This is a genomic window from Streptomyces milbemycinicus (assembly GCF_002154605.1).
In the GTDB taxonomy this organism is placed as follows: domain Bacteria; phylum Actinomycetota; class Actinomycetes; order Streptomycetales; family Streptomycetaceae; genus Streptomyces; species Streptomyces milbemycinicus.
On sequence record NZ_MUNE01000129.1, the window covers coordinates 1 to 49,517 of the forward strand.

Below are 49,517 nucleotides of genomic sequence, written 5' to 3' on the forward strand. Positions count from 1 at the left end.
CTCCCAGCCCCGACCCCGATCCCGGCGCCACGCTGCCGCCGCCGGGCAGGATCACCCCGGCGCACCGCGTGCTCGCCGTGCTGTGCGCCGCGGTCGCCGCCCCGCTGGCGCGTGCCCGGCCGCGCCATATCCGCGCCGTACTCCACCTGCTGCGCCGCGGCGCGGCTCCGGCCACCCCCGAACAGACGGCCGCCGCCCGCCACGCCGTGGTCACGGCCAGCGCGCGCTGCGCCGCCGCCCGAAGCTGTCTGCACCGCTCACTGGCCACCACGCTGCTGTGCCGGGCCCACGGGACATGGCCGACCTGGTGTACGGGGGTGCGTACCGAACCCTTCGGCGCACACGCCTGGGTGGCCGTGGACGGCGAGCCGATCGGCGAACCCGCCCATGAGCGCGGCTACACCACCATCATCAGCGTCCCACCGCTCAGCCGAGACCGGCGTCGCGGGCCAGAAGGGCCGCCTGGAGGCGGTTGGTGACCTCGAGCGCGGTGAGGATGCGCTCGTGCACATCGCGCAGCACGGGGGCGGGCGCGGCGTCGGCGGCGATGGTTTGGGGGTGGCGCAGGGTGCCGAGGACGTCGCGCAGATCGGCCAGCCTGGCGGCGCTCGGGGTCGCCGGGCATCTGCCCCTGGCCGACATCCCCTCCCGCGACGACGGCACGGACGACGGGCCGGACGGCTGGACAACCCCCATGCCCTCGGACGGCTACGCCACCGCGCGGTCGAGCGAGTCCAGCAACCACGAATGCGCCTCGCCGACCGTGACGTCCTCGCCGGTGATGTCGCCGACGAGTTCCCAGTAGCGGCGCAGGCTCGGGCTCCGATCGACCGCCGCGGTGCGCAGCAGGGCGCGCCGGAAGGTCAGGCTGTCCAGCCTGCCTCGTGTCGTGGCATGCGCCTCGACGAACCGGTCGAGCAACGGTCCGGGCCCCGGCTGCTCCCCCGCCCGTACGCATGGGCGCGCGAGCTCGCACGCTTCGGCGATTCCCCCGTCCAGCAGGGCGTTCTGGTAGGCGACGAACTCTTCGCCGGTACGTGTACGGGCCCAGATCTGCTGCCGGAGCCGGTGGTCGTCGACGATCGCGACCAGCGTGGCGTAGGCGACCACCTGCTCGGGAGTGGGGTCGTTCGGTGGCTCGGGGACGCTGACCGAGATGAACATGCTCGCGCCGTCTTCGGACATTGAGGGCAGGGCGATCCGGCTCCAGAACGCCTCGAGCATGTGCTGCGCCGCCCGGCCGTCCGTGACCGCGGCCAGCAGCTCCAACCTCGCGGCCCGCTCGACCGGTGCTGCTTGTTCGACCGCCCGGAGCGAGGCGCGGCGCCAGGCCAGTGTGGCCAGCTCGACGTCGACCTTCGCGCGTTCCTGCGCGGCGACTTCCGCGATGGAACGCCGGCCACCGAGCACGCTGTCGATCGCCGTCAACCCGAGTCCGAGTGCACGTAGCCGGCGCAGCAGCATCAACCGCTCGACCGTGTCCGGGAGGAAGCGACGGTGTCCGCCAGTGCTGCGGACCGACTCGACGAAGCCCTCGTCGCAGTAGAAGCGGATCGTACGGACGGGCACGCCGGTCAACTGTGAGAGCTCGCCGATGGACAGCGTATCCGCGCGCACTTGAACCTCCACCCGGGTGGAGTTCCTACCCTACGCCGCATGACACAGCCTCATATCGACCAATTGGCCTCGGGCCTGCTCGCACAGATCGCGGCGTTCGCGGATGCCGTGGACGGCGCCGACTGGGACGCCCCGGTGCCGACATGTCCGGAGTGGCCGCTCCGGGTCCTCGTCGGACACCTCGGGCAGGCACCGCGCTGGGCGGCGGGAATCGTACGCGGCGGTTCGCCCGACGGCATCCCTGATCCCCGTGAAGCGGTGCCCCCGCAGAACTGGCGGGCATGGCTGCTCGCGGGGGCCTCGGAGCTTGTCGAGGCGGTACGGGCGATCGGTCCCGGCACACCGGTCTGGACGCTCACCGGGCCGGGACCTGCGTCGTTCTGGCTGCGGCAGGCGGCGCACGACACATCGGTGCACGCCGTCGATGCAGCGCTGCTGGCCGGTGTTCCGTACGCCCTCGAACCGGACCTCGCGGCCGACGCGGTGACTCAGTGCCTGGAGTTGCTGTCTTCGCCGGTGGCCGAGGCATTGAAGCCCGCGGTGGCCGCGTTGCGGGGTGCGGGCTCGATTGGGCTGCGACCGTCCGAAGGGGCGATCGAGGGGTGGGTGATCACGCGGACGCAGACGGGGGTGTCATGGCGGCGGGGTCCGGGGCGGGCGGACGTGACCGTGACGGGTGCGGTGGAAGACCTGCTGTTGGTGCTGATGCGACGCCTGCCGCCGCAGCACGTGGCGATCGATGGGGATGGGCAGCTGTTCGACCACTGGCTGGCGCATTCCGCGCTGTAGGCAGGCCGCCCGGCTCACCGTCCGCCGAAGCGCTCAGCTTGCCGGTCGGCTGGACCGCGGACACGGCCGGCCGGCCCGACGGCGTGGCGATTCGGCAGAACGGATGGGCACAAGTCCGCCCGGCCCGCCCTAGTGGACCGATCGGTCATGTAACCACGGCCTCGGGTCGCGAGCCCCACCCCTAGCCCGAAGAATGTCACTATGGGCACTCATGACCAGAAGGTCGCCGCCATCACCGGCGCCTCGCACGGTATAGGCGCCGCCCTCGCCGACGCCTACCGCAAGCTCGGCTACGCCGTCGTCGCGACCTCGCGTACCATCGCCCCCTCCCCCGACGCGGCCGTCCTGACCGTCCCCGGCGACATCGCCGACCCCGCCACCGCCGAACGCGTCATCGCCGCCGCCAGCGAGCGCTTCGGCCGCGTCGACACCCTGGTCAACAACGCGGGCATCTTCGTCGCCAAGCCCTTCACCGACTACACCCAGGACGACTACGCCGCCACGACGGGCGTCAACCTCGCCGGCTTCTTCCGCATCACTCAACTGGCCATCGAGCAGATGCTCACCCAGGGCGGCGGTCACATCGTCAACATCACCACCAGCCTGGTCGACAACGCCGACTCCCGCGTCCCCTCCGTACTGGCCTCGCTGACCAAGGGCGGCCTCCAGTCCGCCACCAAGTCCCTCGCCATCGAATACGCCACCCGCGGCATCCGCACCAACGCCGTCTCACCCGGCACCATCAGGACCCCCATGCACCCCGAGGAGACCATCAAGGACCTCGCCGCCCTGCAACCGGTCGGCCGACTGGGCGAGGTGAGCGACATCGTGGACGCGGTGATCTACCTGGAGAACGCCCCGTTCGTCACCGGCGAAATCCTCCACGTCGACGGCGGCGTCAGCGCGGGCCATTGAAATGGGCGCCGGGACGGGCACTCGTGAGCAACGAGCCCGGTAGCTTCGCCCGGAGCGGCGTGATCAGCCCCCTCGGCCCTGCGCGCCGCCTGCTACCCCGGCGCCCTGCGCTACGGCGCGTTCCTCATCTCCGACAAGCCCGTGGACGCCACCGGCACCCCCGATGATCTGCTCGCCGTCCTGCCCGGCGGCGACGCCCCGGCGTCCGTCCCGCACATCTCCTGCCACGCCGTGGCCGGCCCGCACCCCACCCGGTCCGCGCTGCGGCCGGCCGCCAGCCCGGACGCCGACCTCGACGGGGGCCTGCTGACCGTGGCCCGCATCCTGGACGACGACGACGCCGCCGCCGACCGCCCGCCCGCCGGACACGGCCGGCCCACTGGTCGTGCTCAGCACCTGCGAGATCGGGTCGTGACAGGAGCGAGGCCCGCTCAGGCCGCCGTCAGCGACTGCGTGCGCATCCATCGCCGTGGTCGGCAGCGGCAGCGGTGGCATTGGTAGCGTCGGCGTGTGCCGTGCCGGCCGGTACGGTGTGCCGCTCGACCGAGAGATAGTGATGTCCCTGACGATTCGCAGGGCCGTGATCCCCGCCGCCGGACTCGGCTCCCGTCTGCTGCCCCTGACGAAGGCGACACCGAAGGAGATGCTCCCGGTCGGCGACAAGCCGGTCATCGAGCACACCGTGCGCGAACTGGTGGACTCCGGCATCACCGACATCACCATCGTCGTCTCCGGCGGCAAGAGCCTTATCCAGGACCACTTCCGCCCCAACCCCGCCCTCGTCGAACAACTCCGCGAAGACGGCAAGACGGCCTACGCGGACGCGGTGGAGGAGGTCGCGGAGCTGGCCCGCCGGGGCCACATCACCTACCTCGACCAGTACGGCCCGTACGGCAACGGCACCCCGGTGCTGAACGCTGCCCGTGCCTTCGGCGACGAGCCGGTGCTGGTGCTGTGGCCCGACGACGTCTTCGTGGCCGAGGTCCCCCGCGCCCAGCAGTTGATCCGCGCGTATGAGCAGACCGGCTGCCCGGTGCTGGCCCTCATGCCGATGGACCCCAACGAGTCCCAGCGCTATGGCGTGCCCATCGTCAAGGAAGACCTCGGAGATGGCCAACTGCGCATCACCGGCCTGGTCGAAAAGCCCACGCCCGCTGCCGCCCCGTCCTCGTACGCGGCGATCGGCGGCTATGTCGTCACCCCTGGCATCATCGACGAACTGCGTGAGCAGACCCGCCGCTGGTACGAGCACAAGACCGGCGAGGTCTACCTGACCGACGCCATCAACGCCTACGCCTCCACCCGCGCGGTGTACGGGCAGGTCATCAAGGGCCGCTGGTACGACACCGGCAACCCGGCCGACTACCTGGTCGCCCAGATGGCGTCCGCCCTCGCCCACCCGGAGTACGGCCCCGTCCTACGCGGCCTGGTCGCCGGACTCGACGTCGACCGCGATGCCGCCCTCCGGTCGGAAACCAACACCTGACCTGCCGCTTTCTGTCCTGGGCCGCCCGCCCGCAGCGAGCGGCCCAAGGCAGGGAGCCCCTGGGTCCGGAGGAAACCCCTACGCCGCGGTCGCGCTACAGCGGGCACGGATGAGCGCGATCACGGTGTCGGCGGTGTGGTCGAGGTAGCTGCGGCCATCGGGCAGCCACGCCTCCGGGCTGATGTAGCTGTGCGACCCGAGGTGGGTGGCCGGGTCCAGCCGGTGCACGGTGATCTTCCCGGCGCGGTCGGCCCGGTTCCATCCGCTGCGGCGGAACAGCCGCCAGCGCTGAGGGAAGATCCAGGTGCCGACCCGCTCAATCCAGTCGCCCGCGCTGGTGAGCTGATGTAGGTGCTCGGCATGGGTGAGGTCGTTGGCGCCGTTGTGGAACCCGCCAAGCGTGATCAACAGGAGCGGGGAGCGTAGCTGGGTGTGCAATTCCTCGACCGCGCCGGTGGCGACCTGGGCGCCGCCGCTGTAGCTGAGCAGCACCACGGGGATACCGCTGTCGGGCCGGTAGCCGGCGAGCCGGAGCTGAGTGACGATCTGGGAACCGACGGCCCGGTTGTACAGGGGGCGGTACCGGTGGTCGGCGGCGACGAAGATCTGCATGACATTGTGCAGGAACAGCAGCAGCCCGATGTGGCGGCGCAGCCACACCCACACCGGCCGATCGGCAAGCGGGTCGGCCAGCGGCGAGTAGGGCTGCACCTGCCCCAGCACCCGCAGCTCCGGCGCTCCGGCGATCAGGGCCTTGACCAGCTGGCCGCCGTCCCGGGTGTCGCGGACGCGGCGTTTCCCGATGCCGTCCAGGTAGACGAGGTAGGCATCCGGGGGACCATCGGGGGCCGCACCCCGGGCGTAGGGCACACCCTCCGGGAGCTCGGTGGTAGGGGCCCGCCAGCCGGCGCTGTAGGCCAGCACCTCGTAGCGGGCCAGCAGAGCTTCGGCGAGCAGAACCGGCCCAAGCACGCAGACCCAGACCAGGAAATCGTTCATGCGATCGGCTCCAGCGCCTCGGTCGCACTGAGCTTCACGACCAGTCGGCGGACGGCCTCCACCGCGATACCGAGCCCGACCCCGGAGACGGCCACGCAACCGGCGGCGGCCCACCAGCCCAGCCCGGTCGCCGCGGCGAGCGGATCGGCCAGACCGGCTCCGACCCCCACGAAGAGCAGCAGGTGGAGCAGGGGCCCGAGCAGCGGGAACGCAAGGACGGCAGCGAGCACCAGCGGGGCGACCAGGCCGGGTGTCCACGCCAACCCGCCGCCTTGCAGCGGAGGGGACAGCACCAGCTTGGCCAGGGTCCACGCGGTCAGCGGCCACAGCGCGAACACAGCGCTCTCGACGAGGCCACCGGGCAGCAGCAACCCGGCCACAAAAGTCCGCGACATGCCAGGCCGGCGCGCTACCAGAGGCAGGATGCGCCCGGCTGCCTCCGACAGCCCGGCGAACAGCAGTAGGACGATGACGACAGGTGACATCACTCAGCCTCGCTGTGCCGGATCGCCGGGAGCCGGCTGACTGACCAAGCCGACCGCATGCAGGTACTTTTCGAGCTCGTCGGCGGCTCGCCGATATCCCCCCGCCTCGTGCTGGGCGGCCTGCACGGTGGTCGCGGCTGCCCGGAACCGGGGGTCGTCGAGCAGGCGCCGGGCGAGGGCACGTACGGAGTCCTCGGTGACGTCCTCCGTACGGATCGACAGGCCGGCGCCGAGCTCGGCGACGCGTCGGGCCACGATCGGCTGGTCGGCGCCCTGCGGGACCACCAGCAAAGGAACCCCGGCGTACAGGGCCTCGTTGGCGCTGTTCATCCCGCCGTGGGTGACGAAGATCGCCGCGCGGGCCAGTACCTCCAGTTGCGGCACGGAGCGGCGGGCGAGCACGTTGGCCGGCAACGGACCCAGCGCGGCGGGATCGGTCTGCCCGGTGGAGACGATCACGGTGCCGCCCAGCGGGGCGAGCGAGGTGGCGAAGGTGCGCAGCAGCTGCGGGTCGGCGTTGAACACCGTGCCCAGCGAGGCGTACAGCACCGGGTCCCGCAGCTGATCGGCCGGGAACGACGGGTCGACGAGGCGGGCGCCGATGCTTGGGCCGACGAACCGGTAGGAGTCGTCGAAGTCCTCGACGGCAGGCTGGAACGCCCGCGAGGTGTAGACCAGATTGAGCGGCTGGCGGATGCTTCCCACGTCGACCGGTGGCAACCCACGCGTGTCGAAGCGGCGGCGCAGCTCCCAGCGCGACCGCAGGTAGCCCTGGATACTGCGGGGCCGAGCCGCCGCCGCGGCCAGCAGGTCCCACGAGCCGCGGGTGGGGCTGGGCACATGCCGGTTGAACGCGAACGTAGTGTGCGACGCCGCCGCCGGCACCTTGAGTTCGCGGGCAGCGACCGCGCCCCACAAACAAGCATTGTCGTGGACGATCAGGTCGGGCCGGACGCGGCGCAGGTCGGTGAGCACAGCGGGCAGCAAGCGGACGGCGGTGTGCGCAAGCCCCTCTATGAGCGTGAGCGGCGTCGGCCGTTCGGGGAGCGGCTGCTCGCCCCCGGGGTAGAGGCACACCGTCGCGCCGGTGGCCTCGATCTCCTCACGGAACGCGGGCGAGGTGTAGTACGTGACGGTATGGCCGCGCCGGACAAGCTCGGCCACGACCGGCAGCGTCGGGTTGACGCGCCCGTGCATGGCGATGTTGAGGAACGCGATGGTACTCACAGGCCGGCCCCCAAGACGGCGGAAGTCGATACCTCGCCCGCACCGGCCGATGTCGCCGGAGGATCGTCGGCCCGATACAGGCCCGGCCCACTGATGCGCAGCCCGTCGAGAAAGCGCCCCGCCGCCAGGGACGCGGTGCTGATCAGCCGCTGGGAATGGCCGAAGTCCCACGGGGCGGGCCAGGCCTCGATGCCGGTCGGCAGGACGACGGTCGGGATGTGCTTCGACACCTCGTGCAGGTCACGCTCGATCTGGTGGTGCAACAGCAGCAGCCCGGCCCTGGAGGCGATCGCACGGGCACGTCGGCGCGGAAGGGTGTGGCGCAACGGCGAGCTCTCCGGCCCGGTCGACACCACTACCACGCTGGCCGCCCCAGCCTGCTGGGCCGCCAGTACCGGGACATAGGCGATCACCCCACCGTCGACGAGCGTCCGGCCCTCACGATCCACCGGGGGCAGAATCCCGGGAATGGCCGCGCTGGCCAGCAGCGCGGACTCGAGGTCTCCGTGGTCGAGCAGCACCGAAGCACCGGTGCCCAGGTCCATGGCCACCGCGGTGAACGGGACCGCTAGCTGCTCGATCCGCGACGGCAGCCCAGCCCGAGCGATCAGTCGACGCAGGCCGCGATCGGTGAAAACGCTGGCCCGGGAGGACAGGTAGCCGAGCGGATACACCTCACGGCGACGCAACTGGGTCCATACGTGGTCCAGCCACGGCGCGGCCTTGTCGGGGTGGGCGGCCGCGATTGCCCCGTTGAGGGCGCCCACCGAGGTTCCGATGATCATGTCCGGGTTGAATCCGCGCTGCTCCAGCGCGTACCCCACACCGACATGTGCCGCTCCGAGCACACCACCAGCGCCCACCACCACGGCCACGGGACGGGGAAGGGCGCGCAATCCCGCCGAGGTCGCGTCTTCGGGCGGTCGGCTCCATGGCAGGGACCGCGTCTCCTTACCGCCGGTCACCCCGCCGGTCATTTGTTCGACGGCTCTCATGGCCACAGCCTCTTGCCGAGTCGCCCCACTGAAGCCGGAGCGTGCCAATGCACCGACCTGCGGCGATAAGTAACCCTCATGATCAACCTCTCTCACCACGGCACCGGACCCGTGGGTTCCCGTGGTTAGACCGAGGGACCACCCGATCTGTGACACCGCCGAGGCTCGTCTCAGGATCTCCGCACCTTCACGCGCGCGGCGTCGCGACACTGACAGTGGACAGTGAGTGAGCAGCACTATTACGGAGGAGCACCAAGCCATGTCCGAGAACGTGGACGCGCCCGTCATCCTGAGCAACGAGCCCGGGAGCTTCGCCCGGAGCGTGCTGGCCGAGCGTCACCCGGCGCTCATCGCCAGGGTGCGCGATACCTTCCCGTACGGCCCCCAGCAGCACCGGGCGCTCGATGCCCTGCTCACCGAGTGCACCAAGGGCGTGATCGGCCCCCTCGACCCTGCCGCGTCAGACCACGACCAGTGGGCGGAATGGGGGCGGGGCTACTTCGGCCGCTCCTGGTTCGACGTGCCGTTTCTGTGGGCGGAGAGCTACTTCTACCGAAAACTCCTCGAAGCGGTCGGATACTTCGCGACGGGCCCTTGGCAGGACATCGATCCTTTCCGGCCGTTCAAGCAGGCGGAGTTGCACACCGAAGAGGCGGAGGCCGAACTGACGGCGCTGGACCGCCTCGCGCTGCGGCCCGTCGGTGAGCAGGCACAGGCGCTGCTGCACGGATCTCTGTGGGGCAACCGCGCGGACCTCGGCTTCAGCATGACCCCCGGCAGCCACACAACCACCGGCTCCCAAAGCCCACTCATCGCGGACGACTCAGCGGCACTGTGGTCGCTGCTGCCCGCCGGAGGTCCGAACACGGTCTGCCTCGTCGCGGACAACGCGGGCCGCGAACTCGTCCCCGACCTGCTCCTGATCGACCACCTACTGCGGCACCAGCACGCCGAACACATCACCCTCCACATCAAGCCGTACCCGTACTACGTCTCCGACGCCACAACCGCCGACGTGGTCGACTGTCTGCGCCACCTGAAGCAGGCCGACGGTGTCGCCGGCGTGGTCGGCAAGCGGCTGTGGGAGTCCATCAGCCGCGGTCGGCTCACGCTTCGAAGCCATGACTTCTTCTGCGCACCGCTGCCGTATGCGGATATGCCCGAAGACCTGCGCCAGGAGTTCGCAGACGCCACCGCGACCATCATGAAAGGCGACCTGAACTACCGCCGCCTCGTGGGCGATCAGCTCTGGCCCGCGACCACGTCATTCGCGGAGCGCACCGCGTACTTCCCCAGCCCCGTGGCGGCCCTGCGCACGCTGAAGTCCGACGTGATCGTCGGACTCGACGAGCGAACAGAAGCATCGCTCACTGCCGCGCACGACCAGCGGTGGCGCACCAGCGGCACCCACGCACTCATCCAGGTGCGGCAATGACGCGATCGTCGACTTGGAGAGCGCGCTGTACCGGCCCGATGGATCAGATGCGCAAGAGTTGCCCACCGTCCACGACGAACGTATGGCCGCACACAAAGTCGCTGAGCACCAGATGAACGATGGCTTCCGCCACTTCATCGGCACTTCCCAGGCGGCCGACCGGAGTGGTCTGGACTGCCCAGTCCACCACCGCAGTGCCGGCCGCACGCGTCATCTCCGTATCGATGTTGCCCGGCGCCACCGCGTTGACCAGCACGCTCTTCCCGCCCAACTCCGCCGCCATTGCGGTGGTCACCGCGTTCACTCCCGCTTTGGCCTCGCGGGCGGCCTCGTCGTCCTGACCGCCGCTGCCGTCCGGAGCACCGGGCGTGGCCAGGGCCGACGGCCGGGTCTGAGGCGGGCGCCGCCGGTCGTTGGCCCGGACGGTGTGGTAGGCCTGCCAGAGGCGGCTCAGGGCCTGACCGGAGCCCAGGACACGGTCGGCCTGTTGGGCGAACGACCGGGTGGGGGCCTGAGTGCACCGCTCGACATGGGTGACATAGGACTTGTCGTACCCCATACGCCGGGCCAGAGCGGATTGGGACAGCCCCCGCCCGGTGCGTAATCGGATCAGCTTGGCCGCGAACGCCTCAGCGGCCTGCCGTACCAGAGCATCCTGCGGGACCCGGGCAGCCTCCGCCACGGCCATCAGCGCGGGCCGCGCAGACGAGTTCGGCGGTGGGGATCAGGGGCATGGAGTGGCGGTGGCCTTCCCTCACGGCTGAAATGATCGTGGACGAAAACGCTTGTTCCGGCGAGATAAAGTCTTGGGCCCGCACACCACGGAACAGGGGATGACACATGGGGGCACCGCAGGCCAGATGGAGCGCGTTGCTGGAGATACTGACGCGCGACGGACGGATCGAGGTCGAGGCCGCCGCTGACGCAATGCAGGTCTCCGCCGCCACGATCCGGCGTGATCTGGACGAGCTGGCGCGTCAGCAGATGGTCACCCGTACCCATGGCGGCGCCGTGATCAACGCAATCGCGTACGATCTGCCGCTCCGTTACAAAGCCGCGCGCAACGCTCCGGAGAAGGAGCGGATCGCCGACGCCGCGGCGGGCCTGGTGAAGGCGGGCGCCGTGGTGGGTCTGAACGGCGGCACCACGACCACCGCGGTCGCCCGTGCGCTGGCCGCCCGGCCGGAGCTGGGCACAGAGGGCGCCGGGCCCTCGCTGACGGTGGTCACCAACGCGCTGAACATCGCCAACGAACTGGTTGTACGCCGCCATGTGAAACTCGTCGTCACCGGCGGCGTGGCCCGCCCTGCCTCGTACGAGCTCACCGGGCCGCTCGCCACCGAGGTGCTCACGCGGATCACCCTCGACCACGTCTTCATCGGCGTCGACGCGATCGACGTCAGATACGGTGCGACGGCCCAGGACGAGGGCGAGGCCGACATCAACCGGGCGCTGGCACTGCGCGCCGAACAGGTGGTCGTCGTCGCGGACTCCTCCAAGCTGGGCCGGCGGGCCTTCGCCCGGATCTGCCCGGTGGAGGACGTCCATGTGCTGGTGACCGACAAGGCGGCGGGCCCCGCGCTGACCGACCCGTTCGCCGCTGCGGGCGTGGAGATCGTCCGGGCCTGAGCGTCAGCTCACGTGATGATTCGCTTGACGCCACCCGCTGTCAGACCGCTGATCAGACAGCGCTCCACGAAGACGAACAGAACGCTGTAGTAGAGGTTCTTGTCGACCGTGCCGATGAAGCCCTTGCGCATGAGCGCGGTTGGCGGCCGCCGGGTTGGGCTGCGTCAGCCCGGCCTTGGTCAGCTTCCGCAGGAAGTCAAGCGTCTCGGGAGACACCGGCCTTGGCGAAGATGTCCTTGTTGCAGAACTACATCCGTGCGCTGGGATGCTTGATTCTGAGCGAAATCGCCAGAATCAAGCATCCACATCCATCTTGCGTACTCGGTGATCCTGACCCGAACCCGGCTCACCCTTCGCGCCTGACCCGCACACAGGAGGCGGAACCGCACGAATCGGGCGTGGTTCACACAGAATTTACCGCCGTCTTCCCCTGGCTCGCGGCCTCGGGAGCCAGGGCGCGAACCAGGGAAATCCACCGTCACCAGGGACGTCGGGCCCGATGGTTGGGGTCAAGAAATCACGGCGACGAGTGTTGACAGCTGACTTTTATCGCAAGAATATGAACACAAATAAGCATGATCTTGCAGTGCTACTCAACGACACCATGCCCGCCCCGCAGGAGGACGTGAGTGCGCACCCACCCCCGTAGATCGCGCGAAACCGGCGGATTCGGCATGCTTCTGGCCGCCGCGCTGGCCCTGGCGCTCATACCGTCCGTGACCGAACCCCTCACCACACCGGCCCGGGCAGACACCTCCGCCCAGCCGAAGGTGACCCGCAGCGCGGATGCCCTCACCGTGTCCGTGCCGGTCACCGAGAAGACCCCCGGCTACACCATCGACATCGCCACCGGCGAACTCGCCATCACCACCGAGCGCGCCGGAGAGGCCGTGCTCAGCACAGCGGGCGGCGAGACGGGGGGCCTGCGATTCCGCTCCGGCGGCCAGTGGCAGCGAGCGACCGAAGTCACCGACTGGGCATGGAAGGACGGCGTCCTCGCCCTCACCGCCGACACCACGCTCGACGGCGCCACCGTCAAAGCGCGGCTGACCCCCACATCCGACCGCTACCAGCTGGACTGGGACGTCGAGGGCGGCAGCCCCGACCAACTCGGCCTCGCCTACGACCTGTCATCGGCGGGCCACTGGTACGGCCACGGCGAGGCGGAGACCCCGCAGGGCGGCCCCGGTGTCAATCAGCCCTGGCCGCTCGACACAGGCGAGGTCGAACACGGAGCCTTCGGCCCGGCCTCGTACAACATGATCGACCCGTTCTGGTACACCTCCACCGCGACCGGTCTCCGGGTCGACACCGGGGATGTCATGGACGTGGCGCTCAACAAGGACAAGGACGGCCTCGGCCGCTTCACCGTCGAGTCGCCCGACACCTACAAGGCCACCGTGTTCGTCGAGTCGACCCCGCTGGAGGTCTACCGCGACTACATCGGCATCGTCGGCAAGCCGGGCAAGAGCGATGCCACATACGAGCAGTACGCCAAGCCGCTGTGGAATTCCTGGGCACAGTTCTACACAAAGGTCGACCAGGAGAAACTGCTCGACTATGCCACCGACCTCCACGACAACGGCCTGGACGGACACACCATCCAGCTCGACGACAAGTGGGAGTCGAACTACGGCAATCTGACCTGGGACCCCAAGACCTTCCCCGATCCCAAGGGCATGTCCGACAAGATCCACAACATGGGGTTCGACTTCGGCCTCTGGGTCACCCTGTGGATCAACCTGGACTCGGACAACTACCAGCACGCCGTCGACAACGGCTATCTCCTCATGGACGCCAAGGACACCAGCAAGCCCTGCGAAGTGACCTGGTGGAACGGCCAGGCAGGAATCATCGACCTGGCGAACCCCGACGCCAGGGCCTGGTACGAGGGCAACCTCAAGAAGCTCATGGACACCTACGACGTCGACGGGCTGAAGTTCGACACCCGCTTCTTCGACGAGAAGTGCGCGCCGCGCGAGGGCCACCAGGCCACCGACTACCAGAAGCTCGGCACACAGCTCGCCGACGAGTTCGACCTCCAGGGCGCCGGCATCCGGGTGCACTGGAACGAGACGGCCCACAAGGCCGGCTTCGTCACCCGCCAGGTCGACAAGGGCACCGGCTGGGACTCCCTGCGCGCCTCCGTCACCCAGAACCTGGCGATCTCCACCATCGGCTATCCGTTCGTCGAGTCCGACATGATCGGCGGCTCCGGCGGCCAGCCCGCACCGTCCAAGGACGTACTGGTGCGATGGGCGCAGTCCGCCTCGCTGATGCCGCTGATGTACTCCTCGACGTCACCAGTGGACACCAATGACACCACCACCGGACAGAAGGTGGACTACGACCAGGAGACGGTCGATCTCTACCGGCAGGCGATCGAGACGCACAAGAAGCTCGCCCCGTACATCTGGGACCAGGTCCAGTCCACCCTCAAGACCGGCGACCCGATCATGCGGCCCCTGTTCTTCGACTTCCCTAAGGACAAGGGGAGCTACACCGTCACCGACGAATGGATGCTCGGCCCGGCCGTATTGGCCGCGCCCAACCTCACCTCCCGCGCCACCCGGGACGTCCATCTGCCGCCCGGCACCTGGTACGACGTCAACCAGGGCACGGTGATCCGCGGCCCCAAGGCCCTCAAGGGGTACGCGGCGCCGCTCGGCGTCACCCCGGCGTTCGTCGACCTCAAGGCCAAGGGCGCCGCCAAGGCCATCAAGGCGCTGAAGCGCCACGACGTCCCGGCCGCCTCCGTCCTGATCAGTCCGGACGCCCCGTCCACCGGCTCCGGCACCCCCTTCGAGGTGACCACCGAGGCGACCAACTGGTCCACCCGGGCCATCAGAAACGTCCAAGCGGCGCTGGACCTCCCCGATGGCTGGACCGCCACGGCGACCGGCCCCACCACCGCGAAGTCCCTCAAGGCCGGCGGAACGCTCACCACCACCTGGACGGTGACCCCGGCCGCCGACGCGAAATGGGGCGGTCACGACCTCACCGGGAGGGTGACGTACGACCGTGCCCAGAAGGTCTCCGACACCGTGCGGGCGGAGGTCAAGGCGGCCCCGGGCAGTGTGGCGGCCCCGTATCTGACGACCGCCACCACCGATGACGCCCGATACGCCCAGGGCGGTGACCAGTTCGCCATCTGGGCCGGCGGTCAGGACCTGTCCGGCTGGAAGGACGAGAAGGGCGTCATCTACCTCGACGACGCGGCCGGAGAGAAGGCCACGGTGCGGACCGAGCTGGTCTCCCAGGACAGCGCCTCACCCTTCGGCAAGGCGGGGATCGCCCTCGCCAACGATCTGACCGCGCCCGGCAAGGGCGGTTACGCGGTGCTGGTCATGACCGAGCAGTACGGGCTGGAGTTCATGACCGACAGCGATGGCAACGGCGCGCTCGACACCTGGGCGGGCGGTGGCTCCACCTACCACCCGGCGTATCTGAAGCTGACCCGGGACGGCACCTCCTACACCGCGTATGCCAGTAAGGACGGCGAGACCTGGTCGCGGGTCGGCACCGCCGAGGTGCCGTCGGCCGCCGGCACCGGTGACGCCGGGATGGTCGCCAGCGCGGCCAACGTCAGTTACCCCGGCGAGAACATCGAGGCCGTCTTCAGCGGATTCTCCGTCACCTCCTGACACCACAGGGACCACGTGCACCGCCCCTTCCCGGCAGGCCCCGCCCCACCACCCCGGGGCCTGCCGGGGACCACGCCTCCACACGTCCGTGAGAGAGGGAGCACAGACCCATGGCACGTACGTCCTCGCTCGTCGCCGGCTTCGTCGCGGGTGTCGTGGTGGCCGCGAGCACCACCGCGATCGCCGTCACCGGCGCGAACACCGATACCGACCTCGATTCCAAGGCCACCACCACCTGGCTGACCGTCAAGGTCGCCGACGCCATGGGCACCAAGGACACCATCACCTGGGTGCCCACCGGATCCTTCGCCACCTCCGCGGAGGAGCGGGTCCCGCGCTACCCGATGACCGCCATCCAGGGCAAGGACACCAAGGAGCTGAACCTCTCCGCCGTACGCAACGAGCAGGTCTCGGCGCAGCTGGCGATCGCGTCCGGCCAGGATCTCGACAACGTCAAGGCCGTGGTCGGCGATCTCACCGGACCCGGCGGGGCGAAGCTGTCCGGAGACGACACCCAGGTCCGGTTCGTGAAGTACGTACCCGTACAGCGTTCCAAGAGCGAGGTCGACTGGTCCGCCACCATCGACCAGGTCAGCTCCGGCAAGGAGGTCTCCGGCGACCGCAACCCCGATGTGGTCGGCGACCCCCTCGAGGAGCGGTCCTCCGTGGACGTGCCCGCGTACGCGGCGCAGCCGCTGTGGTTCACCTTCCACATCCCCGAGAAGGCCAGGCCCGGCACCTACCGGGGCACGGTGAAGGTCGACGCCGACGGCCGCACCCAGGCGCGTTACCCGCTGACCATCGAGGTCGCGGACGCGAGCGCGCCCGACCCCGATGACTACGGCTTCTTCCTCGACGTATGGGCGCAGCCGGAGACCATCGCACAGGCACACGGCGTGAAGCTCTGGTCCGACAAGCACTGGAAGCTGATCGGGGCCTACAGCCGCGACCTGGCTTCCCGCGGTCAGAAGGTCATCAACACCACCATCGTCGACAACCCCTGGCACCATCAGTGGTCGCTGGGCACCCGGGAGTCGCAGACGGCCACGCCGTACTCCAGCATGGTCGGCTGGACCTGGGACGGGAAAAAGTTCTCCTTCGACTTCGCCCGCTGGGACAAGTACGTCCGGACCGCCAGACGCGCCGGGCTCGGGCCCGACATCGGCGCCTTCTCCATGCTGGCGTTCCAGGACAAGGAGCACCTCACCTACACCGACACCCGTACCGGCAGGACCGTCTACGAGAACGTCGATCTGGGCGGGGACCGCTGGCGGGAGGCGTGGGGGGCTTTTCTGCCCGCCTTCGAGAAGCATCTGAAGGCGAAGGGCTGGCTGGAGGACACCTGGCTGTCCTTCGACGAGCGCCCGATCAGCACCATGACGGTCGTCAAGGACTTCGTCCACGAGATCGCGCCGGCCTTCGACGACCGTATCTCCGTCGCCGGGTCGATCAGCACGGAGGGCGTCGCGTCGAACCTGTCCGTCGACTGGGGCGGCATCGACGCGATGACGAAGGAGAAAGTGGCGGAACGGCGCGCGGCCGGAAAGATCACCACCTTCTACGTGTACGGCTCACCGGCTCATCCGAACACCCTGTCGTACTCTCCCGCCGTCGAGGCACGCATGCTGCCGTGGATCTCCGCCCAGCGGAATCTCGATGGGTTTCTGCGCTGGTCGTACAACAGCTGGACCCGTGACCCCTTCGATCAGCCGGTGCACATCTTCACCCAGGGCGACGAATACCTGGTCTACCCCGGCAAGGACGGGCCGATGTCCAGCATCCGCTGGGAGCAGTTGAAGGAGGGCATCGAGGACTACGAGCTGATCGCCGAGCTGAGGAAGAAGGAGGCCGGCGCCGCCGACAGCGACGCCCTGACCGAGGCCCTCGCCACGGCGACCCGGAACCTCGACGGCCGTACGAAGGACGTCACCGACATCGAGACCGCGCGGGCGGCCGTGGTGAAGGGGCTGACGTCATGAAAGGGCGATGGCGCTCCCTGTTGCTCGCCGCGCTTCTGACCGTCATTCCCCTGACCGGTCCGGCCGCCGCGACACCGGCTCAGGCGAAGCCGCGGACGCAGGAGCACACGGTCACTTACGACCAGTACTCCGTGAAGGTCGACGGCGAGCCCCTGTACATCTGGGGCGCCGAGTTCCACTACTTCCGGCTGCCCAGCCCCGACGCATGGCGTGACGTACTCCAGAAGATCAAGGCGGGCGGATTCAACGCGGTCTCGCTGTACTTCGACTGGGGTTACCACTCGGCCAAGCCGGGTTCGTACGACTTCACCGGCATCCGTGATGTGGAACGGCTGCTGGACGAGGCCGAGCGCGCGGGTCTGTATGTGATCGCCCGCCCCGGCCCGTACATCAACGCCGAGGTCTCCGGTGGCGGCTTCCCGGCCTGGCGGAAGACGCGAAAGGGCGTGAACCGCACCTCCGAGACCGACTACCTCGACGACGCGCGCGAGTGGATGAGCCGGATCAACCACATCATCGCCCGCCGCCAGCTCACCCGGGGCACCGGCACAGTGATCCTCTACCAGGTCGAGAACGAGTACCAGGGCGGCCGCCACGACGCCGACTACATGCAGACCCTCATCGACTGGGCGAAGAGCGACGGCATCGACGTGCCCACCTTTGTCAACGACGGAGGTGCCAACAAGAACTGGGTGAGCGGCAAGGGCGCCCCCGACATCTACGGCTTCGACGCCTACCCGCAGGGCTTCGACTGCTCGAAACCCGACACCTGGAAGAACCTGCCGGACTATTCGTACGCGGGCGAGTGGAAGCCCGAGTCCCCGCTGATCATCCCGGAGGCGCAGGGCGGCGCCTTCGACCCCTGGGGCGGCACCGGGTACCAGGACTGCGCGCAGCTCACCGGCGCCGACTTCACCCGGGTGTTCAGCAAGATGAACATCGCCGCCGGGGTGAGTGGCCAGTCCTTCTATATGACGTACGGCGGCACCAACTGGGGCTGGCTCGCCGATCCGAACGCGGTGTACACGTCGTACGACTACGGGGCTCCGATCAACGAGTCCCGTCAGCTGACCGACAAGTACCAGGAGTTCAAGCGCCTCGGGTACTTGGTCAACTCGGTCCGCTCGCTGGCGCGGACCGACAAGGCCGAGGCGCCCACTCCTTCCGATGAGGCACTGCGCGTCGACCGGCGGGTCAACCCCGACGACGGCACCCAGTTCTTCACCGTCCGGCACGCCGACACCCGGGTGAAGGACAAGGATGAGACCACTCTGTCCCTGACCGGCGCGGACGGCGACTATCCGCGCGTGCCGCAGCAGGGCACGATCACGGTCGACGGCCGGGACGCCAAACTCCTTGTCGCGGGCTACGACCTGGGCGATCAGCGGCTCGTCTACTCCACCTCGGAGATCATGACGCACGCACGCGTCGGCGACCGTGACGTGGCGCTGCTGTACGGACGCAAGGGCGAGGCCGGTGAGACCGTCCTGCGGTACGCGAAGCGGCCGAAGGTCACCGTGCTCGACGGCGATGTCACCACCGCCTGGGATGCCGAACGCGGTGATCTGCGGCTGGACTACACCCACGACGGACTGGCCCGAGTGCTGGTGAACGGCCTGGAACTGCTGATCGCCGACACCGCGGAGACCGCCCGCTGGTGGCGGCAGGACACCGCCGCGGGCCCGGTCCTCGTGCGTGGCCCGTCGCTCGTCCGTACGGCCGAACTGGCCGACGGAACGCTGAAGCTGACCGGCGACTCCACCGATGCCTCGAAGATCGAGGTCATCGCGGACGCCACCAAAGTGACGTGGAACGGCCGCGCGGCGGCCGTCACCCAGGCGCCTCGCCCCATCGAACTGCCCGAGCTGACGACGTGGAAGTACAAGGAGGAAGCGCCGGAGTCCGCCCCGGGCTTCGACGACTCCGCCTGGACCACCGCCGCCAGGCTCAGCGCCAACAACGCCGAACTGGACGGATCGCTGCCCGTCCTCGCGATGGACGAGTACGGCTACCACCACGGCGACGTCTGGTACCGCGGCCGGTTCACGACCACGGGGAAGGCGACCGCGATCGCGCTGAACGCCAACACCGGACCGACCGGCCAGTACTCGGTATGGCTCAACGGCAGCTATCTCGGCAGCTCCGGCGACGGCGCGCACACCTTCGACATCCCGGCGGGGACGCTCGTAGCGGAAGGCGACAACGTCCTCTCTGCGCTCGTCGAGAACGCGGGCCACAACGAGGAATGGGGCCACGACTACTCCAAGGAACCGCGCGGCCTGCTCGGCGCCGAGGTGATCGGCGGAGCCACCACCCTCACCTGGAAGATCCAGGGCGCCCGGGGCGGCGAGAACCCCGCCGACGCCGCACGGGGCCCGTACAACAACGGCGGGCTGTACGGGGAGCGGGCCGGCTGGTCGCTGCCGGGTTACCCCGACAACGGCTGGAGCCGCACCACCCTGTCCGGGCAGACCGGGAAGACCGGGCCCGGCGTGCGGTGGTACCGCACCACCGCCGGGCTCGACCTGCCGCGGGGCCAGGACAACGCGATCGCGTTGGATCTCGCCGAACCCAAGGGCGGAAGCACCGACTACCGCGCCCAGATCTTCGTCAACGGCTGGCTGATCGGCCGCTACCTGGCCGACACCGGGCCCCAGACGCGCTTCGTCATCCCCAAGGGCATCCTGCACGAGCAGGGCGGCAACACCGTCGCCCTGGCCGTCTGGTCCACCGAGAAGGCTTCTGGCCCCGGCTCCGCGACCCTCGTCGACCTCGGCGCGTCGGCGGGCGGGATCAAGGTCCGTACGGTGGACGCGCCCTCGTACGACGCCAGGACCTACGCCATGCCGGCGTCGGGCGCCCGGGTCACCGTCGGCGCCGAGCCGTTCCTGAGCACCGGCACGGCCACCGAGGTCCCCGTCACGCTCACCGTGCCGAAGGGCGCGCCGACCGCCCGGAACGTCAAGCTGGCGCTGACCGTGCCGGACGGCTGGACCGCGACCACCGACGACACCACCCGCTTCGACCGGGTCCTGCCCGGCGACACGGTGACCGCGGCCTATACCGTCACCCCGCCCGGCGACCCGGTTCACTACGCCGTCCTGTCCGCGACCGCGGAGCTGACGCAGACCGGCCACCCAGGCACCGTCACCGGCCGGCGGGCCGTTCAGGTGCCGCCGCCGGGGCTGTCCGCCGACGCCTACGTGAGCGACCTGACCCTGGTCAAGGCGGTCAACGGCTGGGGCCCGGTCGAGAAGGACGCCTCCAACGGCGAGTCCGCGGCGGGCGACGGGCGGCCGCTCGCGATCGGCGGCACCACATACGCCAAGGGCCTCGGCGTGCACGCGAACAGCCAGATCCGGGTCTACCTCGGCGGCGGCTGCACCCGGTTCACCGCCACCACCGGGGTGGACGACGAGGTCGGTGACAACGGCAGCGCCTCCTTCCAGGTGATCGCCGACGGCCGCTCACTCTTCACTGGTCCGGTGCTGTACGGCTCCGGCGGCGGCGCCCCCGTCAACGTGGACGTGACCGGTGCCCGCTGGCTGGACCTGCTGGTCGACGGCGACGGCGATGTCTCCACCGACCACGCCGACTGGGCGGACGCCAAGCTGACCTGCGCGGGAGGCACCTCGTGAACTCCGTCCGTTTTCCGTCCCCTTCCGGCCTCGCGCGAGTTGGACGGCTCCGCTCCGCGCTGGCCGGAGCGCTGGCCGCCGTACTGCTCGCGGTCCTGTCCACGGCTGTGCCCGCCCACGCCACGGGCACAGCCGCCGAAGCCACCAAGGCCACGCCTCATACGGTCAGTTACGACAAGTACTCCGTCAAAGTCGACGGAGAACGGCTCTTCGTATGGTCCGGAGAGTTCCACTACTGGCGGCTCCCCAGCCCCGACCTGTGGCGTGACGTCCTTCAGAAGATCAAGGCAAGCGGTATGAACGCCGTCTCGATCTACTTCGACTGGGCCTACCATTCCCCCGCGAAGGGCCGTTACGACTTCACCGGCGTCCGTGACGTCGACAAGCTGCTCGACATGGCCGAGGAGGCCGGGCTCTATGTCATCGCCCGCCCCGGACCGTACATCAACGCCGAGACGGACGGCGGAGGCTTCCCCGGCTGGCTGATGACCCAGAAGGGACAGGCCCGCTCCACCGACCCCGGATACCTCGCCGCCGCCCGCGAGTGGCTCCGGGAAATCGACCGGATCCTCGCCCGCCGCCAGGTCACCGACGGCACCGGACCGGTGCTGCTCTACCAGGTCGAGAACGAGCTGTACGACCCGGAAGGGCGTGACTACATCGTCGAGTTGAGCAAGCAGGTGCGGGCCGACGGCATCACCGTGCCCCTCGTCGGCAACGAGCCGATGCCGCAGTACGCGGGCGGTGAGGGCCTGGACTTCGTCGGCGAGCTGGACCAGTACAACTCCTTCTGCAAGGGCGAGTGGTGGCTGCCCACCCTCAAGCGGCAGCAGGACGACGCACCGCTGGCGATCTTCGAGGCGGGCACCGGCTGGTTCCAGACCTGGGGAGACACGGGCTACGAGAAGTGCCGGGAGAAGATGGGCCCGGCGTACCAGAAGATCGTCAACAAGCACGAGGTCATGCAGGGCACGACGATCGAGAACCTTTACATGACCTACGGCGGCACCAACTGGGGCTGGCTCGCCGACCCGCGCCAGGTCTACACCTCGTACGACTACGGCGCACCGATCAGCGAGCCGCGCCAGACCGGCGCCGACTACGACGAGATGAAGCGCCAGGGCCTCTTCTACACCACCACAGGACCACTCACCGCGACCGATCCGGCCGACGCGCCCGACTCGTCCAACGACGCCGTACACATCGAAGCCCGCGCCAACCCGGACACCGGCACCCAGTTCCTCTACCTCCGCCACGGCGACCCGATGGCCGGCGCCGACGCCACCACCGCCTTCGACTGGGCGACCCCGGACGGCAGCTATCCGGTCACCGCGCGGCTGAACGGCAGGACCGGCAAGATCCTCATCGCCGGCCACGACCTCGGCGGCGGGCAGCGGCTCGTCTACTCCACCAGCGAGCTGCTGACCAGCACACGGACCGGTGGCCGCACGCAAGCCGTGCTGTACGGCGGCGAAGGCGACCCCGGGCAGACCATGCTCCGTTACTCCGCCAAGCCCAAGGTCACCGTGGTCGACGGCGAGGCCGACGCGACCTGGGACGCCGAGCGCGGCGACCTGAAGCTGGACTACACCCACTCCGGTCTCACCCGGGTCCTCGTCCAGGGCGGTGGCCGCCCCGATCTGCTGCTCCTCATCGGCACCGACAGCCAGGCCGCCGATTTCTGGCGGCAGGACACCAAGGCCGGTCCGGTCCTGGAACGCGGCACCGAACTGGTCCGTACGGCATCCGTCACCGGCCGGACGCTCGCCCTCACCGGGGACGCCCGGAAGGCCGGGCCGCTGGAGGTCTTCGCACCGCCCGGCGTACGGAGCGTCACCTGGAACGGCGCACCCCTGAAGGTGAAGCCGACTGCCTCCGGCAGCCTGCTCGGCACGGTGCCCGGTCCGAAAGACGTCACCCTCCCCGAGCTGACCGGCTGGAAGACATCCGCGGAAACCCCTGAGGCCGACCCGGACTTCGACGACTCGTCCTGGACGTACGCCGACAAGCTGACCACCGACAACCCCACCGAGCCCGGGACTCTGCCGGTGCTCTACCAGGACGAGTACGGCTACCACTACGGCTACGTGTGGTACCGCGGCCGCTTCAAGGCCACCGGCACCGAGAAGTCCCTGTCCCTCGCCGCGAACGCCACCAACCCCGACACCTCGTCGGGGGCGGTGGGCGCGTACTCGGTGTGGATCAACGGAAAGTTCGCCGGGACGAGCAAGACCGGCCGCCGGACCTTCCCCATCGCGGACGGTCTGCTGCGCAAGGGCAAGGACAACGTGGTCTCCGTCCTGGTCGGCACCATGGGCCACAACGAGGACTTCACCTGGAACAGCGACGACCACAAGCAGCCGCGCGGGCTGACCACGGCGTATCTCGCCGGCTCCGACGCGCAGATCACCTGGCGCGTCCAGGGTGCCCGGGGCGGCGAAAAACCCGTCGACACCGTGCGCGGGCATATGAACAACGGCGGTCTGTACGGCGAGCGGGCGGGCTGGACACTGCCCGGCCACCCGGACCGCTCCTGGGCCGACGCCACACTGCCGGCCATCGGCAACACCCCCGGCATCGCCTGGTACCGCACCACCTTCACCCCCCGGCTGCCCAAGGGCCAGGACGTGTCCGTCGGCGTCACCATCACCGACGACCCCGACCGGAACTACCGCGCCCTCATCTATGTCAACGGCTGGCTGATGGGCCAGTACGTCAACGACACCGGCCCGCAGCGCACCTTCCCCGTTCCAGGCGGCATCCTGCGCGCCGACGGCAAGAACACCATCGCCATCGCCTCGTGGAGCGAGGACGCCAAGAGCGGCGGCCTCGGAAAGGTGGGTCTCACCACCCTTGGCAATGTCACCTCCTCGCTGCGGGTCGCCGATGTGGCCGCTCCGGCCTACGACGCCGCCGCCTACGCCGACCCGGCCACCCCGGCGCGGGTGACCGTCGACGCCCCCGACACCGTCGAGCCGGACGGCAGCTACCAGGTCACGGCCGCGGTCTCCGTCCCGGACGAGGGCAAGCCGCTCCGCGACCTCACCCTGAGCCCGGACCTGCCGGACGGCTGGACCGCGACCCCGGCCGGCCCGGTCCGGCTCGGCACCCTGGAACCCGGTGCCTCGGCGAGCGTGAAATGGACCATCTCCGTGCCATCGGCCCAGAAGACCGGCACCGTCGCGATCGTCGGCGCCACCGCCGCGTTCACTCGGCGCGGCAAACCCGGCTCGGCGGCCGGGGAAGAGGTGGTGGCAGCGCAGCCACCGCCGCTCACGGCCGGCGAACACTACGTCAGCGATCTGCCGTTCCAGTCCAGCAGCAACGGCTGGGGCCCGGTCGAACGCGACCAGTCCGTCGGCGAGAACGCCGAAGGCGACGGCCGGCCGCTCACCCTGCACGACACCGTCTACGAGAAGGGTCTCGGTACGCACGCCGCCAGCAGCCTCCAGGTGTGGCTCGGCGGCACCTGCACCACTTTCCACGCGGCCCTCGGCCTCGACCAGGAGACCTACGGCCGCACCGACGGCCCGGCCACCGTCACCTACACCGTCCTCGCCGACGGAACGCCCGTCTACGAGAGCGGCACCGTCGACCGGGACACCGCGACGAAGAAGATCGACGTCGACGTGGCAGGCGCGCGTCGGCTCGAACTCGTCGTCTCGGACGCCGGGGACGGCAACGCCCTCGACCACGCCGACTGGGCCGACGCCAAGCTGACCTGCGGCGGCGGGGCCTGATGCCCGGCGTGAGACGGACCCTCCGCCGCTGCTCGGCGGCGCTGGCCCTGGCCGCCCCGCTGCTCGGCGCGGCCCCGGCAGCCGCCGGAACCGGGACGATCACCCTCGCGACACCGGACTACGAACTGCGCGTCGCGACAGACCGGCTGACCCTCACCACGGTACGGGCGGGCCGGACCGTCCTGGCCACGGCGGAGGGGGCGTTCCGGTTCCGGATCGGCGGTGACTGGTACCTCGTCCGGGAGGTCACCCGGGACATCTTCCTGCCGTCCGGAGTGTGGCGGGACGTGGGCCGCGGCACGGTGATCCACGGCCCCGTGACACTCAAGGACTACGCGGCGCCTCTCGGGATCACCCCGGCGTTCGTGAACCTCAAGGCCAACGGCGCCGCCAAGGCGCTCAAGGCACTCCACCATGCTTCCTGAGGAGGACCCGTGCTCGGCGTGCCTGGTGTGTTCAGAGGGCTCGGACACCGCGGATTCGCCGCCTTCGCCGCGGGCTTGGCGGCCACCCTGGCGGCGCTGCTCATGGCGGCGCCGGCCGAGGCCGGGCAGCCGGCCTGGACGGGTACGTGGGCCACCGCGCAGCACGCCTCGTACGACCCCGGCACCTCGGAGGTCACCGTACGCATACCGGTGCGCGTCAGCGCCGGCGGGTCGAGCGTGCGGATCCGGCTGACCAACGGATTCACCGACCAGCCGGTGACGATCGGTCACGCCACCGTAGGGCTGCGCGGCGGCGGTTCCGCCGTGGCGCACCCGTACGACCTGCGGTTCGGCGGGAAGCGGGAGGTGACGATCGCGGCGGGCGAGCAGGCGGTCAGTGACCCGGTCCGGCTCGCGGTGCCCGCCCGTACCGACCTGGTGGTCAGCCTGTACTTCCCCGGCCGGCTCACCCACATCAGCCAGCACTGGATGGGGCTGCAGACCGTCTACTGGACCCCGGACGGCGGCGGTGACCACGCCGGGGACTCAGCCGGAAGCGCCTTCACCACGACCGACTCCACCTTCCCGTTCCTGACCGGGGTCGACGTTCGGGGCGGTGACGCGAAGGGCGCCGTGGTGGCGCTCGGCGACTCCATCACCGACGGGGCGTCGTCCACGGCGAACGCAAACCGGCGCTGGCCCGACTACCTGGCCGCCCGGCTTTCGGCCTGCTCGTCCACCGCCGGGGTGCTCAACGAGGGCATCAGCGGCAACCGGATCACCGCCGGGACCGACGGCAACCCGTCGGCGCTGGACCGGCTGGAGCGCGACGTGCTGTCCCAGCCGAACGCCCGGACGGTGATCCTTTTCGAGGGAGTGAACGACCTCAGCTGGGGCGGCGCCACCGGCGACCAGGTGATCGACGGTATGCGGCAGATCGCGCGGCGGGCCCACGCCCGCGGGCTGCGGGTGATCGGCGCGACCGTGGTCCCGTACCGAGGGTGGGGCGACTGGTGGACCGAGGACAAGGAGGCCGGCCGGCAGCGGGTCAACGCGTTCATCCGCGACTCCGGCGGCGTCTTCGACGGGTACGCCGACTTCGACAAGGCGGTCCGGGATCCGGCCGACCCCACCCGGTACGCCGCCGCGTTCGACTCCGGTGACCATCTGCACCCCAACGACACCGGGATGAAAGCGTTCGCCGACGCGGTCGACCTGGCCGCGCTCGGCGTGGCCCGCGACTGCCCCTCGGCCCGCGTCCGGCTGACCCCTTACCAGCCGAGCCTGCGGGCCGGTCAGGCCACGCAGATGACAACAACCGTCACCAACACCGGCCCCACGGCCGTCACCCGTGTCAGCACCCGCCTAAAGCTGCCGCACGGCTGGTCCGCCGAACCGGCGGGCAGCGCACGGATCCGCACCCTCGCCCCGGGCGAGCGCGCCGCCGTCACCTGGACCGTCACCCCCGCGGCCGACGCCGCATGGGGCACCCACCCGATCAAAGTGGACGCCTCCTGGCGCCAGGGCGGCCGGCCACGGCACGACTCCGACAGCGTGGACGCCACCGTCGTGCCTGTCCCGTCCGAGGTGCGGGCGCCGTACCTGACGACCGCCACGGCCGACGACGCCCAGTACGCCCGGAACAGCGGTCGAAGCGGTGACCAGTTCGCCATCTGGGCGGGCGGCCGGGACCTTTCCGGTGGGATGGACGAGAAGGCAGCCGTCTATCTGCCCGGCGCCGCGCCGCGCTCGGGCAGCGTCACCGCCCGGGTGGTCGGCCAGACGGGCAGCGGGCCGTCCGCCAAGGCCGGGATCGCCGTCGCAGGCGACCTGACCGCGCCGGAGAAGGGCGGCTACGCCGTGCTGGCCATGTCGGCGCGGTACGGCGTGGAGTTCATGACCGACAGCGACGGCGACGGCCGCCTGGACACCTGGGCCGGCGGCGGCGACTCCTACCACCCCGCCTGGCTGCGGCTGGTCCGCGACGGCACGACGTACACCGCGTACGCCAGTGCCGACGGCACCGCCTGGCAGCGGGTCGGCACCGCGACCGTGCCGTCGGCGAGCGGCAGCGGCGACGCCGGCCTGGTCGCCAGTGCCGTCAACCTCAACTATCCCGGCCAGACCACCACAGCTGTCTTCGACTCCTTCTCCGTCACCGAGTGAGAGGCACCTTCATGGCAGTCAGCCGCAGAGACCTCCTGACCACCGCGACCGCTCTCGGCGGGGCCGTGCTGCTCGGCCCGCCGGGGATCGCTCACGCCCTCGGCGGCAGGGCGCGCCCCGACTATGAGCCCACCAAGGCGTCGCTGGACACCCACCCGGTGCCGCGCTGGTACAAGGACGCCAAGTTCGGCATCTTCATCCATTGGGGCGTCTACTCGGTGCCCGGGGGCACCGGACGGCACAACGCGGGCGAGTGGTACCTGTGGTACCAGAGCTTCAAGGACACCGCCGAGTGGAAGTACCACCGGGACACCTACGGCCAGGACTTCGTCTACGACGACTTCATCCCGCAGTTCAAGGCCGAGAACTTCGACCCGGACTCCTGGGTCAGGCTCTTCGAGCAGGCGGGCGCCCAGTATTTCGCGCTGACCAGCAAGCACCACGACGGATTCGCCCTCTTCCCCAGCGAGGTCACCGACCGGCACTCGGTGAAGTACGGCCCCAAACGCGACCTGGTCGGTGAGCTGATGACCGCCGCCCGCAAGCGCGGCACCGTACGGCCGGGCCTCTACTACTCGCTGGGCGAGTTCTTCAACCCGGCCATCGGCCGGCCGATGAAGAACTTCTACACCGACGAGGAAATCCCGATGGTCGGCTACAAGCCGGTCGAGGACTACGTCGGCGACTACGAGCTGAAGCAGCTCTACGAGGTCATCGACCGGTACGACCCCGAGCTGCTGTGGGCGGACGGCCAGTGGTTCCGGCCCACCGGGGAGCCGCCGTGGCGCAGCGAAGAGCCTATGGCCTACTACTACAACAAGGCGAAGAACCGGGCGCGGCCCAAGGGCGTCGTGATCAACGACCGGTTCGACACCCACTTCGACTTCGCCACGTACGAGCAGCGCACCAACCCCACGATGGACCCGCAGAAGTGGGAGTGCTGCATCACCATGGGCTACTCCTGGGGCTACAACAAGCACGAGCTGGACGAGGACTACAAGACCTCCGAGTTCCTGATCCACCTGCTCGCCGACGTGGTCAGCAAGAACGGCAATCTGCTGCTCAACATCGGCCCCAAGCCCGACGGCACCATCCCCGCCATCATGCGGGAGCGGCTGCGCGACATCGGCGCCTGGCTGGACGTCAACGGCCCGGCGATCTACGGCTCGACGCCGTGGGTGCGGGCGGAGGAGGAGGGCAGCCCACTCGGCATCCGTTACACGGTCACCCCCGGCAGGTTCAACATCATCGCGCTGGGTGCCCCCAGCGGAACCCTGTCGGTGCCCGCCGACATCCCGATCAGCTCCACTTCCAGGATCCGGCTGCTCGGCCACCAGGGCCCGCTGCGGTGGACCCGCGAGGACGGCAAGATCCACATCACGGTCCCCTCCGCTCTCCCCAGCGACATCGCGAATACCTTCACCGTCGACTGGGACCGGGGATGAGCGCGATGACCGGACGCGACGAGACCCGGTTCGACACCCTCGGGCCCACCCTCACGGTGACCACGGTGCCCGCGGACCCGGCCGGCGGCGACGCGGTGACGGCCACCGCGCACCTCACCAACGACTGCCCCTTCCCGCTCCGCGACGCCGTTCTCCACCTGATCGGCCCGGGCGCGACGACGGCCGCCAAGACCATCCCCCTCGGCGACCTGCGGCGCGGCGCGAAGATCACCCGCAGCTGGCAGACCGCGATGCCCGCCGACGTGGCGGGCGACGTATCGTTCACCGCGCACCTCGTCTTCGACGTCGACGGCAACAGCTCCGACTGCGCCCGCTCCGCCAGGACCGTCAGCATCCCCTACGAGCCCAACGGGGTGCGGGAGCCGTACACCACCTTCGCCACCACCGACGACGCCACGTTCGGCCAGTACGCCCCCGGCCAGTTGGTGATCTGGGCCGGCGGCCGGGACCTGTCCGGCGGCTCCGACGAAAAGGGCGTCATCTACCTCCCCGGCGCCGCCGCCGAGTCCTGCGTGGTGCAGGTCAGGACGGCCGGCCTGACCGGCAGCGACAACCCCAGCGCCAAGTCGGGGATCGCGATCGCGGGCGACCTGACCGCACCCGGCAAGGGCGGCTACGCGGTGCTGACCATGTCCGCCCGGTACGGCCTCGAGTTCATGACGGACAGCGACGGCGACGGCCGCCTGGACACCTGGGCCGGGGGCGGCGGCTCCTACCACCCCGCCTGGCTGCGCCTGGTGCGCTCGGGCACCACCTATACCGCGTACGCCACCGGCAACGGGCTGGCATGGGAGCGGGTCGGCACCGCCACCGTGCCGTCGGCGAGCGGCGCCGGGGACGCGGGAGTCGTCGCCAGCGCCGTCAATGCCAACTACCCGGGCACCACCGTCCGGGCGGTCTTCGATCACTTCTCGGTGGAGGCGCCATGAGCGGCCACGCGTACCGGCCCGACGAGGACTTCCTCACCCCGCCCGTCTCGCTGACCGTGTCGCCGACGAGTCCGGAGGCGGGCTCGGCGGTGACGCTGACCGCCACCGTCACCAACACCGCCCCGATCGCGCTGCGTGACACGGTGCTCTACCTCGCCGTGGACGGCACCGGGCGGCCGTCCCGTCTGGGCAGCCTGGCGCCCGGTGCCACGGCCACCCGCAGCTGGCGGACCCGGCTCGCCGACGACGCCGAGGGCCTCGTCTCGTTCACCGCCCACGCACTCTTCGACGTCCACCGCGACGGCTCCGACTGCGCCCGCGCCACCTCGTCGGTGCGGCTGCCGAACCGGTCGCTCGCCGGTGCCTTCGACAACGCGGGCATCGCCTCCGACGACGCCCTCACGGTCGCCGACATCGACGGGTCGCGGTCCAGCCTGTCCGCGCAGGCGCTGGCCTCGGTCGGGCTGACACCGGGGGCGGTGGTGACGTACGACGGGACGACCTTCACCTGGCCGGACACCCGGCCGGGGAACAAGGACAACGTCGTCGCCTCCGGGCAGACCGTGCTGCTGTCCGGCTCGGGCACCCGGCTGGCCTTCCTGGGCACCAGCACCTGGGGCGAGGGCAAGGGCGAGGGAGCCGTCCTCTACGCCGACGGCACGCGGCATGCGTTCTCCGTCGCCGTCCCGGACTGGTACGGGGCGAACGGCTCCGCCGCCGTGGTGGTGCCGTACCGCCACATCTCCACCGGCCGGGACGACACCCCGGTCAGCCTCTACGTGTTCGGCGTCGAGCTACAGGACAAGGAAGTGCGCGCCGTCGTGCTGCCGAAGGTCAGCGACGGCCTGCAGTCGGGCGTCCCCGCCCTGCACATCTTCGCGATGACGGTCGCCTGAAAGGAAATTCTGGACAATATGGACAACGACGAAGGCGTCAGCCGCAGACGAGTGCTGACCGGAGCGGCCGCCGTGAGCGGCGCGCTGCTGCTGGCGCGGCCGCAGACCGCCCGGGCGGCCGCCGCGAACGGGAGCGCCCGGCCGTTCGACACGGCACCGGCCACCGCCGCGCTGCGGCGGCTGGTGCCAGCCCACCACCAGCAGGTCACGCTGCGCGCGGTGGCGGCCGGCGGCGGCGACCACTTCCGGGTCACCGGCCGGGCCGGGAGCATCACGGTGGAGGGCACCAGCCCCGCCGTACTGCTCACCGGGTTCAACCGGTACCTCGCCGAGGCCGCGAGGGCAGACATCTCCTGGAACGGCGAGCAGCTGAACCTCCCGCGGCTGCTGCCCGCGCCCGGCGCGGAGATCACGGGAGCGGCGAATGTCGCCCACCGGTTCGCGTACAACGACACCAACGAGGGCTACACCGGCGCCTACCGGGGCTGGAAGGCCTGGGAGCGCGAGATCGACGTGCTCGCGCTGCACGGCATCAACGAGGTGCTCGTGTACATCGGTGCCGACGCGGTCTACTACGACACCTTCCGGGACTTCGGCTACTCGGACGCCGAGCTGCGAGAGTGGATCCCCGCCCCTTCCCACCAGCCCTGGTGGCTGCTGCAGAACATGTCGGGGTTCGGCGGTCCGGTGTCCAAGCACCTCATCGACCAGCGGGCCGCCCTCGCCAAGAAGATCATCAACCGGGTGCGGGAACTCGGCATGACCCCCGTGCTGCCGGGCTACTACGGCACCGTGCCGGACGACTTCCTGGCCAAGAACCCCGGCGCGTCGCTGGTCGCCCAGGGCACCTGGGGCGCCTTCAAGCGCCCCGACTGGCTCGATCCGCGCACGGACCTCTTCGCCGAGGTCGCCGCTGCCTTCTACCGGCACCAACGGGAACGCTACGGCGACAGCTCGATGTACAAGATGGACCTGCTGCACGAGGGCGGCAACCCCGGTGACGTGCCGGTCGGAGAGGCGGCCAAGGCCGTCGAGGCGGCACTCCAGAAGGCACACGCCGGGGCGGTCTGGGCGATCCTGGGCTGGCAGACCAACCCCAGCCGGGAAATCCTCGGCGCGGTCGACAAGAGCATGATGCTCGTCGTCGACGGCCTGTCCGACCGCTACACCACCGTCATCGACCGGGAGAGCGACTGGGACGGCACCCCGTACGCCTTCGGCTCCATCTGGAACTTCGGCGGTCACACCCCGATCGGTGCCAACGCTCCCGACTGGGTGGAGCAGTACCCGAAGTGGCGGGACAAGACGGGCAGCGCGCTCACCGGGATCGCGATGATGCCGGAGGGCGCCGACAACAATCCTGCCGCCATGGCCCTGTTCACCGACCTGGCCTGGACGCCCGGCGCCATCGGCCTCGACGACTGGTTCGCCTCGTATGCCGTGTCCCGGTACGGCGGCGAGGACCCGCACGCCGTCGCCGCCTGGAAGGCGATCCGTGACACCGCGTACAACATGTCCCGCGCGGACGCGTGGAGCGAGGCTCCCGACGGGCTGTTCGGCGCCCGGCCGAGCCTGGGCGCCAACAAGGCCGCCGCGTGGGGCCCGGAGGCCGACCGCTACGACACCACGGCCTTCGACGCGGCGCTCACCGAACTGCTCCAGGTCGCGCCGGGGCTGCGCGACAGCTCGGCCTACGCGTACGACCTGGCTGACGTGGCCCGTCAGGTGCTGTCCAACCGCAGCCGGGTGCTGCTGCCCCAGATCAAGACGGCGTACGAGGCCGGGGACCGCGGCCGCTTCGACCGGCTCACCAAGACCTGGCTCAGCTGGATGAAGCTGATGGACAAGGTGCTGGCCACCAGCGGCCAGCACCTGCTCGGACGGTGGCTGGCCGACGCCCGTTCCTGGGGCGCCACCAGGGCGGAGAAGGACCAGCTGGAGTACGACGCGCGGTCGATCATCACCACCTGGGGCGGCCGGGCGAGCAGCGAGGAGGGCCTGCACGACTACGCCAACCGGGAGTGGTCCGGACTGCTCGGCGGCCTCTACCACCTGCGCTGGAAGACGTACTTCGACGAGTTGTCCACGGCGCTCGCGGCCGGCCGGCAGCCCGCCGGGATCGACTGGTTCGCGCTGGAGGACCACTGGGCGCGCCGGCACGACAGCTACCCGGTGCGGACGTCGGGCGACATCCACAAGCTGGCCCGGAAGGTGCGGGACACCCTGACCGCGGATCCCCACCAGGTGGCGCTGACCGCGTCCGCCGACCGGGCAGCGGTGGCCGAGGGCCGCCCGGTCACGGTCACCGTGTCGTTCACCAACCGCAATGGATTCGGCCCCGCGACGGATGTGAGCCTGTCGGTCGACGCGCCGGAGGGGATGACCGCCGAGCCGGCCGGCCCGACCACCACGGCGTCCGTCGCCCCGGGCGAGACATTCTCGGCGAGCTTCCGGGTCACCCTCACCGCGGCCGCCGGTGCGCTGGTCTCCCGGGTGCCGGTGGGCGCGTCCTACCGGAGCGGCGGCTCGCGGGGCTCGGCCTCGGCGGCCGTCCGTCTGATGGCGGGCACCGGTGTACAAGCGCCTTACCGAACGGCTTCCTTCAACGACGCCGTCTTCGGCCAGTCGGAGGACGGACTCGCCATCGAGGGCGGGGGCGCCGATCTGTGGGGTGGCACCAATGAGTTCGCCACGATCCACCAGGTCGCCGCCTTCGGTTCCGCCTCGGTCGCCACGGTCCAGGTCACCTCGCAGGACAACACCGGCGGCTGGGCCCGCGCCGGGCTGATGGTCCGTAACGACCTCTCCGCGAACGGCGACGGCTCGGCCGGGTACGTCAATCTGGCGGTGACACCGTCCAACGGATGCGCACTGTCCTGGGACGCCGACGGCAACGGAACATTCGACTCGATCGAACTGTCCGGGTCCTTCACCGCTCCGGTGCATCTGCGGCTGACGCGCTCCGGCAACGCCTATACCGGCGAATGCAGCGGTGACGGCGTCTCATGGACCACGGTCGGCACGGCCACCCCGGGCGGCGTTGCCGACGCCCAGGACATCGGGGTGTTCATGACGGCTGCCAACGGCTGGACCGGCACCCGCGGGATCGCCGGTTTCCAGGGCTTCTCCGTCACCTGAGCCACCGGGTTCCGCGCGGTCTTGTTCACCCCCATGGCACCGGCCACCGGGTCCAGAACACGCGAGGTCGCCTGCTGGACTGCCGAGGTCTACGGGACCCGGGACTCGCGCAGATCACGAGCCGGAAAGCACCTTGCGCAGGCCGAGCCTCGCCTCGACCCGCGCAAGGCGGGGCTAGCTTGTTCCGCCTCGGACGGACCCCGGGCGGCCAGCTGCGCCCCGCACCGAGAGAAACCCCAGGCCAGCGCGCTGCCACCCCGACGATCTCGCGCGACCCATTTCGGTCACCTGCTCGATGCCTCACGCAGAAAGCCTGGTCAGCGTACTGACCAGGCTTTTGGAGTGAGTGGGTCGTTCACGAGTTTTGCTGACCGGCGACGACGTAGCCAGTTGAGCGTGCACTTCCCGGCGGCATCAAGATCACTCCCCGGATAGTTGCGGATTCAAACAAATGGGTGCACGCTAGGCGAACGTGACTCGTCACCCCAGGCGCCGGTGAGGACACGATGCGGCGCTGCGCAGTCTTTCTCAGACGGGTCGAGCCCCGTCACTCAAGGGGAGGGCCAAGCGGAAAGCGCGTCCCTTGCCGGTTCGATGTCCAGATCCATGCGTCCGCCGTGACCTTGGGTGATCGCTGCGGCGATGGCGAGGTCGAGACCGCTGCCGCCGTGAGTACGGGAGCGGGAGGGGGTGACGCGGTAGAAGCGCTCGAAGACCCGCCCAGCCTCCTCCGTCGAGAGTCCGGGCCCTCGGTCGACGATCACGATCACATAGATGGGTGCGCCAGCGGCCGGAGGTGAGGAGGCGCTCGTACGGCCGAGGCTGTCGATGTCGCCCGTCGTAGCCCTGAACGGGTGACCCGACGCGTACGCCCACGGGGGTTCCCGGAGTCGCATGGATGAGCGCGTTGGGCAGGAGGCCGTTGAGGGCCTATCAACTCACTCGTGGCTGCTGCAACGCAGGGCAAAGTCAGCGCCGCACGCGTGAACGATGCGTGGATGGACGGCGAAGCATCGGCCGTCACGAGCGTAGCCACAGCAGGAATCAGACACCACCTACCTGCGAACGGCTTTCGAACATCGTGGACTTCCAGCCGTCGGCCGACGTGAGTGCCGGGAGCGATGCTCACCACCAGCGAGATCACCCTCTGTCAAAGCTATATCCACCCTGTGTCAATATCGCCCCTTCGGCCATTTCGGCATTCGACCAGTTTCCTCTCTGCCCTTCGCAATGATCACCCTAGTACGGTGAATCCCGTTTTTGGCTGCGTAAGTGCCAGTCGCATCTACCGGCGGAAGGCGCGACCGCTTCGCAGACCCACGGGGCAGGGGGAGGAAGCACACACATGGATCCGTTGGCATTTCCTGCACTGGCCGGGACGCTGCTGACCGAGGCGGTCAGGTTTCTCTTCGACCGAGCGAGTGCGGTGTTGGACCGGCGAGCAGGTCGAGTGGCGGTGGAAGAGCCGGAGCAGGTTCCAGGGCAGATGCAGCCCCTGCTGGTCAGGGCTCCTGCACTCACCGACGAGCGCATCGCACGCATCACCGAGGCGCACGGTGCCCTCCGTGTCTATCTGTCGCGGCCCGAGTTCCTCCAGGGCGATGACACCGAATTGCGGGAGCTTCTGGGACGCCTTCGCCGGGACTTGGAGGAGGTGTATGGGCGCCGCTTGCCCTTCGGCGACGAGAAGGAGGCAGACCGGCCCGGGGTGGAGGTCTCTCAACGGGCCGATTCCGTTCAGAGCAAGCAGGTCGGCATGCGCGTCGGCGGAGACATCACGGAACGCGGACGGGTACGCGTCGATCAGGAGGCCGGGACCATCGAAGAGAGAGGAGAACAGGTCGGCATCGAGGTAGAAGGCACCATCGGCTGATGCAGGACGGCAACAGCATGAGCTTCGATAGCAGCCGTACCGGAGAACGCCCGCAGCAGGCTCTGCCCGCGTCCAGGGGGGATGAGGGCCGGGAGGGCAAGCAGCCGACAGCCCGGGTGCAACCCACGCCGGCACCACTGAACCCGGGCCCCGGACCGAACAGCCTGCCCGAGCTGCCGCCACCGCCTCCCGTGCCGCCCAGCATCGCTGCGTCAACCGCAGCAGCGGCACCCGGAACGTCAGCAGAGACCGCGACCGCCGAGAACGCCTCCGCCGACCGCTTCCCGCGGCGGCCTCCAGCCGGGGTACCGGCGCGAGACACGGTTGAGGCAGTCGGACAGGCCGCCGTGCTGCAACGGGCCTTCAACAACTACGGCGAGCAGATCGGCACGAAGTACGTGTACGAGCAGACCCTCGACTCGCACGCCCCGATCTCGCGCGAGTACCTCGCCGTAGTCCGCGAGGTGTACGCCGAGCCCCACCGTGAGGACCGGCTGGCACTCAGCCCTTTCAAGCAGGCTCTTGAAGCCCTGCGTGCGGCAGGCTCCGTACTGGTCATCAGCCGCCCGCCGAACAGCAGCCGGACTTTTACCGCCTACGCGTTGTTCGCCCATCTCCTGGACGATGGCGTCATCACCGAAGTGCGACCGCTGTCCTTCGGCGGCTCCAAGCACTTTCCGACCAGACGCCTGCCACACGACCGCCATTGCGGATACCTGCTCGAGCTTCCCCCTGACGAAGATGACTTCGCAGTCGACGACTCCTTCGGCGGCAACCTGAACAAACTCGTCGAGCGCCTGCTGCGACGTGACTGCCGTCTGATCATCCTCACTCGTCCCGAGCAGTGGAGGCGTATCAGCCACGGGGCGCCGGATGAGGTCGCCCCGGAGTTGGGAGTGGTGGGTCCGCGCGACATCGCCGAACGGTGGCTTCTGGCGCAGGAGGCCGACTTTCCAGCAGACCTGTGGCTCGATCACAAGGACATCAAGCTGCTCCTTGCTGGCCAAGCCCCGACCGATGTGCTCAACCTCGTGTATCTGATGCTGGAACAGCACCGGGCAGCCCAGTCAGCCGCGCCGGTTACCGCCGCCCCGGATCAGGCGCTCAGGCACAAGCGGGAGGACTCTCCTCGCCTGACGTTCGAGAAGCAGGTGGCCAACGTGGTGGCCGCTCATAGCAACTGGGAGGACGCGCTCTACCGCTGGCACGAGCCCAAGGAACGCACCCGTACCAGTTTCGAACGCAACTTCCTGCTGGCTGCGGCTGTTCTGCGCGGTGATCCGGTCGGGCATGTGTACGCCAAGGCGGCGGAACTCACCGAACAGCTCGAAGACGTGCCAGTCGAGGTGGACGGACAGCGGGAACCCGGGGTCATCGCCATGACGAGGGCTGTGGGAGCACGACGCGAAGACGACGGCACCCTCACCTTCACTCGCCCGCACTGGGACGACGCCGTCATCGAGTACTTCTGGAACGACCGCCCCCTGGCTCGCACCACCTTCCTCGCGTGGCTCGCACATGCACCCGTCGTCGATACCGACGTGAGCAAGGATGCATTGGAGATCATCAGCAAGGACGGTCGACTTGCCTTGGCCGAGCGCGTGGGTCAGTTCGCTCTGCGATGGGCCGTTCGACATCGTCGCCAGACTCCGCTGGAGCGGATCGTCGAGGAGTGGTACAAGCCGGGGACTGCCAAGGAGCTGTGGCCCCTAGCCGTTGAACTGCTGGACTCCGCTGCCATCCATGCCGCCAGCGCGCCGTATATCCATTCAATGCTGCTGGCCTGGTCGAGCCGAAGCCAGCCCCACCTGCAACGCGTCGTCGTAGAGGTGTGTACGGGCGCGTTCGGTCGCCGGCATACAGCCAAGGCCCTGCGTCGGCTCAGAAATGTGGCCTCGCAAGGTCGTCCTGACGTGATCGACGTGCTGCGCGCGGCGGTGCGCGTCCTCTGGGAGGACGTCACCGTACGGCAGATGCTGTTCGGGTACGTCGTCGATTGGTGCAAGTCGGAAAAGACGAGCCAGACCGTCGGGCACCGAACGTTCAGCGCGCTAGCCCTGAACTCCCCTCCCGAGGCATCTGGCCTTCCTCCGCTCCTCCAAGCCATGGCCGAGGAGAACCACGACGAGGAGGACGCCTTCCGCCCTACCGTGCAAGGGCTTGTGATCGGCTGGCGCACCCTGCTGTGCCAGACGGCAGGGCCGACAGGGGAACGAGATCTCGATAAGGCCGTCTTCACGTGGCTCGATGCAGCACTGGAACGGCACGAACTTAAGTCCGTTGTCTTCGACTCCCTGCGCCAGGCCGTGAACGTTCCGGGGGCTGAAGGGCCGATCCTTCGCGAAACTCTGCGCACCTCTGCCCAGTGGTGGGTTCAGGGACAGGACCGTCCCTACTCCAAGGAAAAGGAAGACCTCAAACACGAACTGTCCGCCCTGCTCGACCAGGACCTCATCGCCCGGCGCAATCAGCCAATCGCGCCTCAGCCCTCGTCGCCAGGTGCTCCAGGTGATGAGCCCCAGGCCGATGCGAAGGCCGACGCCGCATGAGACGCCGGGCCGCCAAGGCGCCTGCCTCTACGGCAGAAGACAACGCCAGCTGGACGTCCGTCTTCACGGACCGCCTCAAGAGCATGGATCCAGTGCTGTCCTTCACCAGCGAGATCCGGGTGGCCTGGCGCCGCGCCAGCGCCACCGCGCCAGCGAATCGGCACACAGCACCGCGCCTTGCGAGAAGGGAGATCGAGAAGGCGGCCGAGCGCTGTGACGTCCTCCGTCCCAAAGCCGCCGAACAGGACATCACCGTCGCCATCCAGGGACAGCTGCCTCTCGTCGCCGACGGTGTGGTGGTCACCGATGTCCAGGTGCACATCACCGTGGAGGACGCCATTCGGGAGGCTGCTCTCCGCACGGAGCGGCTGCGGCAAGAGTGCCAGCGGCAGGAAGAGCGCATACGACGCGACCACGAGCTGGACGCCCTGGCACGGCGGCAGGTCCGAGCACGCGAGGCGTTCCTCCGAGAGGAGATCCTCGCCAACCCGGCCGCTGTCCGCCTCTACGGACTGTTGGAGGGAGCGTCGAAGCACTGGTCCCGACTAGGGGGGCCGCCGGCGGGCACCGACCTCGAAGACCTGGTGCGTGAGGTCCGGCAGTGGCAGCCGGGACAGCAATGGGTGACAGCCGCACAGCTGCTCCACGACTTCGTCTCCGGCCTGACGGAGGAAGGGCGGAAAGAGCTGCTCACCATCCTTGCCGATGCTGTCCGCGCATTCGGCGACGAGAACACAGCCCATCACCTCGCCCTGCTTTCGGGCGAGGTGCGGTGAAGAGCGCTGCGCTGCGCTGGGTGCTTGATCCCGTCACCAGCGTGTTGGCTCTGCGGCTGCGTGTACGAGAGCGTGGCCGTTTGTCCTATGACGCCGCCTGGCGTCTTGCCCGGGTGATGCGCCATCCGGATGAGATGGGCTACCGCCTGCACGGACATCGCAGCGACGACACGTAGGCGGGATCGATCAGTGGATCGCTTGACGCCCGGTGATCTTGGCGACCGGCTCCGGTTATCGCAAGCTGGGCCTGCCCAAGGAGGAGGAGCTGTCCGGCCGGGGCGTGTCCTGGTGCGCGACGTGCGACGGCTTCTTCTTCCGCGACCGCGACATCGTGGTCGTCGGCGGCGGCGACACCGCCATGGAGGAGGCGACCTTCCTCACCCGCTTCGCCCGCTCCGTGACCGTCGTCCACCGTCGCTCCACGCTTCGGGCCTCGCAGGTGATGCAGAACCGCGCGTTCGCCGACAACAAGATCTCCTTTGCGTTCGACAGCGAGATCGCGGAGATCAAAGAAGCGGACGGCAAGCTCGCGGGGGTTGTGCTGCGTGACGTCTTCACCGGCAAGACCCGCGACCTGGGTGTGACGGGCCTGTTCATCGCGATCGGTTACAATCCGCGTACGAAACTCCTCGCAGGCCAGCTGGAGTTGGATGACGCCGGTTACCTGAAGGTGCTGTCCCCGTCGACCCGCACGAACATCCCGGGTGTCTTCGGCGCCGGCGATGTGGTCGACCGCACGTACCGTCAGGCCATCACCGCCGCTGGTGGCTGCGCTGCCGCCCTGGACGCCGAGCGGTACCTCGCCGCACTCGCCGACGGCAGCACCGAAACGGCCTGTGCCGCAGTGCCTGTCTGACGTAGGCAAGTAGCGGGGCGGCCAACACGAGCCTGTGCTGGGCCGCCCCGGCTCGCTCTGCCCCACGCAGCATCGGCGATTACGCCAGGCCGTTACCCGCTCCCAGGCGCCTCTGCTTCACGCTCTGTGCGGGCGCCGCTGTTGGGCGCTTGTTGTTCCAAGGCATCACCGAGAGCCGCAACAGCCTCACTGAGGCGGCGAAACACCTTCGTGGGCAGGCCAAGGCGCCTGACACCTCGCTCCAGCGGCTCGCGCATGTGTCGCTCACAGACCACGAAGTCCGCGTACCCGGCAGCGCACGACAGGTAGACCATGTCCGTGAGGTCGTTCCTCTCCCATCGTGTGCCCCTGTTGAGGTGCCGATTGTGGAGCATCTCGCGGTAAAGCCCTGTCGCAGGCAGTGCGCTGAAGCCTTCCATCGGCTGCTTCTGTGACCACTGTTGGAGCTCTTGCTGAGACAGCCCAGCCGCATGCGCCCCTTCCGCCAGCTCCCGCCGAAGATCGGCGAAAAGGAAGGCATCGATAGATCGACGCTTCTGCTGCGAGTCCCACTTCTGGGCATCGAGCCAGTCGCTGAATTGCTGATTTGCCTGGACCCACCCTGGCTCCGCACCAGGCTCAACGCGCTCAGCATCGAGCATGACGTCTATGTACGCAGAGGCAGACGTCAGGGCAGCCAGGCGGAAGGCGTCATCAGCGGAGAAGTCCGCAGGTGGCGAATAGGGCACTAGCCGACTCGGCGAGTGGAGCGAGTTCGGCGCGAGCGTGAATGCCGACGCCGGCCGCGCATCGTCGGCTTTGCCCAGCCAACAGCGGAACATCCCACCGATTTCGTCACGCCGCACCTGAAGCGGATCACGCATCTGCCAGCCCCGACTGAGCTGGAGAATCGTCAGACCTAGGCGGTACCGCTTGTCTGCCAACGACCACTTGGTCGTCTCGTGGTAGTGACCAGCGGAAGCCGGCAAGACGATACGCCGGGAGCGTACCCACTCAGCCAACTGCTCGGCAGCGTCACGCTCTTTCCCGCCTACCGCGCTCTCACCTTGCAGTGCATCGCTGACCGGACGCCACATGTTCTGGTCCAGGTACACGACAAGTCGACGCTCGAGTTGTTCGCTTCGACCGCGAGCAGGCAGCTCGAACGCGACTTCATCACCGTTGCGCGTGACGGCAAGCAATCCACCGAGAGACGGCGCATAGTGCAAGCGCGAGAGCAGGCTTGTGCTCGCAAACGGTGGATTCGTCATGGGTTGCCGAGCTTCCTTGCCGTCGGAACGCGCCAGAACGACCGATGACGTCTCCCTGTCGAGGGTCATCATCACGACGAAGGGTTCGGTTGGCTTGCTCACTGCAACATCTTGCAGGCAAGACGGCCCGAGCCCCAAGAGCGTATGCAAGCGCCGTCGCCCCACGGGGTCACATCATCAACCCGGTGCCGCGTTTCCACACTGCCTCTCTCCAGACCGGGCACACTGTCCTGCACGGACGGAGGCGGAGGGTATGGACGGGACAACAGCAATTCGTGTCGGGCTACGGCACCGTCGTACGAGCCTGACGGACAGCACCAAGCTCAAGGACTCAGCATCCAGGAGGAGGACGTTCGCCGCTGCCCTTCAGCAGTTCGAGGAGCAGATGAACGCGGCGAAGGTCGTCTCCGCCGCCACCCGCCCCATCAACCTGTATTACGGCCTCGTGCAGGCCGGACTCGCGATAACCGCTGCCCACGCACCAGGCACTTGGACGTTCAGCAAGCACGGCCTGAAACTCGTCGACATGGAACCGGACATCCCTGACGTGTCCGTCAGGCCCGACGGACAGGGTGCCTTCCAAGCAGTGTCTGATGCCACGGGATCCGAGCGAACGTCGGGTGCGATCAGCCTCGGGTCCCTGTGGAACTCGATACCCGAACTTACCGAGGCACCTCTCAAAGGGGCGATCAGCGATCCGGCGGTCGACCTGCTTGCTGACCGGCGCACATCGATTCAGGACGACCTGCGCAGATGGTCGGCCACCCCTTCGCCGCCAACCGAATACCTGCGCGCGTCGGTCTACGTGAACGAGGAAATGCCCGCGCTACCGGACAGGAAGGCGTGGCTCGCGGCCTTCCTCCCGAAGTATCCGGGCCTGCACGACGCGCAACTCTGGGGCAGTGAGCAGGACGCCTTCGGAGAGATCCGCTCACGACGGTTCTCTGTCGAATTCTGCTGGCCGGCTCCCAAGAGGGAAATGACGGAGGCGGAGATCGAGGGTTTCTTCGACAACAGGGCACCGGCCTGCCGCTTCGCCACCGACCGCTACCTACGGCCCGCCTTCGAGCCTGCCAAGACGCCACCGACACCACTCATGTCCTGGTGGCTGCTCCTCTACAGCTTCTCGATGCTGGCCCGCTACCAGCCCCGTAAATGGTCCGAGGCCCTGGACATTGACAGGTCTCCCCATGCGGCAGCCCTGGAGTACGCTCTGGACATCGCCCTCGAAGCGATCCCTCACCTCGTGCTGGAGGGCTTGGATCAGGAACCGTTGCTGCTCGCCAAGCCGATGACCTTCTGAGGCGGCAGGGCACATCCAGGGCACATGAGCCCGGGAAACGGCGTTGACCCGTGTGAACTACCGAGAAGAGTTTTCCCAGGTCAACGCACATCTCACCGAGAAACCCCAGGTCAACACCCTGCTCCCTCCCATTCGCTGCACGAGTGGCACAACTTCAACCATCATCGCCTGGTAGCGACCGCGCTGCCCCGGCCCAGCCCTCGCTTGACTGCTCTCGCCCTGGCCCCGTTGCTGGACGTCTACACCATCGGTAAGACCGCACCTGTCACCGAGGCCTCTACCCGCGTCCTGTTGGCCCTGCTCGGTCGGCGGGAAAAGATTCTCACCAGCCGCCGCCTTCCCTCCCAGCCAGACCGCTCCCTGCGGCGCGTCGTCCTGGCCGCACGACTGGCGCCCGCGCGTATCTCTCCGGGCTCGACGGCATGGCCTTTCGCGATGAAACCCCGCTCACGGGCCGCAACATCACTGTGACGCTGTTCCGCCCACTGACGGCCTTTACTCCTCGGGTCGTCAGCTCAGTGCTCTGCGAGCCCTTGTGGCACTCGACCCGCAGTCTTTGGCTGCTCGCCTCCGGGCTGCGCCGCCTTCCACACGACCCTGCAGACCACCGCCTGACCGTGACCGTTTCCCCGCCCGAGAGGACGCCGTACGGCTGAACATCCCGAATGGTGTACGACTCCACTTGTGCACCATTGCGTACGGACACCCGTGCTCAACGGGCCCCGGCCAGCCCTTGGAGCCGTGCGGCTTTCCTTGCCCGAGTCGATGCCTCCGAGGTGGGGGATGGCTTCGGTCGTCCCTGAAGGCACGATCCGGAGTTTGCCGTCTCCATGCAATTGCCGCGACCGTCTCCGGAGCGGATCAAATGCGTCGTACGGACCGTCTGGGTGAATCCCGCGTCGCCACGAAACAAAGGTGGCCGGTTAAGCGGCCGCATGTCACGATCGAGCCATGCCTGTTTTTCTGGACGCCGCCGAGGGTTCGGGACGCCTTGCCGTGCCGGCCCCCAGGATGCGGCGGGTGGTATTCGTCGCGGTGCTGAGCCCACCAGGGCAGCTTGCCCTGGTGGCAGACGAAATTCCTGGAGTTCGTCCCCAATGGGTGCTTCCATCAGGATCCGCCCGTGCTGCGGAGCCCTACCGTGAGGCGGCAGCGCGCGTGCTGCGCGACGTAGTCGGCGCGATGCCGGTGCGCGGGAGCGCCGTCGAGGGATGCCGGTGGGCTCGGGTTCCTGTTCCAGTGCGCCGGAGCCGCCGAGAGGCCCGCGTGGTCATTTTTCGTCTCACTGCGGCTGGCGACCCACTCGAACCTCTGCCATGGAAGGGAGCGACACGCTGGGCGGGGCCTGAGCAGTGGCCGGAGTTATCTACACGTTGTGATCTGCCGGATGTGGATGTTCTGTTGACGGGATGTTTGGAGGGCTGGATCCCGGATGGGCGGATCACGTTGGAACCTTGAACACCTCCGCATTTCGGCACCGTTGTCACTCTGCCCTGGCGATCGTGATGGCGGTCTCCTGTAGGGCCGTGGCAACCGCGGGCATGTCTTGTTCGCGCAGGCGCACGGCGGGTGCGTGCACGGAAATCGCGGCGAGTGGTTCCCCGATACGGTTGCGGATAGCCACTCCGACGCCGTGCAGGTCGTGTGCGCTTTCCTCGAGGTCTGCAGCCCATCCCCGGGCTCTGATCTCCTCCAACTCGTCCTCAAGCACCGGCCATTCAGTGATGCTTCCTGCCGCCGTGGCCGCTAGCTCGGTGGGAAGTGTCGCGCGTACCTCTGCCGGGTCACGCAGTGCGAGCAGCGCTTTGCCCGCCGCTGTGACATGAGCCGGGAAATCCTGGCCCAGCGGAACGCTGACGCGCAGGACCTGCCGGCACTCGACTCCATCGACCAGTCGGACGGCGGCCGCATCCAGGATGTAGAGGCACACGGTCTCCTGCAACTTCTCGGACAGCTCTTCCAGAGGCCTGCGAGCCTGCCGTCGAACGTCCAGCTGGGCGATCGCTGTCAATCCCATGCGTACCAGCTGCGGCCCCGCTGAGTATCCGCGCTGGCCCGGATCGTGGCGCAGGAACCCTGTGCGCTGCAGGGTGACCAGGATGCGGTGTGCGGTGGAACGTGAGATGCCGAGTTCACGGGCGGTTGCGGTGACACCGATTTCCCCCCGGTCATGCGCGAGGATGAGAACATCGAGGGCCTTCGCCACCGACGCCAGAGCCTCCGTCGCCGACAGATGATTGCCATCCACCATAAAGGAACCGTAGCGCGCAAACGCTCCCGGGGACCGGGAGCTTGGGCAGAATCCACACGTCAGACTTCTGCAGCGGCAAGCCGAACGGATCCGGCGCGGCGTCACACGATTCCGATGAGCTGTCTCTGCGACAAGAAAAGGTCGAGTACTGCGACAACTCAGACTGGGCTTTTGCCGCACTCGGGCGCTCTCCTGACCGTTTAGTGTCACCTCACAGGAACTGCGTGCGTGCCACAGTGTGCCGTCCCTACACTGGCAGCGGTCTTCCTGAGGAGTTCACCATGGCGGGATACCGGACAGACGCATCTGCGTCAGGCAAAGGTGTCTACCTCGGCTTGGCCCGGCATGCCCTGGAGGAACTGATCACTTCGCTGCGCGGCGAGTTGGCCGTGCTGGAAGCCGTGCACGCGATGATGTGCCAGAGCGTCGAATCTACCGCCGTCCGTGAAGAGCGGCCGGCCACTGACGAGGACCCGGTAACCGCCCAACCGTCCGGGGAGGATCCGTCCGAAGATTCTGCCGCTGACGAGGAGCCGTCGGCCCAAGATGCACACCCGGACTCTCGCGCCCGGACCCTGGGGCCGCCACGCAATGGAAGCATGCGTGATGCGATCCTCACGCTGTTGTGCGCCGCCCAGGAGGCGATGTCGATCACCGATATCGCGGCGGCGGTGCGGCCAGGAGCGGACGCGACGGTCCGCTCATCCGTAGGTAAAACGCTCAACCGTATGAAGCAACTCGGTGAGGTGGAAAACGTAGCGCCTGGAATGTTCCGGGCCGCGCTGTCATCCCAGGCCGCTTGATGCATCCGAGAACTGCCCACAACCCAACAAGCAGGCCTCCCTCGATTAACGGTCGAGGGAGGCCGCCACAACGCACGAACGGACGCTTCTCCTGACAGGGTTCCGGTCCGTCGTGCACGTTCACCTTAGCGCTCCCGCCGGTAGCGCTATAGGGCGTCCGCGCCATTCCGCACTGGAGCGTGCACGACTGACCTCGAATAGGCAATTGGGGATCAGTCATGAACACATTGGGTCGCATTCGATCCGGGCCAGAGTGCCAGGCCCAGGGCGTGCTCCAGCCGGCAGATCGTCAGGACGTCCGGCCAGCTGGCCCCCGCCAGCAGATCACCGATGGTCTGCCTACCGACGTCACTCTGGGCGGCGAGTGCACGCAGCGACAGCTCCGGCCGCTCACACAGGGCCGCGGCAAGGCGGCGGGCAATCGTCTGGACCACCGCGGCGGCGGGCTCCCCGGCGATCCGGGCGTCCGGCCACTGGTCCGGGTCGACGGCGTAGTTCCGTGGCGACGCCGTGCGCGCTCGGCCTCCGGTCATAAAGATGCGTTCCTTCAGATCATGATCGACACTGACATCAGTGGCCGGTTAACCGGCCACATGTCATGGGCCTTGCGCCTGGAGGTCGCTGTGTCGAATCGCCTGCTGGCGTACGCGCCGAAACCGGAGACGGTGCCGCCCGCCCAGTGGCGCCGCATCGCGCCAGTCGTCCGGTCCCTGGGCTTTCTGACCGTCGCGGCCGGGCCCTACGGCCCAGATGTGATCATGACGCCACTCGCGCGACTGGTTGCCTGGGCCGAGGCCCAGGGCCTTCCACTGGAACCCTCGGTGCTCCTTGACCAGAGCACCGTCGAACGCTTCATCCTGGTCGGCTGCCGCGACATGGCCGCCAACAGTCGCCGGACCTGCAGCAGCCAGTTGCGCCGGGCTTCCGAAGCGCTCCTGCTGGATCAGCTCGGGCAGCATCCGCCGATCCGGCTGAAGGCGATTGCTACCCCGGTGGCTCCCTACCCGCCCGCAGAAGTGGCTCACTGGCTGATCTGGGCGCAGAGCCTGCCCACCCCGTCCCAGCGGCGCAACGCCTGTCTGCTCTTCTGCCTCGGCATCGGGTGCGGACTGGCCGTCGAGGACCTTGTGTACGTTCAGGGACGGGACATCCGACCAGGTCCGACCGGGCGGGCGCTGGTCAACGTGCACGGGCGCCGTCCGCGCACTGTCGTATGCCGGTACGCCTACGAGGAACTGCTGCTGGCGGAAGCCGAGGCCATCCCGGCAGACGCCTACGTGTTCCGACCGGACTGGCAGAACCGCACCAGCAAGCACATCGCATCGGACTGGCTCGCCAAGTACCCGCGAATCATCGGCCGTTGTGACAGCGCCGTGCTGCAGACCCAGCGGCTGCGCACGACATGGCTCGTCGATCTGCTGAACGCTGGGCTTCCGCTGACGGTGATCCTCAAAGCATCGGGGCTCGCGACACTGCACAGCCTCTCGCGCTACCTCGTCTTCCTTAGCGACGTGTCCGAAGCAGAGGCATGTGATCTGCTGCGGGGAGCAGCGGCATGAGCAGGAAGAATCCCGAGAACAAACACTGCCGACGCACCGGCCTCGCCTTACGCCCCGCACCGCAGGCCCCCGACCGCACCCTCAACGACAAGGTTGTGAACGAGATCTTCAACCTCGTCCGCAGCTGCGGTGCACTGGAGCGCCTCCCCTCCAACCCCCACAAGCCGGGTCCGAAGGGCCTCCCCTTCCGCACCGTCTTGATGGGCTTGCTCCTGTCGCAGTACATGGGCAAGAGTGCGAACCTCGACGACGCGTGGGAGACACTCTTCTTCGGACTGTCTCCCGGAGCCAAACGCCTGCTCGACGTCCCCGACATCGACCTGGACATCCCCGAGGACGCCACCAGCGAAGAGATCGACGACATCGCACACCGGCAGTACGCGACGTCGAAGCGGGTCTACCGGTCCTGGGCCTCGATGACCAAGCGCCTGGACCCGGCGCCGCACGACCGCCGCAAACGCCTGACACTCAGTGAGGCCAAGAAGATCCGGCGCAAGTGGAACGCCCCCGACAACGCAGACACCGTGCGCAACCTGGAGGCTATCGCCCAGGATCTGGTTCTCGCTCCGGTCATGGCCTCTTACCGGCGCGGCGACTTCGCACGCTGGCAAGGTCACATCGCGGTCGACGACACCCCGGTTCCAGTCTGGGGTAAAGGGCCGGACTACGACAGGGACCGCGCCTCGCTGGAGATCACCGCCGGGATGTACGTGAAGGGAGGAGCGCAGAAGCGGCCGGTGCAGATCGGTAACGGAACGTCGACGCCTACGAATACCGGCACCCGGCGCGGTACGGCGAACAAGCCAGCCTCTCGCAAGGGCAAAGGACCGCAGGAGAAGAAAGCGAAGGTGCCGGAGACGAAGGAGTTCCGCTACGCCATAATGGCCGCGTTCCCCGGCCATGGCCACGGCGACCTCGCCGGCGCCTACCCCGCGGTCTGCCTCGGCATGATCCTCCACACCCCGGGCACCGAACCAGGCCCGGCCGCCCTGCGTGCCATCCGGGCAGCGTACGACCGGGGCCTGGTCAAGGACCTCTTCTGTGCCGACCGGGGCATCTCCCAGGCCAGGCCCCGCAACCTGCATCTGCAGCTGCTCGATCTCGGCCTCAACACGGTGAAGCACTACAACGACGACAAGGTCGACCGGCAGGGGGCCTTCCGCGGTATGGAGCTGGTCGGAGGCGAGTTCTACTGCCCTCTCATGCCCACCCCGCTCGTCACTGCGGGCGCCGCCTACATCAACAGCCGCACGGACGAGGACCGCGCCCACGCGCTCAACTTGATCCAGTCCCGCAGGAACTACCAAACCAAGGTCAAGGAGTACGGGCCCGCAGGCGACCAGCGCCGGCAGTGCCCAGCACTCGGACCACACGCCACGGTCACCTGCTACCGCCGCCCCCAACCACGCCGGTCCACCGTTGTCGACCTCGACGCCCCCACCGTCCGCACCGCGGCCGCCCTGCCCGCCATCCGCAAACCCAAGCGGGACGCCAGCCCTTACCCCGACATCTGCACGGGGAAGAGCATCACCGTGCCGGGCACCGTGCTGGCCAAGTGGCGGCAGAAATACCCCCTGTTCACCCCTATGTGGCAGGAAGCCTGGTCCGGACTGCGCAGCCAGAACGAGGGCGGCAACGGCAACCTCAAGAAGTCCGCCCTCGACAGCATCGACAACCCCCAGCTTCGACTGCCCCACGGACGCGTCGCGCAGACCCTGCTCAACGCCGTGATCATCTTCGTGGCGAACTTCCGAGCCATCAAACGGTTCCGCCGCGACCAGGGCATCCGGCCCCGCAAAGCTGGCACGCCGAGCTCCACAACCCAATCCGGCGAGCCCCTCGAGCCACCCCACGGGCAGCCGTTTCCGACCCATCCGGTCGAGCCTCCGCCACGTGAGTGACCCACTCCCGCAGCGCTCCGCCCTCTGAAAACCCCACATGCCTGCGCCACGGCCACCAGCCGTCGCACAGGCATGTCCTGTTTCCGCAGGTGAGAGGCGCAGCACCCGGACCGCCACCGCACCAACCCCTCACTGAGTCGACCGTGCGACCCGAAGGCCCCAGAAACGACGAAATACCGGTGAGTCACATGACTCGACCGGTAATTCGTGAACGCTTCGGGACGATCTCGTGAACGTCCCAGTGAGTGTCCGAGGGGGGACNNTCCGCCACCCGGACCAGGTGTGCTCCGCGGTTCCCCGCGGCGACAGGGACAACGATACCAAGGTTTTGGAGTGCGTTTCACCTGCGTAAGGGACCGGCCCCGGGCCGCGCCGACCTGCGGTGACGCGGTCCGGGGCCGGGTTGAGGGTCACGGTGGGTGGTCAGGCGGTGCCCGGCGGCGTCAGGCGGGCATCAGGTGGCGGTCGGGGAAGTTGCCGGGGGTGCGGTCGGGGTCGGGGCCTTCGGTGACGGCGTGGACGAGGAGGTCGCCGCCGACGAAGGCGCCGCGCCAGGAGGCGCCGAAGCCGCCGAAGAGCTCGTCGCGGTCGCCGCGGGAGCGGGGCTTGCCGTGGCCGGTTTTGAAGGCGCGGATCTGGGGGGCGAGGCGCTGGTAGGTGGCGGGGTCGTCGCAGGAGAGGGTGGCGACGAGGGCGCCGTTGCTGGCGTTCATGGCGGCCAGCAGTTCGGCCTCGGTGTCGACCAGGACGAGGGTGTCGACGGGGCCGAAGGGTTCGGCGTGGTGGAGGGGGGAGGAC

38 protein-coding genes and 1 pseudogene are annotated in these 49,517 nt (G+C 68.8%); 26 read left to right on the forward strand and 13 right to left on the reverse strand.

Going from position 1 to position 49,517, the window contains the following annotated elements:
• Nucleotides 1-77: 77 nt before the first annotated feature.
• Nucleotides 78-479 (forward strand): lasso peptide biosynthesis B2 protein, encoded by a 402-nt coding sequence (locus CCN51_RS11965; protein WP_425444757.1) that lies wholly within the window; start codon nt 78-80, stop codon nt 477-479.
• On the opposite strand, the gene CCN51_RS59925 is transcribed toward CCN51_RS11965, so the two are convergent.
• Nucleotides 427-696, reverse strand: coding sequence for a hypothetical protein (locus CCN51_RS59925; RefSeq protein ID WP_170061302.1), 270 nt, complete (start codon nt 694-696; stop codon nt 427-429). The two genes, CCN51_RS11965 and CCN51_RS59925, sit on opposite strands and share 53 nt — an antisense overlap.
• 12 nt (nt 697-708) lie before the next feature.
• Nucleotides 709-1,617, reverse strand: a complete 909-nt coding sequence (locus CCN51_RS11975; protein WP_014175275.1) for a MerR family transcriptional regulator — start codon at nt 1,615-1,617, stop codon at nt 709-711.
• Between the two features lie 39 nt (nt 1,618-1,656).
• Between CCN51_RS11975 and CCN51_RS11980 the strand changes: the two genes are divergently transcribed.
• The 4 genes from CCN51_RS11980 to CCN51_RS11995 all read left to right on the forward strand — a co-directional run bounded on the left by CCN51_RS11980 (nt 1,657) and on the right by CCN51_RS11995 (nt 4,807).
• On the forward strand, nt 1,657-2,406 hold the full coding sequence (locus CCN51_RS11980; RefSeq protein ID WP_043486486.1) for a maleylpyruvate isomerase family mycothiol-dependent enzyme: 750 nt from the start codon (nt 1,657-1,659) through the stop codon (nt 2,404-2,406).
• A 201-nt stretch (nt 2,407-2,607) separates the two neighbouring features.
• A complete protein-coding gene (locus CCN51_RS11985; protein ID WP_086859524.1) occupies nt 2,608-3,321 on the forward strand; it encodes an SDR family NAD(P)-dependent oxidoreductase in 714 nt (237 codons plus the stop codon).
• A 141-nt stretch (nt 3,322-3,462) separates the two neighbouring features.
• Entirely contained in the window at nt 3,463-3,822 is a 360-nt protein-coding gene (locus CCN51_RS54900) for a hypothetical protein (protein ID WP_014175278.1), read from the forward strand.
• A gap of 55 nt (nt 3,823-3,877) precedes the next feature.
• Nucleotides 3,878-4,807 carry a UTP--glucose-1-phosphate uridylyltransferase gene (locus tag CCN51_RS11995; protein ID WP_014175279.1) on the forward strand — a complete coding sequence of 310 codons (930 nt, stop codon included), beginning with the start codon at nt 3,878-3,880 and terminating at the stop codon, nt 4,805-4,807.
• Nucleotides 4,808-4,885: 78 nt separating this feature from the next.
• On the opposite strand, the gene CCN51_RS12000 is transcribed toward CCN51_RS11995, so the two are convergent.
• From CCN51_RS12000 to CCN51_RS12015, 4 genes are read right to left on the reverse strand one after another with little or no spacing between them, the layout of a single operon-like run.
• Nucleotides 4,886-5,806 (reverse strand): hypothetical protein, encoded by a 921-nt coding sequence (locus CCN51_RS12000; protein WP_014175280.1) that lies wholly within the window; start codon nt 5,804-5,806, stop codon nt 4,886-4,888.
• On the reverse strand, nt 5,803-6,291 hold the full coding sequence (locus tag CCN51_RS12005) for a hypothetical protein (RefSeq protein WP_014175281.1): 489 nt from the start codon (nt 6,289-6,291) through the stop codon (nt 5,803-5,805). Before CCN51_RS12005 ends, CCN51_RS12000 begins: the two co-directional genes overlap by 4 nt.
• 3 nt (nt 6,292-6,294) lie before the next feature.
• A complete protein-coding gene (locus CCN51_RS12010) occupies nt 6,295-7,518 on the reverse strand; it encodes a macrolide family glycosyltransferase (protein ID WP_014175282.1) in 1,224 nt (407 codons plus the stop codon).
• Nucleotides 7,515-8,513 carry a patatin-like phospholipase family protein gene (locus tag CCN51_RS12015; protein ID WP_238545339.1) on the reverse strand — a complete coding sequence of 333 codons (999 nt, stop codon included), beginning with the start codon at nt 8,511-8,513 and terminating at the stop codon, nt 7,515-7,517. The genes CCN51_RS12010 and CCN51_RS12015 overlap by 4 nt, the downstream gene beginning before the upstream one ends.
• Before the next feature lie 259 nt (nt 8,514-8,772).
• Between CCN51_RS12015 and CCN51_RS12020 the strand changes: the two genes are divergently transcribed.
• On the forward strand, nt 8,773-9,948 hold the full coding sequence (locus tag CCN51_RS12020) for a damage-control phosphatase ARMT1 family protein (protein WP_014175284.1): 1,176 nt from the start codon (nt 8,773-8,775) through the stop codon (nt 9,946-9,948).
• Between the two features lie 43 nt (nt 9,949-9,991).
• On the opposite strand, the gene CCN51_RS12025 is transcribed toward CCN51_RS12020, so the two are convergent.
• Nucleotides 9,992-10,630 carry a helix-turn-helix domain-containing protein gene (locus CCN51_RS12025; RefSeq protein WP_158104664.1) on the reverse strand — a complete coding sequence of 213 codons (639 nt, stop codon included), beginning with the start codon at nt 10,628-10,630 and terminating at the stop codon, nt 9,992-9,994.
• A 158-nt stretch (nt 10,631-10,788) separates the two neighbouring features.
• Here CCN51_RS12025 and CCN51_RS12030 point away from each other — a divergent pair, with 158 nt between their 5' ends.
• Nucleotides 10,789-11,577: a DeoR/GlpR family DNA-binding transcription regulator gene (locus tag CCN51_RS12030; RefSeq protein WP_043486489.1), complete on the forward strand. Its 789-nt coding sequence runs from the start codon at nt 10,789-10,791 to the stop codon at nt 11,575-11,577.
• An 8-nt stretch (nt 11,578-11,585) separates the two neighbouring features.
• On the opposite strand, the gene CCN51_RS59190 is transcribed toward CCN51_RS12030, so the two are convergent.
• Nucleotides 11,586-11,708, reverse strand: coding sequence for a hypothetical protein (locus CCN51_RS59190; protein WP_014175287.1), 123 nt, complete (start codon nt 11,706-11,708; stop codon nt 11,586-11,588).
• 498 nt (nt 11,709-12,206) lie between these two features.
• Between CCN51_RS59190 and CCN51_RS12035 the strand changes: the two genes are divergently transcribed.
• From CCN51_RS12035 to CCN51_RS12080, 10 genes are all read left to right on the forward strand, one after another.
• Entirely contained in the window at nt 12,207-15,221 is a 3,015-nt protein-coding gene (locus tag CCN51_RS12035; RefSeq protein ID WP_014175288.1) for a TIM-barrel domain-containing protein, read from the forward strand.
• 110 nt (nt 15,222-15,331) lie between these two features.
• Nucleotides 15,332-17,200, forward strand: a complete 1,869-nt coding sequence (locus CCN51_RS12040; protein ID WP_014175289.1) for a DUF4091 domain-containing protein — start codon at nt 15,332-15,334, stop codon at nt 17,198-17,200.
• Nucleotides 17,197-20,838: a beta-galactosidase gene (locus CCN51_RS12045; protein ID WP_043486491.1), complete on the forward strand. Its 3,642-nt coding sequence runs from the start codon at nt 17,197-17,199 to the stop codon at nt 20,836-20,838. Before CCN51_RS12040 ends, CCN51_RS12045 begins: the two co-directional genes overlap by 4 nt.
• Complete coding sequence (locus CCN51_RS12050; protein WP_014175291.1) at nt 20,835-24,578, forward strand: beta-galactosidase; 3,744 nt, start codon at nt 20,835-20,837, stop codon at nt 24,576-24,578. Before CCN51_RS12045 ends, CCN51_RS12050 begins: the two co-directional genes overlap by 4 nt.
• A gap of 8 nt (nt 24,579-24,586) precedes the next feature.
• A complete protein-coding gene (locus tag CCN51_RS12055; protein WP_143675776.1) occupies nt 24,587-25,003 on the forward strand; it encodes a hypothetical protein in 417 nt (138 codons plus the stop codon).
• 9 nt (nt 25,004-25,012) lie between these two features.
• Complete coding sequence (locus tag CCN51_RS12060; protein WP_014175293.1) at nt 25,013-27,169, forward strand: GDSL-type esterase/lipase family protein; 2,157 nt, start codon at nt 25,013-25,015, stop codon at nt 27,167-27,169.
• An 11-nt stretch (nt 27,170-27,180) separates the two neighbouring features.
• Nucleotides 27,181-28,614, forward strand: a complete 1,434-nt coding sequence (locus CCN51_RS12065) for an alpha-L-fucosidase (RefSeq protein ID WP_014175294.1) — start codon at nt 27,181-27,183, stop codon at nt 28,612-28,614.
• A 5-nt stretch (nt 28,615-28,619) separates the two neighbouring features.
• The gene (locus CCN51_RS12070) at nt 28,620-29,564 is read left to right on the forward strand and encodes a DUF1349 domain-containing protein (protein WP_014175295.1); all 945 of its coding nucleotides are present in this window, start codon (nt 28,620-28,622) and stop codon (nt 29,562-29,564) included.
• Entirely contained in the window at nt 29,561-30,460 is a 900-nt protein-coding gene (locus tag CCN51_RS12075; protein ID WP_014175296.1) for a CARDB domain-containing protein, read from the forward strand. Before CCN51_RS12070 ends, CCN51_RS12075 begins: the two co-directional genes overlap by 4 nt.
• An 18-nt stretch (nt 30,461-30,478) precedes the next feature.
• Nucleotides 30,479-33,598: an alpha-N-acetylglucosaminidase TIM-barrel domain-containing protein gene (locus tag CCN51_RS12080; protein ID WP_014175297.1), complete on the forward strand. Its 3,120-nt coding sequence runs from the start codon at nt 30,479-30,481 to the stop codon at nt 33,596-33,598.
• 551 nt (nt 33,599-34,149) lie between these two features.
• On the opposite strand, the gene CCN51_RS12085 is transcribed toward CCN51_RS12080, so the two are convergent.
• Nucleotides 34,150-34,494, reverse strand: a complete 345-nt coding sequence (locus CCN51_RS12085; protein ID WP_086013648.1) for an ATP-binding protein — start codon at nt 34,492-34,494, stop codon at nt 34,150-34,152.
• Nucleotides 34,495-34,943: 449 nt separating this feature from the next.
• Here CCN51_RS12085 and CCN51_RS12090 point away from each other — a divergent pair, with 449 nt between their 5' ends.
• From CCN51_RS12090 to CCN51_RS12110, 5 genes and pseudogenes are all read left to right on the forward strand, one after another.
• A complete protein-coding gene (locus CCN51_RS12090; protein WP_014175298.1) occupies nt 34,944-35,471 on the forward strand; it encodes a hypothetical protein in 528 nt (175 codons plus the stop codon).
• Nucleotides 35,471-38,020 (forward strand): hypothetical protein, encoded by a 2,550-nt coding sequence (locus CCN51_RS12095; protein ID WP_143675777.1) that lies wholly within the window; start codon nt 35,471-35,473, stop codon nt 38,018-38,020. Before CCN51_RS12090 ends, CCN51_RS12095 begins: the two co-directional genes overlap by 1 nt.
• An 83-nt stretch (nt 38,021-38,103) precedes the next feature.
• The gene (locus CCN51_RS12100; protein ID WP_193383702.1) at nt 38,104-38,796 is read left to right on the forward strand and encodes a hypothetical protein; all 693 of its coding nucleotides are present in this window, start codon (nt 38,104-38,106) and stop codon (nt 38,794-38,796) included.
• Complete coding sequence (locus tag CCN51_RS55815; RefSeq protein ID WP_086013649.1) at nt 38,793-38,972, forward strand: hypothetical protein; 180 nt, start codon at nt 38,793-38,795, stop codon at nt 38,970-38,972. Before CCN51_RS12100 ends, CCN51_RS55815 begins: the two co-directional genes overlap by 4 nt.
• A gap of 26 nt (nt 38,973-38,998) precedes the next feature.
• A pseudogene (locus CCN51_RS12110) lies at nt 38,999-39,652 on the forward strand (NAD(P)/FAD-dependent oxidoreductase); the annotation flags it as partial.
• Nucleotides 39,653-39,744: 92 nt separating this feature from the next.
• On the opposite strand, the gene CCN51_RS12115 reads toward CCN51_RS12110, so the two are convergent.
• Nucleotides 39,745-41,004 (reverse strand): hypothetical protein, encoded by a 1,260-nt coding sequence (locus CCN51_RS12115; RefSeq protein ID WP_193383703.1) that lies wholly within the window; start codon nt 41,002-41,004, stop codon nt 39,745-39,747.
• A gap of 151 nt (nt 41,005-41,155) precedes the next feature.
• Here CCN51_RS12115 and CCN51_RS12120 point away from each other — a divergent pair, with 151 nt between their 5' ends.
• Nucleotides 41,156-42,205, forward strand: a complete 1,050-nt coding sequence (locus CCN51_RS12120; RefSeq protein ID WP_014175303.1) for a YaaC family protein — start codon at nt 41,156-41,158, stop codon at nt 42,203-42,205.
• A 1,483-nt stretch (nt 42,206-43,688) separates the two neighbouring features.
• Here the strand turns inward: CCN51_RS12120 and CCN51_RS12125 are convergent.
• Entirely contained in the window at nt 43,689-44,456 is a 768-nt protein-coding gene (locus CCN51_RS12125) for an IclR family transcriptional regulator (RefSeq protein WP_055413901.1), read from the reverse strand.
• 281 nt (nt 44,457-44,737) lie between these two features.
• Between CCN51_RS12125 and CCN51_RS12130 the strand changes: the two genes are divergently transcribed.
• Nucleotides 44,738-45,259, forward strand: a complete 522-nt coding sequence (locus tag CCN51_RS12130; RefSeq protein ID WP_014175305.1) for a hypothetical protein — start codon at nt 44,738-44,740, stop codon at nt 45,257-45,259.
• Between the two features lie 212 nt (nt 45,260-45,471).
• Here the strand turns inward: CCN51_RS12130 and CCN51_RS12135 are convergent, their stop codons facing one another.
• On the reverse strand, nt 45,472-45,792 hold the full coding sequence (locus CCN51_RS12135) for a helix-turn-helix domain-containing protein (RefSeq protein ID WP_014175306.1): 321 nt from the start codon (nt 45,790-45,792) through the stop codon (nt 45,472-45,474).
• Between the two features lie 21 nt (nt 45,793-45,813).
• Here CCN51_RS12135 and CCN51_RS12140 point away from each other — a divergent pair, with 21 nt between their 5' ends.
• Both CCN51_RS12140 and CCN51_RS12145 read left to right on the forward strand, forming a co-directional pair.
• On the forward strand, nt 45,814-46,818 hold the full coding sequence (locus tag CCN51_RS12140; RefSeq protein WP_143675778.1) for a hypothetical protein: 1,005 nt from the start codon (nt 45,814-45,816) through the stop codon (nt 46,816-46,818).
• Nucleotides 46,815-48,719: a hypothetical protein gene (locus tag CCN51_RS12145; RefSeq protein WP_014175308.1), complete on the forward strand. Its 1,905-nt coding sequence runs from the start codon at nt 46,815-46,817 to the stop codon at nt 48,717-48,719. The genes CCN51_RS12140 and CCN51_RS12145 overlap by 4 nt, the downstream gene beginning before the upstream one ends.
• Before the next feature lie 443 nt (nt 48,720-49,162).
• Here the strand turns inward: CCN51_RS12145 and CCN51_RS12150 are convergent.
• Nucleotides 49,163-49,517: aldehyde dehydrogenase family protein (locus CCN51_RS12150; protein WP_143675779.1), on the reverse strand; the 355-nt coding region annotated here is incomplete at its 5' end.

Coding starts and splice junctions, on each gene's coding strand:
- CCN51_RS12100 (WP_193383702.1), top strand. CDS start 38,104: ATGGATCCAGTGCTGTCCTTCACCAGCGAGATCCGGGTGGCCTGGCGC.
- CCN51_RS12140 (WP_143675778.1), top strand. CDS start 45,814: ATGATCGACACTGACATCAGTGGCCGGTTAACCGGCCACATGTCATGG.
- CCN51_RS12005 (WP_014175281.1), bottom strand. CDS start 6,291: ATGTCACCTGTCGTCATCGTCCTACTGCTGTTCGCCGGGCTGTCGGAG.
- CCN51_RS59190 (WP_014175287.1), bottom strand. CDS start 11,708: ATGCGCAAGGGCTTCATCGGCACGGTCGACAAGAACCTCTACTACAGC.
- CCN51_RS12120 (WP_014175303.1), top strand. CDS start 41,156: ATGGACGGGACAACAGCAATTCGTGTCGGGCTACGGCACCGTCGTACG.
- CCN51_RS12020 (WP_014175284.1), top strand. CDS start 8,773: ATGTCCGAGAACGTGGACGCGCCCGTCATCCTGAGCAACGAGCCCGGG.
- CCN51_RS12095 (WP_143675777.1), top strand. CDS start 35,471: ATGCAGGACGGCAACAGCATGAGCTTCGATAGCAGCCGTACCGGAGAA.
- CCN51_RS12130 (WP_014175305.1), top strand. CDS start 44,738: ATGGCGGGATACCGGACAGACGCATCTGCGTCAGGCAAAGGTGTCTAC.
- CCN51_RS12135 (WP_014175306.1), bottom strand. CDS start 45,792: ATGACCGGAGGCCGAGCGCGCACGGCGTCGCCACGGAACTACGCCGTC.
- CCN51_RS12080 (WP_014175297.1), top strand. CDS start 30,479: ATGGACAACGACGAAGGCGTCAGCCGCAGACGAGTGCTGACCGGAGCG.
- CCN51_RS12075 (WP_014175296.1), top strand. CDS start 29,561: ATGAGCGGCCACGCGTACCGGCCCGACGAGGACTTCCTCACCCCGCCC.
- CCN51_RS11985 (WP_086859524.1), top strand. CDS start 2,608: ATGGGCACTCATGACCAGAAGGTCGCCGCCATCACCGGCGCCTCGCAC.
- CCN51_RS12040 (WP_014175289.1), top strand. CDS start 15,332: ATGGCACGTACGTCCTCGCTCGTCGCCGGCTTCGTCGCGGGTGTCGTG.
- CCN51_RS12090 (WP_014175298.1), top strand. CDS start 34,944: ATGGATCCGTTGGCATTTCCTGCACTGGCCGGGACGCTGCTGACCGAG.
- CCN51_RS12085 (WP_086013648.1), bottom strand. CDS start 34,494: ATGCGACTCCGGGAACCCCCGTGGGCGTACGCGTCGGGTCACCCGTTC.
- CCN51_RS12125 (WP_055413901.1), bottom strand. CDS start 44,456: ATGGTGGATGGCAATCATCTGTCGGCGACGGAGGCTCTGGCGTCGGTG.
- CCN51_RS12070 (WP_014175295.1), top strand. CDS start 28,620: ATGACCGGACGCGACGAGACCCGGTTCGACACCCTCGGGCCCACCCTC.
- CCN51_RS12045 (WP_043486491.1), top strand. CDS start 17,197: ATGAAAGGGCGATGGCGCTCCCTGTTGCTCGCCGCGCTTCTGACCGTC.
- CCN51_RS12015 (WP_238545339.1), bottom strand. CDS start 8,513: ATGAGAGCCGTCGAACAAATGACCGGCGGGGTGACCGGCGGTAAGGAG.
- CCN51_RS59925 (WP_170061302.1), bottom strand. CDS start 696: ATGGGGGTTGTCCAGCCGTCCGGCCCGTCGTCCGTGCCGTCGTCGCGG.
- CCN51_RS12030 (WP_043486489.1), top strand. CDS start 10,789: ATGGGGGCACCGCAGGCCAGATGGAGCGCGTTGCTGGAGATACTGACG.
- CCN51_RS11980 (WP_043486486.1), top strand. CDS start 1,657: ATGACACAGCCTCATATCGACCAATTGGCCTCGGGCCTGCTCGCACAG.
- CCN51_RS12145 (WP_014175308.1), top strand. CDS start 46,815: ATGAGCAGGAAGAATCCCGAGAACAAACACTGCCGACGCACCGGCCTC.
- CCN51_RS12000 (WP_014175280.1), bottom strand. CDS start 5,806: ATGAACGATTTCCTGGTCTGGGTCTGCGTGCTTGGGCCGGTTCTGCTC.
- CCN51_RS12065 (WP_014175294.1), top strand. CDS start 27,181: ATGGCAGTCAGCCGCAGAGACCTCCTGACCACCGCGACCGCTCTCGGC.
- CCN51_RS11995 (WP_014175279.1), top strand. CDS start 3,878: ATGTCCCTGACGATTCGCAGGGCCGTGATCCCCGCCGCCGGACTCGGC.